This is a genomic window from Streptomyces sp. SLBN-31 (assembly GCF_006715395.1).
Lineage (GTDB): Bacteria > Actinomycetota > Actinomycetes > Streptomycetales > Streptomycetaceae > Streptomyces.
In genome coordinates, this window is record NZ_VFNC01000002.1 from 1,918,631 (window position 1) to 1,975,047 (window position 56,417).

The 56,417-nt window shown below is 72.3% G+C and carries 52 protein-coding genes, 1 tRNA gene and 1 pseudogene (2 of these 54 running past the window's edge); 34 read left to right on the forward strand and 20 right to left on the reverse strand.

Annotated elements, in window-relative coordinates; translation table 11 throughout:
* From FBY22_RS28815 to FBY22_RS28835, 5 genes are all read left to right on the forward strand, one after another.
* On the forward strand, window positions 1-1,246 hold the 3' portion of the coding sequence (locus FBY22_RS28815; RefSeq protein WP_142150817.1) for a glycerol-3-phosphate dehydrogenase/oxidase. The gene continues 371 nt to the left of window position 1, outside the view; the window shows 1,246 of its 1,617 coding nt (coding positions 372-1,617); its start codon lies off the left edge, out of view; its stop codon occupies window positions 1,244-1,246.
* Between the two features lie 249 nt (window positions 1,247-1,495).
* The gene (locus tag FBY22_RS28820) at window positions 1,496-2,167 is read left to right on the forward strand and encodes a FadR/GntR family transcriptional regulator (RefSeq protein ID WP_058926317.1); all 672 of its coding nucleotides are present in this window, start codon (window positions 1,496-1,498) and stop codon (window positions 2,165-2,167) included.
* Window positions 2,168-2,333: 166 nt separating this feature from the next.
* Entirely contained in the window at window positions 2,334-3,239 is a 906-nt protein-coding gene (locus FBY22_RS28825; protein WP_142150819.1) for a PAC2 family protein, read from the forward strand.
* 234 nt (window positions 3,240-3,473) lie between these two features.
* Entirely contained in the window at window positions 3,474-5,198 is a 1,725-nt protein-coding gene (locus tag FBY22_RS28830; RefSeq protein WP_142150821.1) for a S8 family peptidase, read from the forward strand.
* Between the two features lie 46 nt (window positions 5,199-5,244).
* On the forward strand, window positions 5,245-5,889 hold the full coding sequence (locus FBY22_RS28835; protein WP_142150823.1) for a hypothetical protein: 645 nt from the start codon (window positions 5,245-5,247) through the stop codon (window positions 5,887-5,889).
* Between the two features lie 65 nt (window positions 5,890-5,954).
* Here FBY22_RS28835 and mshC read toward each other — a convergent pair whose 3' ends face one another.
* The 4 genes from mshC to FBY22_RS28855 all read right to left on the reverse strand — a co-directional run bounded on the left by mshC (window position 5,955) and on the right by FBY22_RS28855 (window position 9,409).
* The gene (gene mshC, locus FBY22_RS28840; protein WP_142150825.1) at window positions 5,955-7,184 is read right to left on the reverse strand and encodes a cysteine--1-D-myo-inosityl 2-amino-2-deoxy-alpha-D-glucopyranoside ligase; all 1,230 of its coding nucleotides are present in this window, start codon (window positions 7,182-7,184) and stop codon (window positions 5,955-5,957) included.
* A 94-nt stretch (window positions 7,185-7,278) separates the two neighbouring features.
* Window positions 7,279-8,097 (reverse strand): SCO1664 family protein, encoded by an 819-nt coding sequence (locus tag FBY22_RS28845; RefSeq protein WP_174267283.1) that lies wholly within the window; start codon window positions 8,095-8,097, stop codon window positions 7,279-7,281.
* Entirely contained in the window at window positions 8,061-8,651 is a 591-nt protein-coding gene (locus FBY22_RS28850; RefSeq protein ID WP_142150829.1) for a DUF3090 domain-containing protein, read from the reverse strand. Before FBY22_RS28850 ends, FBY22_RS28845 begins: the two co-directional genes overlap by 37 nt.
* Window positions 8,652-8,722: 71 nt before the next feature.
* Window positions 8,723-9,409 (reverse strand): histidine phosphatase family protein, encoded by a 687-nt coding sequence (locus FBY22_RS28855; RefSeq protein ID WP_142150831.1) that lies wholly within the window; start codon window positions 9,407-9,409, stop codon window positions 8,723-8,725.
* Between the two features lie 62 nt (window positions 9,410-9,471).
* On the opposite strand from FBY22_RS28855, the gene corA reads away from it, so the two are divergent.
* Window positions 9,472-10,470, forward strand: a complete 999-nt coding sequence (gene corA, locus FBY22_RS28860; RefSeq protein ID WP_142150833.1) for a magnesium/cobalt transporter CorA — start codon at window positions 9,472-9,474, stop codon at window positions 10,468-10,470.
* A 20-nt stretch (window positions 10,471-10,490) separates the two neighbouring features.
* Here corA and FBY22_RS28865 read toward each other — a convergent pair whose 3' ends face one another.
* Together FBY22_RS28865 and FBY22_RS28870 are read right to left on the reverse strand one after the other, a co-directional pair.
* Entirely contained in the window at window positions 10,491-11,279 is a 789-nt protein-coding gene (locus tag FBY22_RS28865) for a ferritin-like domain-containing protein (protein ID WP_142150835.1), read from the reverse strand.
* Between the two features lie 253 nt (window positions 11,280-11,532).
* Window positions 11,533-12,588, reverse strand: a complete 1,056-nt coding sequence (locus tag FBY22_RS28870) for an LLM class F420-dependent oxidoreductase (protein WP_142150837.1) — start codon at window positions 12,586-12,588, stop codon at window positions 11,533-11,535.
* Between the two features lie 115 nt (window positions 12,589-12,703).
* Here FBY22_RS28870 and FBY22_RS28875 point away from each other — a divergent pair, with 115 nt between their 5' ends.
* Both FBY22_RS28875 and FBY22_RS28880 read left to right on the forward strand, forming a co-directional pair.
* Window positions 12,704-13,690, forward strand: coding sequence for an aldo/keto reductase (locus FBY22_RS28875; protein WP_142150839.1), 987 nt, complete (start codon window positions 12,704-12,706; stop codon window positions 13,688-13,690).
* The gene (locus FBY22_RS28880) at window positions 13,687-15,867 is read left to right on the forward strand and encodes an ATP-dependent RecD-like DNA helicase (protein ID WP_142150841.1); all 2,181 of its coding nucleotides are present in this window, start codon (window positions 13,687-13,689) and stop codon (window positions 15,865-15,867) included. The genes FBY22_RS28875 and FBY22_RS28880 overlap by 4 nt, the downstream gene beginning before the upstream one ends.
* Before the next feature lie 159 nt (window positions 15,868-16,026).
* Here FBY22_RS28880 and FBY22_RS28885 read toward each other — a convergent pair whose 3' ends face one another.
* Window positions 16,027-16,713, reverse strand: a complete 687-nt coding sequence (locus tag FBY22_RS28885; protein WP_142150843.1) for a hypothetical protein — start codon at window positions 16,711-16,713, stop codon at window positions 16,027-16,029.
* A gap of 47 nt (window positions 16,714-16,760) precedes the next feature.
* Here FBY22_RS28885 and FBY22_RS28890 point away from each other — a divergent pair, with 47 nt between their 5' ends.
* A complete protein-coding gene (locus FBY22_RS28890) occupies window positions 16,761-16,949 on the forward strand; it encodes a DUF5703 family protein (RefSeq protein ID WP_007380901.1) in 189 nt (62 codons plus the stop codon).
* Window positions 16,950-17,031: 82 nt separating this feature from the next.
* Here the strand turns inward: FBY22_RS28890 and FBY22_RS28895 are convergent, their stop codons facing one another.
* From FBY22_RS28895 to FBY22_RS28905, 3 genes are all read right to left on the reverse strand, one after another.
* Entirely contained in the window at window positions 17,032-17,760 is a 729-nt protein-coding gene (locus FBY22_RS28895) for a chaplin (protein WP_142150845.1), read from the reverse strand.
* A gap of 127 nt (window positions 17,761-17,887) precedes the next feature.
* Window positions 17,888-18,121 carry a chaplin ChpH gene (chpH, locus tag FBY22_RS28900; RefSeq protein WP_142150847.1) on the reverse strand — a complete coding sequence of 78 codons (234 nt, stop codon included), beginning with the start codon at window positions 18,119-18,121 and terminating at the stop codon, window positions 17,888-17,890.
* A gap of 138 nt (window positions 18,122-18,259) precedes the next feature.
* On the reverse strand, window positions 18,260-19,585 hold the full coding sequence (locus tag FBY22_RS28905; protein WP_142150849.1) for a M20/M25/M40 family metallo-hydrolase: 1,326 nt from the start codon (window positions 19,583-19,585) through the stop codon (window positions 18,260-18,262).
* 198 nt (window positions 19,586-19,783) lie between these two features.
* Here FBY22_RS28905 and FBY22_RS28910 point away from each other — a divergent pair.
* From FBY22_RS28910 to FBY22_RS28955, 10 genes are all read left to right on the forward strand, one after another.
* A tRNA-Leu gene (locus FBY22_RS28910) sits at window positions 19,784-19,868 on the forward strand.
* Between the two features lie 167 nt (window positions 19,869-20,035).
* On the forward strand, window positions 20,036-21,256 hold the full coding sequence (locus FBY22_RS28915) for a PAS domain S-box protein (protein WP_142150851.1): 1,221 nt from the start codon (window positions 20,036-20,038) through the stop codon (window positions 21,254-21,256).
* A 20-nt stretch (window positions 21,257-21,276) separates the two neighbouring features.
* Window positions 21,277-21,639 carry an STAS domain-containing protein gene (locus FBY22_RS28920; RefSeq protein WP_142152548.1) on the forward strand — a complete coding sequence of 121 codons (363 nt, stop codon included), beginning with the start codon at window positions 21,277-21,279 and terminating at the stop codon, window positions 21,637-21,639.
* A complete protein-coding gene (locus FBY22_RS28925; protein WP_142150852.1) occupies window positions 21,636-22,064 on the forward strand; it encodes an ATP-binding protein in 429 nt (142 codons plus the stop codon). The genes FBY22_RS28920 and FBY22_RS28925 overlap by 4 nt, the downstream gene beginning before the upstream one ends.
* A gap of 70 nt (window positions 22,065-22,134) precedes the next feature.
* Complete coding sequence (locus tag FBY22_RS28930) at window positions 22,135-23,094, forward strand: SpoIIE family protein phosphatase (RefSeq protein WP_260845206.1); 960 nt, start codon at window positions 22,135-22,137, stop codon at window positions 23,092-23,094.
* Window positions 23,091-24,317 (forward strand): PAS domain S-box protein, encoded by a 1,227-nt coding sequence (locus FBY22_RS28935; RefSeq protein WP_142150856.1) that lies wholly within the window; start codon window positions 23,091-23,093, stop codon window positions 24,315-24,317. The genes FBY22_RS28930 and FBY22_RS28935 overlap by 4 nt, the downstream gene beginning before the upstream one ends.
* Before the next feature lie 135 nt (window positions 24,318-24,452).
* Window positions 24,453-25,127 carry a DUF4389 domain-containing protein gene (locus FBY22_RS28940; RefSeq protein WP_142150858.1) on the forward strand — a complete coding sequence of 225 codons (675 nt, stop codon included), beginning with the start codon at window positions 24,453-24,455 and terminating at the stop codon, window positions 25,125-25,127.
* A gap of 245 nt (window positions 25,128-25,372) precedes the next feature.
* Complete coding sequence (locus tag FBY22_RS28945) at window positions 25,373-29,239, forward strand: Pls/PosA family non-ribosomal peptide synthetase (protein WP_142150860.1); 3,867 nt, start codon at window positions 25,373-25,375, stop codon at window positions 29,237-29,239.
* 74 nt (window positions 29,240-29,313) lie between these two features.
* Window positions 29,314-30,684, forward strand: a complete 1,371-nt coding sequence (locus FBY22_RS28950; protein WP_142150862.1) for a M1 family metallopeptidase — start codon at window positions 29,314-29,316, stop codon at window positions 30,682-30,684.
* A gap of 36 nt (window positions 30,685-30,720) precedes the next feature.
* Window positions 30,721-31,143: a YchJ family protein gene (locus FBY22_RS28955; RefSeq protein WP_142150864.1), complete on the forward strand. Its 423-nt coding sequence runs from the start codon at window positions 30,721-30,723 to the stop codon at window positions 31,141-31,143.
* 9 nt (window positions 31,144-31,152) lie between these two features.
* Here FBY22_RS28955 and FBY22_RS28960 read toward each other — a convergent pair whose 3' ends face one another.
* The gene (locus tag FBY22_RS28960; protein WP_142150866.1) at window positions 31,153-31,854 is read right to left on the reverse strand and encodes a FadR/GntR family transcriptional regulator; all 702 of its coding nucleotides are present in this window, start codon (window positions 31,852-31,854) and stop codon (window positions 31,153-31,155) included.
* 127 nt (window positions 31,855-31,981) lie between these two features.
* Between FBY22_RS28960 and FBY22_RS28965 the strand changes: the two genes are divergently transcribed.
* The 5 genes from FBY22_RS28965 (at window position 31,982) to FBY22_RS28985 (ending at window position 36,896) form a co-directional block, all read left to right on the forward strand.
* Window positions 31,982-32,488: a gluconokinase gene (locus tag FBY22_RS28965; protein WP_142150868.1), complete on the forward strand. Its 507-nt coding sequence runs from the start codon at window positions 31,982-31,984 to the stop codon at window positions 32,486-32,488.
* Between the two features lie 52 nt (window positions 32,489-32,540).
* Window positions 32,541-33,938 carry a gluconate:H+ symporter gene (locus FBY22_RS28970; RefSeq protein WP_142150870.1) on the forward strand — a complete coding sequence of 466 codons (1,398 nt, stop codon included), beginning with the start codon at window positions 32,541-32,543 and terminating at the stop codon, window positions 33,936-33,938.
* A 10-nt stretch (window positions 33,939-33,948) separates the two neighbouring features.
* Window positions 33,949-34,707 (forward strand): SDR family oxidoreductase, encoded by a 759-nt coding sequence (locus FBY22_RS28975; RefSeq protein WP_142150871.1) that lies wholly within the window; start codon window positions 33,949-33,951, stop codon window positions 34,705-34,707.
* 14 nt (window positions 34,708-34,721) lie between these two features.
* A complete protein-coding gene (locus FBY22_RS28980) occupies window positions 34,722-35,753 on the forward strand; it encodes an L-idonate 5-dehydrogenase (protein WP_142152549.1) in 1,032 nt (343 codons plus the stop codon).
* Window positions 35,754-35,837: 84 nt separating this feature from the next.
* On the forward strand, window positions 35,838-36,896 hold the full coding sequence (locus tag FBY22_RS28985; RefSeq protein WP_142150873.1) for a hypothetical protein: 1,059 nt from the start codon (window positions 35,838-35,840) through the stop codon (window positions 36,894-36,896).
* Here the strand turns inward: FBY22_RS28985 and FBY22_RS28990 are convergent.
* The 4 genes from FBY22_RS28990 to FBY22_RS29005 all read right to left on the reverse strand — a co-directional run bounded on the left by FBY22_RS28990 (window position 36,834) and on the right by FBY22_RS29005 (window position 40,870).
* Complete coding sequence (locus tag FBY22_RS28990) at window positions 36,834-37,460, reverse strand: cytochrome b/b6 domain-containing protein (RefSeq protein ID WP_142150875.1); 627 nt, start codon at window positions 37,458-37,460, stop codon at window positions 36,834-36,836. The genes FBY22_RS28985 and FBY22_RS28990 overlap by 63 nt on opposite strands.
* Window positions 37,444-38,196, reverse strand: coding sequence for a molybdopterin-dependent oxidoreductase (locus FBY22_RS28995; RefSeq protein ID WP_142150877.1), 753 nt, complete (start codon window positions 38,194-38,196; stop codon window positions 37,444-37,446). The genes FBY22_RS28990 and FBY22_RS28995 overlap by 17 nt, the downstream gene beginning before the upstream one ends.
* A 147-nt stretch (window positions 38,197-38,343) precedes the next feature.
* Entirely contained in the window at window positions 38,344-39,885 is a 1,542-nt protein-coding gene (locus FBY22_RS29000) for an APC family permease (RefSeq protein WP_142150879.1), read from the reverse strand.
* A gap of 34 nt (window positions 39,886-39,919) precedes the next feature.
* Entirely contained in the window at window positions 39,920-40,870 is a 951-nt protein-coding gene (locus tag FBY22_RS29005; protein ID WP_142150881.1) for a hypothetical protein, read from the reverse strand.
* 402 nt (window positions 40,871-41,272) lie between these two features.
* Between FBY22_RS29005 and FBY22_RS29010 the strand changes: the two genes are divergently transcribed.
* Genes FBY22_RS29010 through FBY22_RS29025 form a run of 4 tightly spaced genes read left to right on the forward strand, consistent with a single transcriptional unit; the run spans window position 41,273 to window position 43,434 of the window.
* Entirely contained in the window at window positions 41,273-42,166 is an 894-nt protein-coding gene (locus tag FBY22_RS29010; RefSeq protein ID WP_142150882.1) for a DMT family transporter, read from the forward strand.
* Between the two features lie 23 nt (window positions 42,167-42,189).
* Window positions 42,190-42,711 carry an NUDIX hydrolase gene (locus FBY22_RS29015; protein ID WP_142150884.1) on the forward strand — a complete coding sequence of 174 codons (522 nt, stop codon included), beginning with the start codon at window positions 42,190-42,192 and terminating at the stop codon, window positions 42,709-42,711.
* Between the two features lie 10 nt (window positions 42,712-42,721).
* Window positions 42,722-43,114, forward strand: a complete 393-nt coding sequence (locus tag FBY22_RS29020; protein WP_142150886.1) for a YidH family protein — start codon at window positions 42,722-42,724, stop codon at window positions 43,112-43,114.
* Window positions 43,111-43,434 (forward strand): DUF202 domain-containing protein, encoded by a 324-nt coding sequence (locus tag FBY22_RS29025; RefSeq protein WP_142150888.1) that lies wholly within the window; start codon window positions 43,111-43,113, stop codon window positions 43,432-43,434. The genes FBY22_RS29020 and FBY22_RS29025 overlap by 4 nt, the downstream gene beginning before the upstream one ends.
* A 7-nt stretch (window positions 43,435-43,441) precedes the next feature.
* Here the strand turns inward: FBY22_RS29025 and FBY22_RS29030 are convergent, their stop codons facing one another.
* Window positions 43,442-44,398, reverse strand: a complete 957-nt coding sequence (locus tag FBY22_RS29030) for an NADP-dependent oxidoreductase (RefSeq protein ID WP_142150890.1) — start codon at window positions 44,396-44,398, stop codon at window positions 43,442-43,444.
* Window positions 44,399-44,520: 122 nt separating this feature from the next.
* On the opposite strand from FBY22_RS29030, the gene FBY22_RS29035 reads away from it, so the two are divergent.
* The 4 genes from FBY22_RS29035 to FBY22_RS29050 all read left to right on the forward strand — a co-directional run bounded on the left by FBY22_RS29035 (window position 44,521) and on the right by FBY22_RS29050 (window position 48,140).
* A complete protein-coding gene (locus FBY22_RS29035) occupies window positions 44,521-44,817 on the forward strand; it encodes a hypothetical protein (RefSeq protein WP_142150892.1) in 297 nt (98 codons plus the stop codon).
* 169 nt (window positions 44,818-44,986) lie between these two features.
* A complete protein-coding gene (locus FBY22_RS29040; RefSeq protein ID WP_142150894.1) occupies window positions 44,987-46,009 on the forward strand; it encodes a phosphotransferase family protein in 1,023 nt (340 codons plus the stop codon).
* Between the two features lie 6 nt (window positions 46,010-46,015).
* A complete protein-coding gene (locus FBY22_RS29045) occupies window positions 46,016-47,230 on the forward strand; it encodes an acyl-CoA dehydrogenase family protein (protein ID WP_142150896.1) in 1,215 nt (404 codons plus the stop codon).
* A gap of 124 nt (window positions 47,231-47,354) precedes the next feature.
* On the forward strand, window positions 47,355-48,140 hold the full coding sequence (locus FBY22_RS29050; protein ID WP_142150898.1) for a tetratricopeptide repeat protein: 786 nt from the start codon (window positions 47,355-47,357) through the stop codon (window positions 48,138-48,140).
* A gap of 20 nt (window positions 48,141-48,160) precedes the next feature.
* On the opposite strand, the gene FBY22_RS29055 is transcribed toward FBY22_RS29050, so the two are convergent.
* From FBY22_RS29055 to FBY22_RS29065, 3 genes are read right to left on the reverse strand one after another with little or no spacing between them, the layout of a single operon-like run.
* Complete coding sequence (locus FBY22_RS29055; RefSeq protein ID WP_058926281.1) at window positions 48,161-48,754, reverse strand: TetR/AcrR family transcriptional regulator; 594 nt, start codon at window positions 48,752-48,754, stop codon at window positions 48,161-48,163.
* A 48-nt stretch (window positions 48,755-48,802) separates the two neighbouring features.
* Window positions 48,803-50,470, reverse strand: coding sequence for a class I adenylate-forming enzyme family protein (locus tag FBY22_RS29060; protein WP_142150900.1), 1,668 nt, complete (start codon window positions 50,468-50,470; stop codon window positions 48,803-48,805).
* Complete coding sequence (locus FBY22_RS29065; protein WP_142150902.1) at window positions 50,467-51,240, reverse strand: SDR family oxidoreductase; 774 nt, start codon at window positions 51,238-51,240, stop codon at window positions 50,467-50,469. The genes FBY22_RS29060 and FBY22_RS29065 overlap by 4 nt, the downstream gene beginning before the upstream one ends.
* A gap of 180 nt (window positions 51,241-51,420) precedes the next feature.
* Here FBY22_RS29065 and FBY22_RS29070 point away from each other — a divergent pair.
* Window positions 51,421-52,658: pseudogene (locus FBY22_RS29070) on the forward strand (exo-beta-N-acetylmuramidase NamZ domain-containing protein).
* Window positions 52,659-52,739: 81 nt separating this feature from the next.
* Window positions 52,740-54,056: a serine-threonine protein kinase gene (locus FBY22_RS29075; RefSeq protein ID WP_142150904.1), complete on the forward strand. Its 1,317-nt coding sequence runs from the start codon at window positions 52,740-52,742 to the stop codon at window positions 54,054-54,056.
* Window positions 54,057-54,145: 89 nt separating this feature from the next.
* Here FBY22_RS29075 and FBY22_RS29080 read toward each other — a convergent pair whose 3' ends face one another.
* Window positions 54,146-56,417: the 3' portion of a penicillin acylase family protein gene (locus FBY22_RS29080; protein ID WP_142150906.1), read on the reverse strand. It continues 512 nt past the right edge of the window; the window shows 2,272 of its 2,784 coding nt (coding positions 513-2,784); the start codon falls outside the window, past its right edge; it ends in the stop codon at window positions 54,146-54,148.

The window sequence follows — 56,417 nt, forward strand, 5'->3', positions numbered from 1 at the left end:
CGTGTACAAGGGCGGGCCGCACGGCGCCGCGAAGCTCGGGGCGGGCGTCTTCGCCTACTCCGCGCTCTCCGCGTTCGGTGACGGCGTCGGTCACCTGCTGTCGCCCGCGCGGGCCGCGCAGGACGTGCCGGAGCTGCGCACCGACAACCTCAAGGCCGTGGCCGTCTACGGCGACGACCAGATGAACGACGCGCGTATGGCGCTGATGACGGTCCGCGCGGCCGTCGAGGCGGGCGCCGTCGTCCTCAACCACGCCGAGGTGACCGGACTCCGGTTCACCCGGGGCCGCGTGACGGGCGCGGACCTGAAGGACCGTACGACGGGCGACGAGTTCGGCGTGAACGCCCGTCTGGTGCTGAACGCGACCGGCCCGTGGGTCGACCACCTGCGCAGGATGGAGGACCCCGATGCGGCGCCGTCGATCCGTCTGTCGAAGGGCGCGCATCTGGTCCTGAAGCGGACGTCTCCGTGGAAGGCCGCGCTGGCGACCCCCATCGACAAGTACCGCATCACCTTCGCCCTCCCCTGGGAGGACATGCTGCTGCTCGGCACGACCGACGAGGAGTTCGAGGGCGACCCCGCGGACGTCGCGGTCACCGAGAAGGACATAGCACAGATCTTGGACGAGGCCGCGTTCTCGGTCCGGGACCAGCAGCTGTCCCGTGACCTGATCACGTACTCGTTCGCGGGTCTGCGGGTGCTGCCGGGCGGCCCCGGCGACACGGCCAAGGCCAAGCGCGAGACGGTCGTCACCGAGGGCCGGGGCGGGATGCTGTCCGTCGCGGGCGGCAAGTGGACGACCTTCCGGCACATCGGCCGTACGGTCATGCAGAAGCTGGAGGCGCTGCCGGGCGCTCCGCTCGGTGACGACTTCGAGCCGATCGCCTCCCTGCCCAGGAAGCTGCCGCTGCCCGGTGTCGCCAACCCGCGCGCCGTCGCGCACCGGCTGCTGGTGGACAACCCGGCGCCGGGTCCGCGCATGGCCGCCGACACCGCCAAGCACCTGGCCACGCACTACGGTTCGCTGGCGTTCGACATCGCGCGGCTGGCGAACGAGAACCCGGAGCTGGGCCGGCGGGTCCACCCGGACGCCCCGGAGATCTGGGCGCAGGTCGTCTACGCCCGGGACAACGAGTGGGCCGAGACGCCCGACGACGTGCTGCGCCGCCGTACGACGCTGACGATCCGGGGCCTGGCCACGGACGACGTCCGCGCCAAGGTGCAGGACCTGCTCGACAAGAAGTGACCGACCACCGGCCCCCTCCCGACCGGGGGCCGGCACGGGCGGGAACGGCCCCTCTCCCCTGGGGTGCCGGCTCCCGCGAGAGGGGCGGCTCCCTGCCGACGGAGCCGCCCCTCTCGCGTTCGGCCGGGCGCCTCGGAGCACTGATCGCCGACCTGGAGGCGGGCACCCGGGCAGGCACATAATGAGGCTCAGACATCCGAGGTCTCGGCACGGTGCGGCGACAGGGATGAGGCGACAGGGAGGCCGGTCATGGCAGTCACCGACGAGGCGATCGAGAAGATCAAGGGCATGATCGTCTCCGGCGCGCTGCGGCCGGGCGACCGGCTGCCCAAGGAGAGCGAACTCGCCTCCGAGCTGGGCCTGTCCCGCAACTCCCTGCGCGAGGCCGTCCGCGCCCTGTCGCTGATCCGGATCCTGGACGTGCGGCAGGGCGACGGCACCTATGTGACGAGCCTGGACCCGCAACTGCTGCTGGAGGCGCTGAGCTTCGTCGTGGACTTCCACCGCGACGACACCGTCCTGGAGTTCCTGGCGGTGCGCCGCATCCTGGAGCCGGCCGCGACCGCGATGGCGGCCTCCCGAATCAGCGAACAGCAACTGGACGCGCTCTCGGCCCAGTTGGAAAAGCTCGGGGACGCCCCGTCGGTGGAGGAACTGGTCGCCTGCGACCTCGACTTCCACCGGGGCATCGTGCAGAGCTCGGGCAACTCGGTGCTGTGCTCGCTGCTGGACGGTCTGTCGGGACCCACCACCCGGGCCCGGATCTGGCGCGGCCTGACCCAGGAGGACGCCGTCAGCCGCACCCTGCGCGAGCACCGGGCGATCCTGTCGGCCCTGCGGGACCGGGACGCGGAGGCGGCGCGCTCCTGGGCGACGGTGCACATCGCGAGCGTGGAGCAGTGGCTGCGGTCGTCGCTGTGAGGGGCCTGTCCCCGAGCGGTGGCCCGGGGTGGCGATCTTGGGTGTCCGGGGGGTCCTTACGGGGCAGTGATCCGTTCACTCCCCCGTGCAAGGGGGCTGCGGGCGCCCCCGCGGAACGCCGTAAGGTTGGTGGGTCAAGCGAGGGCACGTCGGAAGGAGGCACTGGGTGATCGAGCTCGAGGGGGTTCCCGAGCTGATCGACCCGGTCATGGTGGCCGCGTTCGAGGGCTGGAACGATGCCGGCGACGCCGCCTCCACCGCGGTCGCACATCTGGACAGGGAGTGGAAGGGCGAGGTGTTCGCGGCGCTCGACGCCGAGGACTACTACGACTTCCAGGTGAACCGCCCCACGGTGTGGATGGACGCGGGAGTGCGCAAGATCACGTGGCCGACGACAAGGTTGTCCGTCGTCCGCGTCGGCGGCGAGAAGCCGCGTGACCTCGTGCTCGTGCGAGGCATCGAACCGTCCATGCGGTGGCGTTCGTTCTGCAACGAGTTGCTGGGCTTCGCGCACGAGCTGGGCGTGGAGCTGGTCGTCGTCCTCGGCGCCCTGCTCGGCGACACCCCGCACACCCGGCCGGTCCCGATCAGCGGAACGACGTCCGACCCCGACCTGGCCCAGCGGATGGATCTGGAGGAGACCAAGTACGAGGGCCCCACGGGCATCGTCGGCGTCCTCCAGGAGGCCTGCACGCACGCGGGTGTGCCGGCGGTCAGCCTGTGGGCGGCCGTGCCGCACTACGTGTCGCAGCCGCCGAACCCGAAGGCGACGCTGGCGCTGCTGAACCGGCTGGAGGACCTGATCGACGTGCGCATCCCGCTGGGCGAGCTGCCCGAGGACGCGCGCGCCTGGCAGGTGGGCGTGGACCAGCTGGCCGCGGAGGACAGCGAGGTCGCCGAGTACGTGCAGACGCTGGAGGAGGCCCGGGACACCGCGGAGCTGCCGGAGGCGTCCGGGGAGGCGATCGCCCGCGAGTTCGAGCGGTATCTGCGGCGCCGGGACGGCCATACGAAACCCCCGACGACTCCCCCGAAACCGGGCGGGGAGGACGACGATTCCTCCGAGGAGTGAGTGAGAGGGGCGGTGCGCCGGGCGCACCGCCCCTCTTGTGTCCCCGGACTCCGGCGACGGTCCGTGACCTTTGGCCGGATTGAGGCGTGACCTCTGTTTCCGGACGGATTGCACACGTTACCCAATTCAACTTGTTTCAAACGGAGTTGGTGAAAACGCTCTGGACGCCTCGCCGTCGGAGTGCTTGGTTGTGCAGCGAAGGCGCACCCGCGCGGACCGAAGGGAGCGGCAGCGATGAGCGACCAGGTACAGCCGGGGCAGGGGCCGGGAGCCTCCGGGCCGGGCCCCGACGGAGCGGGATTCACCTATCACGGAGCCGAGCAGGAACTGATCGTCGTCGCACGCCCGGAGGCCCGGCTGCGCGCGCGGCCCGAGGGCGTCCGCTCGGCGGCCGGCGCCGACGTCTCCGCGCTGGAGATGTTCCTCGGCGACGAACAGCTCACGCTGGAGCCGCTGTTCGGCGGCGAGGAGCGGCTGCAACAGTCCTCCGCCCCGCCGGGCGGGCAGAACGTGCCCGACCTGGCCCTGTTCTACCGGGTGCGCGGCGGGGAGAGCCGCGCCCAGGAGCTGCGCTCACGGATCGCGGCGCTGCCGGGGATCGACACGGCGTACGTGAAGCCGGGCGCCGTGCCCGCCACCGTCGCCGGTGACAGCGGCCGGTTGAAGGAAGGCACCCCGGCCACCCCGGACTTCAGCGGCCGGCAGGGCTATCTGCGCCCTGCCCCCGAGGGGATAGACGCCCACTGGGCCTGGCAGCGTCCCGGTGGGACCGGTCAGGGGGTGACGGTCGTCGACGTCGAGGGCGCCTGGCAGTTGGGTCATGAGGACCTGGCCGCCAAGCTGGCCGGCGTCGTGGTCGGCAGTCCCCTGACCGACCTCGCGTGGCGCAACCACGGCACCGCGGTGATCGGTGTGATCGGCGGCGACCGGGGCGAGTTCGGGGTGAACGGCATCGCGCCGGACGCGGTGACCGCGGCCGCCTCCTTCCAGGGCATCGGTACGGCGGCGGCGATCCACGCGGCGGCCGACCGGCTCGGCCCCGGTGACGTCGTACTGGTCGAACTCCACCGCCCCGGGCCGCGGTTCGAGTGCGCCGAGCGCGACGACCAGCGCGGCTACATCGCGATCGAGTGGTGGCCGGACGACTTCGCGGCCATCCGGTACGCCACCGCCAGGGGCGTCATCGTGGTCGAGGCCGCGGGCAACGGCGCCGAATCGCTCGACGACGCGGTCTACGAGCGCCGCCCGGACGGCTTCCCCGAGTGGTGGCGCAACCCGTTCAACTCCTCCAACCCGTCCTCCGGCGCCGTCCTCGTCGGCGCGGGCGCCCCGCCGCCCGGCACGCACGGCCGCGACCACGGCCCGGACCGCTCACGGCTGGCGTTCTCCAACTACGGCGCCCGGCTGGACGCCCAGGGCTGGGGGCGCGAGGTCACGACCACCGGCGGCTCCTGGGACCGGCCCGGCGATCTGCAGGGCGGTCCCGAGGAGATCGCCTGGTACACGGACACGTTCTCCGGGACCTCCTCCGCCTCCCCGGTGGTGGTCGGCGCGCTGGCCGCGCTGCAGGGCATGCTCAAGGCGGCCGGCCAGCCCCCGATGTCCCCGGAGCGCGCCCGGCTGGTGCTGCGGACCACCGGCTCCGAGCAGCAGGACGCGCCGGGCCGCCCCGCCTCCCAGCGGATCGGCAGCCGGCCCGACATCAAGGCGGCCGTCACCCACCTGCTGCCGCACGCGATCGGCTCGGGCCGGGCCGAGCGGTACTGGGACGAGCTGCTGCCCTACCCCCGTGAACTCCCGCCCAGGCTGCGCCTGTTCGTGGCCGGCGCCTGGCGCAACCTCAATCGTCCGTCCCCCGAGATCCGCCAGGCGGTGCACGCCGCGTTCGCGGGGGGACGGCCCGACGTCCGGGTGTGGTTCTCGGACGACGAGATCGTCGGCCTGGTGGTCGCCGGCTGACGGTCCGGCAAGGCAAGGCCTCACATCAAGGGAAGGTGACATCCGTATGAGCATCACCCCGCAGATGGGCCACATGGGACAGCAGGGCCGGCACGGCCAGGCGTTCCCCAGCACCTCGCCCTACGAGCAGCAGGAGTACGGGCAACAGCAGCAGGAGTACGGGCAGCAGCAGGGCTTCGGACAGCAGCAGCCGTTCGGACAGCAGCAGTCCGCCGGCTGGCCGGGCGCCGGCATGATGCCGCAATTGCAGCAGCTCGGCCAGCAGCAGCCCTTCCACCAGCTGCTGGAGCAGCTCGGGCAGCAGCAACAGCAGCCGTTCGCACAGCAACAGGCCCAGCAGGGCCAGCAGATGCAGCAGCAGGACCAGCAGGCCCGGCAGCAGGAGCAGCAGACCCAGCAGCAGCTGACGCAGCTCGCGCAGTCGGTGGTCCAGCAGGTGATCCAGCAGATCCAGGCGCAGGCGCTCGCCTCCGGCGTGGCGAACGGCTTCGTCGACATCCCGCACCCGCTGCAGGGCCAGCCGCAGCAGGTCTACCTGCGCATCAACGGTCAGTTCCGGGTCCTCAACAACCCCGTTCCGCAGCTGCACCAGCAGATCCAGGAGGCCTTCGCCCTCGGCCACCAGGTGATCGGCGTCTGGGACACCCAGTCCCCGAACGTCCTGCGCAGCGTACGGATCCAGCGGATCTGACGCAGTCCGCACGCGAAACGAGGGGCGCCTCCCCGCGGGGGGAGGCGCCCCTCTCCCACGACTGCCTACAGGGCCACGCCCAACAGCGCGTCGACGGCGCGCGACACGACACCGGGGGCGCCGGTGTCCGTACCGCCCTGTTCCTGCTGCAGGGCCGCCCAGCGGTCGACCGCCGCGAGCGCGGCCGGGGCGTCCAGGTCGTTCGCGAGGGCCTCGCGGATCTCCTCGACGAGGGCCTCGGCGGGCGGGCCGTCGGGCCGGGAGACGGCGGCACGCCAGCGGCCGAGCCGGTCCACGGCGTCCTGGAGCACCTGGTCGGTCCACTCCCAGTCGGAGCGGTAGTGGTGGGCGAGCAGGGAGAGCCGGATGGCGGCGGGGTCGACGCCGTCGCGGCGCAGCTGCGACACGAAGACCAGGTTGCCCTTGGACTTCGACATCTTCTCGCCGTCGAGGGCGACCATGCCGGCGTGGACGTACGCCTTGGCCATGGGGAACTCGCCCGTCAGCACCTGGGCGTGGGAGGCGCCCATCTCGTGGTGCGGGAAGGCGAGGTCGGAGCCGCCGCCCTGGACGTCGAAGGTCATGCCGAGGTGGTCGAGGGCGATGGCGACGCACTCGATGTGCCAGCCGGGGCGCCCGCGGCCGAGCGAGCCGCCGTCCCAGCTGGGCTCGCCCTCGCGGGCGGCCATCCACAACATCGGGTCGAGCGGGTTCTTCTTGCCCGGGCGGTCCGGGTCGCCGCCGCGCTCGGCGGACAGCAACCGCATGGCGGCCGCGTCCAGGCCCGAGACCTTGCCGAAGTTCGGGTCGGACTCGACGGAGAAGTACACGTCGCCGTCGAGTTCGTAGGCGGCGCCCGCCTCCCGCAGCCGTTCCACGAGCGGCACGATGCCCGGTATCGCCTCGACCGCGCCTATGTAGTGCTGCGGAGGCAGCATCCGCAGGGCGGTCATGTCCTCGCGGAAGAGGGCCGTCTCCTTCTCGGCGAGGGCCACCCAGTCGACGTCGTCCCGCTGCGCGCGCTCCAGCAGCGGATCGTCGACGTCGGTGACGTTCTGGACGTAGTGGACCTGCCGCTTGGTGTCGAGCCACACGCGCTGAACGAGGTCGAACGCGTTGTAGGTCGCCGCGTGCCCCATGTGGGTGGCGTCGTACGGGGTGATGCCGCAGACGTAGATACGGGCGACGGGACCGGGGTCGAGGGTGACGAGGCCGCCGGTCGCGGTGTCGTGGATCCTCAGGTCGCGGCCCTGACCAGGCAGGGCGGGGACCTCGGAAGCGGGCCAGGCATGCATGTCATGAGCCTAACCGGACGGATGTTCCGTATACGAACCGGACCGGGCCGGATGGCCGGTTGGGCCCTCTTGCGCGGTACCGGTCAGTCTGCTCCTACACCGGCGGCCAGGGAATGGCCGGCCACTCCCCGCTCGGCTCCGGGTGCCTTCCCGTCTCCAGCAGTACGGCGACACGCGCGCGCGTGGCGTCGAGTTCGGCGGGGGTGATCAGCGCGCCGAGCCGCTCGGCGAGCGCCGCGCCGGGGGCCAGAGCCTCCTTCAGGCCCTTCAGGACCGTCACCGCCTCCTCGGTCAGCGGCTCCCCCGCCCAGCCCCACAGCAGGGTGCGCAGCTTGTTCTCGGTGTTGAAGGTCACCCCGTGGTCGATGCCGTAGAGCCGGCCGCCCCCGCCGGGCAGCAGATGGCCCCCCTTGCGGTCGGCGTTGTTGATGACCGCGTCCAGCACGGCGAGCCGGCGCAGCCGCTCGTCGTCGGCGTGCACCAGGAGCGCCGTGCGGCCCTCCCCCACCTCGGCGAAGCCGATCGCCTTCCAGCCCGCCTCGGGTTCCTCGCCGTCCACGAGGGCCAGCAGCCCGTCGCCCGGCTCGCCCTCGATCCACACCTGGCACATGCCCTCGCCGAAGGGCCCGTCGCGCAGCACGGTGGTGGGCACCAGCCCCCAACCGGTGGCCTCGGACACCTCGTACGCGGCGACCTCGCGCTGGGCGAGGGTGCCGTCGGGGAAGTCCCACAGCGGGCGCTCGCCGCGCACCGGCTTGTAGACGCAGGTGACCTCCTCGCCCTCGTGGGCGACGGAGCAGTACAGCACGGCGTTGGAGGCGTCCCGGATCTGCCCGCGGACCGTGAGCTCACCCCGGGTGAGCAGCTCGACCGTGGTCACGCTCCGCGGCGGTATCCGTTCTGGCGCGGACATACGTGTCCTTCCGGGTCGAGCGGGAGGCTGCACAGCGGGCACGGCGGCCGCCCGGCGTTGACGACGTCGAGAGCGCGCTTGGCGAAGGCTCGCGCCTGCGCGCCGGTCAGCCGGACCCGCAGCATCGGGGGCCCGTTCTCCTCGTCCTGCAGCAGGCGCTCCTCGGCCTCGGCGAGGTCCTCCTCGGACTCGGCGTCGAGTTCGACGAGGGCCTGCGCCTCGACGATCATGCGCTGCTCCTCGCCGTCCCAGGCGAGGGCCATGGTGCCGACGCGGAACTCCTCCTCGACGGGGGTGTCCAGCGGTTCGGTGTCGGAGATCTCGGTGGGGGCCACGGCGGGGACGGCGGCGTTGCCGCCGCTGCGCCGCACCACCTCGTCGAGCAGTTCGTCCATGCGCTCGGCGAGCGCGGCGACCTGGGTCTTCTCCAGGGCCACGCTGGTCACCCGGGAGCCCGCGGTGGCCTGGAGGAAGAACGTACGGCGTCCGGGCAGCCCGACCGTACCGGCCACGAAGCGGTCCGGGGGGTCGTAGAGGAACACCTGACGGGACACGTCCTGTCTCCTGGAGTCGGGGATCGGCAAACGGCGCTACTGCGACCGCTTCACCCTACTGCGCCCGACGATCACGGTGCGCCCGCACCGCCCCCCACCGTGGCGTCGTCGGCCGGGGGTTCTTCGCGCGGTGCCAGCGACGCGAAGTCACCGGTGTCGCCGAGGCGTACGAGAAACGGCCTCAGGCGGGTGTAACGGATCGCGGTGATGGAACACGGTTCAACGGAAATCCTCTGGAAGAGGTCGAGATGAAGTCCGAGTGCGTCCGCGACGAGCGACTTGATGATGTCGCCGTGCGAGCACATGAGGTAGACGGCGTCCGCGCCGTGGTCGCGCTCCACGCGCGCGTTCCATTCTCGTACGGCTTCGGCCGCGCGGGACTGCATCGCGCGCATCGATTCGCCGCCGGGGAACGCGGCGGCCGAGGGGTGCGCCTGCACGACCTCCATCAGCGGCTCGTCCTTGAGCTCGGCGAGCTTGCGGCCGGACCAGTCGCCGTAGTGGGCCTCCCCGATCCGTTCCTCGGTGTGCGCGGTGAGCTCGGGCCGGGCCCGCAGGAGCGGCTCGATCGTCTCCCGGCAGCGTTGCAGCGGGCTGCTGACGACCTCGGAGATCGGCAGTTGCCGAAGCCGCTCGGGCAGCGCGGCGGCCTGTGCCGCCCCGCGCTCGTCGAGCGCGACACCGGGTGTCCACCCGGCGAGCACTCCTTCGGTGTTGGCGGTGGAACGTCCGTGCCGGACCAGGATCAGCGTGGGCATGCGGCCAAGGGTAGGCGCCCGGCAGGGTGCACCCGCCGTACTACGAAGGGAGAACACACTCCGTGATCGTCGACTGCGCCATCTACCGTGACGGGCGCCGGACGGAGGGTCCCCCGGACCTCTCGGACGCGCTCGCGCAGTGCCGTCGCGGGCCCTACGACTTCGTCTGGATCGGCCTCTACGAACCGACGGAGAAGGAGTTCGACAGGGTCACGGAGGAGTTCGGGCTGCATCCGCTGGCCGTCGAGGACGCCCTGAAGGCGCATCAGCGGCCCAAGCTGGAGATCTACGACGACTCGCTGTTCGTCGTCCTCAAGCCGGTCGGGTACGAGCCGAAGAGCGATGTCGTCACCGCCGGCGAGGTCATGGTCTTCGTCGGCGACTCCTTCGTGGTGACCGTGCGTCACGGCGAGGAGGCACCGCTCGCGGATGTGCGGCACCGGCTGGAGGAGGAACCCGAGAACCTCCGGCACGGCCCCACGGCGGTGCTGTACTCGATCGCCGACGCCGTGGTCGACCACTACGTGGAGGTCGCCGGCGAACTCGGCACCGACCTGGAGGAGCTGGAGGAGGAGGTGTTCTCGCCGACACTGGGCGGCTCGCGGCACACCGCGTCCCGCATCTACGCCTTCAAGCGGCAGGTCATGGAGTTCCGCAGGGCGACGGGTCCGCTGGCCCAGCCGCTGGCCCGGCTCGCGGGCGGTGGCCTGTCCGGCGGGCGGGTGCCCTTCGTGCACGAGAAGGCGCAGCCCTTCTTCCGGGACGTCAGCGACCACCTCACGCGCGTGAACGAGTCGGTGGAGGGCCTGGACCGGCTGGTCTCGGACGTCCTGTCGGCCCACCTGGCGCAGACGGGCGTCCGGCAGAACGACGACATGCGGAAGATCTCCGCGTGGGCGGCGATGGCCGCGGTCCCCACGATGATCGCGGGGATCTACGGCATGAACTTCGACCACATGCCCGAGCTGCACTGGCCGTGGTCGTACCCGGCGGTGATCGCGGTGATGGCCGTCATGGAGCTGCTGCTGTACCGGCTGTTCAAGCGCCGGGGCTGGCTGTGACGGGGCGGGACCTCCCGGGCTCAGGCGAACTCGGGGGCGGTGGCCGCCGGTCCGCCGAGCGCGTCGCGCCGCCGGGGCATGCGCAGGTTCACCATGCGCCGCCAGCCGGCGATCCGCTCGTAGGCGTACACGGCGTGGATGCCGGCGGCGAGCACCGCTGACTTGGCCCTCGGCCAGCCGAGGATGCGTCCCATGTGGTCCATGACGGCGAGGCTGACGTCCCGGTAGACGCGGATCTCGGCGAGCGCGCACTCGCGCAGGGTGCGCTGAATGGCGCGGCCGTGTCCGGCGTAGGCCAGGCGCAGCAGTTCCTCGTGGCAGTAGGCGAGGTGGTTGTCCTCGTCTCCGGAGATCATCCGCACCGCGCGTCCGACGTCGGGGTGGTCGGCGAAGTGCCGGCCCAGCAGTTCCATCTGTTCCGAGGCGCGCTGCTCGGTGACCCTGCTGTGGGCGAGATAGGTGACGATGTCCTGCTCGGTCAGCGGCCGGTCGCCCCTGAGCCTGGCGTGGGCCAGGCCGATGCCGTGCTTCTCCAGAAGCATCGTGTAGTCGGTCTCGGGCGGGACCGGGACGGGTTCGAGGCCGCGCTTCCTCATCAGGGCCGTGAAGATCCGTCCGTGCTTGTCCTCGTCGGCGCCGTGCCGGGCGATCTTGGGCGCGAGTGCGCGCTCGCTCTCCGGTACGAGCGCCGCGATACGGCCGTTCTCCCAGCCGCCCTGCGACTCGCCACCGGCCGCGATGGAGCAGAAAAGCGCGAAGGACCGGTCGTCGTCGAGGATCTCCTGGAACAGACTCTTGGCCGAAAGCATCGTGGGGCACCTCTCCGCAAGACTCGCAGACGTCGCGGATTCCGGGGCATTCCGCAAAGAACGAGTCAAGTGCGGCCTTCGAGGTGCCGCAACAGCTGTGCCGGACAACTGCGCCGAAAGGAGGAGCCGCGCGGTCACGTCACGGGCGTAACCGCGCGGGCCGCGACGCGTTGTTCCCCGTGACGGCCGTGGCGGGGAAGACCCCCGAGCCCCCACCACGGCCGCGGAAGAACTCCGTTGTCCGGGCCGACTGTCAGGCCAGCCCGGCGCGCTCCAGGGCCTCGGTGCCGGCGCGGAGCGAGGCGAGCCGCTCCTCCAGCGTGAAGCCCGCCGGGTTGAGGCTCAGGGTGGTCACCCCGGCCGCCGCGTACTCCTTCATCCGGTCCGCGATGCGGTCGACGGAGCCGAGGAGGGTCGTCTGGTCGATCAGCTCGTGCGGTACGGCGGCGGCTGCGCCCTGCTTGTCGCCCGCCAGGTACTTCTCCTGGACGTCGGCGGCGGCCGCCTCGAAGCCCATGCGCTGGGCGAGCTGGTTGTAGAAGTTCTGCTTGGCGCTGCCCATGCCGCCGACGTACAGGGCGGTGTAGGGGCGGAAGGCGTCGGCGAGCGCGGCGACGTCCTTGTCCTCGCCGACGGCGAGCGGCAGGGTCGGGTGGACGTCGAAGCCGTCCATGGTCTTGCCGGCCTTCTCGCGCCCGGCGTGCAGGTGCTTGATGGTCGTCTCCTCCAGGTGCGCGGCGGAGGGGAAGATCAGCAGGGCGCCGTCGGCGATCTCGCCGGTCTGCTCCAGGTTCTTCGGGCCGATCGCGGCGATGTACAGCGGGATGTGCTCGCGCGTGGGGTGCACGGTGAGCTTGATCGGCTTGCCGGGGCCGCCGGGCAGCGGCAGCGTCCAGTGCGCGCCCTCGTAGGAGAGCCGCTCACGGCTCATGGCCTTGCGCACGATCTCGACGTACTCACGCGTGCGTGCCAGCGGCTTGTCGAACTTGACGCCGTACCAGCCCTCGGAGACCTGCGGTCCGGAGACGCCGAGGCCGAGACGGAAGCGGCCGCCGGACAGGGAGTCCAGGGTGGCGGCGGTCATCGCGGTCATCGCGGGCTGGCGGGCCGGGATCTGGAAGATGGCCGAGCCGACGTCGATCCGCTCGGTGTGGGCGGCGACCCAGCTGAGTACGGTGGCCGCGTCGGAGCCGTAGGCCTCGGCGGCCCAGCAGACGGCGTACCCGAGCCGGTCGGCCTCCTTGGCGACCTCCAGGTTGTCCGCGTCCATTCCGGCGCCCCAGTAGCCGAGGTTGATCCCGAGCTGCATGGCCGTTCCCCTTACCGATCAGTAACGTCGTGCCTGTTGCGCAGACCCTAGCCTGTGGAAACTGGTTGTCCACAGGCCCCCACACCGCAGGTTCCGGCCAGTAATCTCGGCGTTCATGGAGCAGAGGCATCTCGGCCGCACCGGCCTTCGTGTGTCCCGTATCGGACTCGGCACGCTCACCTGGGGCAGGGACACCGACGAGCACGACGCCGCGGACCTCCTGAAGACGTTCTGGGAGGCCGGCGGCAGCCTCGTCGACACGGCCGACGTGTACGGCGACGGGGAGGCCGAATACCTGCTCGGACGCCTGACAGAAGGACTCGTCCCGCGCCGGGACCTGGTGATCTCCACCAAGGCCGGCAGTGTGGCCGACCCGGACCGCCGCTTCGACGGCTCGCGCGGCCATCTGCTCTCCGCCCTGGACGCCTCGCTCGCCCGCCTCGGTACCGACTACGTCGACATCTGGCACGTGCACGCCTTCGATCCCTGCACCCCGCTGGAGGAGACCCTCCAGGCCCTCGACCTGGCGGTCAGCAGTGGTCGCGCCCGGTACGCCGGTGTCTCCGACTTCTGCGGCTGGCAGTTGGCGAAGGCGGCGACGTGGCAGCTGGCGGCGCCGGGGACCCGGACCCGGCTGGCGAGTACGCAGATGGAGTACTCGCTGCTGCAGCGCGGCGTCGAGCGCGAGGTGCTGCCGGCCGCGCTGGATCTGGGCATCGGGCTGCTGCCTTCCTCCCCGCTGGGCCGCGGGGTGCTGACCGGCAAGTACCGGGGCGACGCCAGGCCGGCCGACTCGCGCGGCGCCTCGGAGCACCTCTCGCGGTTCGTTGCGCCCTATCTCGACGACACCGCGAGCCGGATCGTCGACGCCGTGCAGACCGCGGCGGACGGGCTCGCCGTGACCCCGCTCCAGGTCGCGCTCGCCTGGATCCGCGACCGGCCGGGCGTGGCCGCGCCCGTCATCGGTCCGCGCAACGCGCAGCAGCTCACGGCGGCATTGTCAGTGGAGGCCCTTAGTCTTCCTGACGAGATCTGCCGGGCGCTCGACGACGTGTCGGCGCCCGTGCACCGCTATCCCGATCACGACTGGAGCACGCTGTGAGCACGGAGCCGGAGACCACGGGGCAGACCGGCCCTCAGACGCCGGACGGCGCGACGGAGGACGGCGCCGTGGAAGAGGGTGCCCCCGAGGCCGGTACCGAGGACGGCGGTGACGGCGAGGGCACGGCCGCCGAGGACGGCTCCGGCACACAGCTGTCGGAGGCCGAGGCCGAGTTGGCCGCGCAGCGCCTGGAGCGGGAGCGCATCGAGCGGCGCAAGGCCGAGCGGAAGGGGCCCGTCGAGGCCGGCGCCAAGTTGAGCGGGAAGGCCGCCGATCTGCTCGCGGCCGTACGGGCCGTGGAGAGCGGCCAGAAGCCCGGGGCCGCCGTGTTCGACGAGCCCGCGCCGCGCCGGCCCGCACCCGAGCCCGTACGGCGGCCGCAGGCGCCGCAGCCCGTCGCGCCGGCGGCTGTGGCGGCGGAGTCCGTCGACGAGGTGCGGCGCGTGCTGGCCGACGGCGGCGCCCCGGACTCGCTCGCCCCGCAGGCAGCAGCCGCGCTCGGCGAGGGCGCCGGGGAGCAGCTGCGCGAGGACCCCTGGCAGTTGCTGCGGGTCAGCGGTGTGCGGCCCGAGCAGGCCGACGGCTTCGCACGGGCGCTGCTCGGCGCGGAAGCGGGGCCGGACGACGAGCGGCGGGGCCGGGCGCTGACGGGCTGGCTGCTGGAACAGGCCGCCCTGGCCGGGCACACGGCGCTGGAGATGCAGGCGCTCACCGCCGCGCTGGCCCAGCGGGGCGTGCCGGACCCCGACGCCGCCGTGCAGGACGCCGTCGCGGAGGGCGAGGCCCTGGTCTTCCAGGACGCCCTGGACCCGCGCGCACCCGAGCCGGAGGATGACGGCGAGGAGGCTGCCGAGCGGCCCGTTCGCATCCTGGTCGGCCTGGAGCGGTACGCGCTCGCGGAGGAGAGCCTCGCCGACGGACTGGCGCGGTTGATCAACTCGGTGCCGAAGGAGGACGGTTCGGCGCGGGAGTGGGAGCGGGCCGCGGAGGCGGCCAAGGGCTCCACGGCCGAGCTGATTCGCGCGACGGCGGGCAACGGCCTGGTCCTGCACACGGGCGGTGAGGCGTCCCTGGCCGAACCGGCGGCCCTGCTGGGCACGGCCCACGCCCTCGGTCTGCGCGCCTGGGCGGCGACGCACACCCCCCTGGGCCGCGAACGCTTCGCGCGGCTGCTGAGCGGAGCGGGTGGCTCGGTACCGGCAGACCCCGAGGCGACCGCCCTCCCCGTCGTCACGGTCGCCGGGCTGCTGTCCGGGGTCGAGGGGCCCGGGCGGGATGCCGATGGTGCGCTGGATCTGGATGTTGTCGTCGTGCTCGACGCGCCCCAGCTGGACGTGGAGACGGCCGCGCTGCTCGCCGAGTCGCTGCCCGACGGGGCCCGGCTGGTGCTGTCCGGTGATCCGGCGGTGCTGTGGTCGGCCGGGCCCGGGCGGGTGTTCGCGGATCTGCTCGCGGCACGCGTCTGCCCGCAGATCGCCTCCCGCCTGCCGGACCCCGGGCCCCTCGGCGAGCTGGTCTCCGGTATCGGTGTCGGTGAGCTCAACCAGGTCGAGGCCCCCGGCAAGGAGGTCGTGATCGTGCCGGTGCGGGACGCGGGCGAGGCCGTGCACCGGACCGTGCAGCTGGTCGCCGACTCGGTGCCGCGCGCGCTCGGCGTCCCCGCCGAACAGACGCAGGTGATCACGCCGGGCCACGGCGGCGCCGTCGGCACCCGCGCCCTCAACGCCGCCCTCAAGGAGCGCCTCAACCCGGGCCCGGGCCGCTTCGGCGGTTTCGACCCCGGTGACCGTGTCGCCTACTCCCCCGCCACCGGCCGTACCGTGCCGGGACAGGTGGTGAAGGCCGACGCCGACGGCCTTCACCTGTCGTGCGCGGGCGTCCTTGTGGTCGTACCCAAGGAGCGGGTCGAGCAGTGCGTGCGGCACGGCTGGGCCCTGACCGCGCACCAGGCGGTGGGCAGCCGGTGGCCGGCGGTGGTCGTCGTGCTGCCCGGGGACGCCGCCCAGGCGCTGAACCGCCCCTGGGTCTACACGGCGTTCAGCCGGGCCGACCGCCACCTCTCCGTGGTCCACGGCGTGGACCAGGCCCTCCCGAAGGCCGTCTCCGAGATCCCCGCGAAGCCGCGCACGACCCGCCTATCCGTCCTGCTGGCCACGCAACTCCCGACGGCCGCCTGATCGCCCCGAAAGGGGCGCGGGGAACTGCGCGACCAGCCACACACGGCCCGCAGCCCAGCACGCAACAGGTCGCACCACGGCGCAACTGCACCACCAGCCGCCCCGCACCCCCAAAGGCGGCGGTCACGGACATCCCGCGACCGCCGCCCTCGGCACACCTCAGCGATCCACGTCCAACGGCTCGAGATCCTCGTCCTCGTCCAGTTCCGGATCGATCTCGTCCTCGAGGTCGTCCGCGTCCAGATCGTCGTCGAACACCGCGCTGACGTCGAAGCGGCACACCACGGCCTGCGGGTCGACGCCGTCGAACGGCGCCTCCAGCCACTCGCCGGGCTCCGCGGCATCCTCCGCGGCGGTCACCCACAGCGTGGAGTCGCCCTCCTCCAGCCCGAACTCCTTGTGCCGCGAGGCGATCTCGTCCGGCTCGAACTCGCCGAACAGGATGCCCAGCGCCCCGTGCAACGTGCCGGAGACCTCCGTGTCCGTCGCGTCCTCGTCCGCGGCCTCCACTCGCTGCGCCTGTGCCAGCAGCCGCTGCGGCTCCACCACGGAGTAGTCGCGGCGGATGAGCACGCTGAGCGCGTTCGGCTCCTCGGGTCCCGTGTACGGCGGCAGCGCGTCCTCCGCGCCGGGGATCTCGAAGGGGGTCACCTCGTCGTAGCGGTCGTAGAGCAGCTCGTCGTACGCCTCGGCGGCCGCCGCCAGCTGGTTGAACGCCTCGTAGACGGCCGGGTCGTCCTCCCCCGACCGGCGTTCGACGGCCGCCAGGTGGCGGTCGAGCGCGGTCTTGACCGCCTCGGCGGCGGCGCGTACCTCGGCAGCGGTGGGCTGCGCAGCATCAGACATAGTGCAGACGCTATCCGTACCGGGGCCCAGCCCGCACAATAGATGCGATGCCGGAATACGAATTTGTCGACGTGTACGTACCGCGCGGGGTCTCCCGCAAGGACGCCACACGCCTGCTGACGGACCATGCCGAGTACGGACACTGGGAGTTGGACCGCCTCAGTCTGATGCGCGACGGCAGCCGCAGGGTGCGGTTGCGCCGGCGGATCATCCGCCAGGTGCGCGCCACGTGGTGAGCGACGGGCGGCGACAGGATCACGGGAAACGGAGCGGGCCCCGCCGAGGCGGGGCCCGCTCCGTGATGTGTCTCACGCGGTGCTACGCGGAGGCGCGAGCCTTGCGGTAGAGCACGGCGCCCGCCAGCAGCGCTCCGGCTCCGACGGGGAGCACGATGCCCAGCGGCATGTCGCTGCCGGTGTGGGCGAGCTGCGAGACCGACTCGGGCCCGTTGATCGTCTGGGCGCCCGGGTGGTTGACGTGCGAGGACCCGCCCGGCGTGTGGATGCCGCGGGTGGGCGGTGTGCTCGGGGTGCCCGGGTTTTCGGGGTGCCCGGGCGGCGTCGCCTGACCCCCGCCGGGAGGCGTGGTGTGACCGCTGCCCGAACCGCCGCCGTTGACGCAGTCGTTGCCGGTGGCGGGGTTGCCGATGCCGACGACGTTCACGCTGTTGCCGCAGGCGTTGACCGGCACGTCGACGGGCGCCTCGACGCGGTTGCCGGAGCCGACGCCCGGTGAGTCACTGCTGTGGCCGCCCGCGTGCGAGCCGCCGGAACCGGAGCCGCCGTGACCGCCGGACGGTCCGCCGCCCTGGTTGGCGCACCCGTTGCCGAAGGCCGGGTTGAGCAGGCCGACGACGTTCACGGTGTTGCCGCAGACGTTCACCGGCGCGTGCACGGGCGCCTGCACCGAGTTGCCCGACAGCACGCCGGGCGAGTCCGAGGCACTGCCGCTCGCTGCGGAGTCGGCGTGCGCGTAGCCACCGGCGGCGGCGAGCACGCCGGTCGCGGCCGCCACGGTCATCAGGCCCTTGCGGGTCACCTGTCGCATTCCTGAATTACCCCTGCTTTCGAAACCTGACCTGGAATCATCGGGAACTCCCGGTCGGCTCCGGAGCGCATTGCGCTCGCTCCGGAGCCGACGGGTAGTGAACATGAGCGGGCTCGAGCGGCCGGCGTCAGTGGTTGATGCAGGTATTGCCGAAGGCGGGGTTCAGCAGCCCGGACGCGGAGACCGTGTTGCCGCAGACGTTCACCGGGATGTGCACCGGAACCTGAATGACGTTGCCGGAAGCGACACCCGGGGAGTGCACCGCAGCCCCCTGAGCGCCGGCGTCGGCGACGGCCATGCCCGCACCCGCCAGAACCAGACCACCGGTGGCAGCCGCAGCAGCGACGACCTTCTTGATCATTATTCCTCCTTGTTGGCAATGCGATCCCAAGAAGCGGATCGCATCACCTGTAACGAGGAGGGATGAAATGGAGCTACGAGCGTATGAGTGCATTCACTCTTCTCAGTCAGTCCCGTACACGTAGCCGAATACGGGGGGTCATGACGCGTCGATGAAACGATCGAGAACGCGCACGCCGAACTTCAGACCGTCGACCGGCACCCGCTCGTCGACCCCGTGGAACATGCCGGCGAAGTCCAGCTCCGGGGGCAGCTTGAGGGGCGCGAAGCCGAAGCCGCGGATACCGAGGTCGTCGAAGGACTTGGCGTCCGTACCGCCGGAGAGCATGTAGGGGATCGCCTTGGCAGTCGGGTCCTCGGCCAGCAGCGAGGACTGCATGGCCTCGACCAGGGCGCCGTCGAAGGAGGTCTCCAGGGCCTTGTCGGAGTGCACGTCCTCGCGCCGCACCTTGGGACCGAGGATCGAGTCGAGGTCGGCGAGGAACTCCTCCTCGTGTCCGGGCAGGAAGCGCCCGTCGACGTGCGCGGTGGCCTCGCCGGGGATGACGTTGACCTTGTAACCGGCGCCGAGCTGCGTGGGGTTGGCGGTGTTGCTCAGCGTCGCGCCGATCAGCTTGGCGATGCCGCCGAGCCGGGCCAGCGTGGCCTCCATGTCCTCCGGGTCGAGCTCGGTGCCGAGGGCGTCGCCGAGCTCGTCGAGGAAGGCGCGGGTGGTCTTGGTGACCCGGACGGGGAACTTGTGCCGCCCGAGCCGCGCGACGGCCTCCGACAGCTCGGTGATCGCGTTGTCCCGGTGGATCATCGAGCCGTGGCCCGCGGTGCCGGCCACGGTCAGCTTCATCCAGTGCATGCCCTTCTCGGCCGTCTGGATCAGATACAGCCTGCGCTGCTCGCTCACGGTGAACGAGAACCCGCCCACCTCGCTGATCGCCTCGGTGACGCCCTCGAAGAGGTCGGGGTGGTTGTCCACCAGGTGCCGGGCGCCGTAGGTGCCACCGGCCTCCTCGTCGGCGAGGAACGCCAGCACGATGTCGCGCGGGGGCCGGCGTCCGCTGCGCAGCCGGTCGCGGACGACCGCCAGCGTCATCGCGTCCATGTCCTTCATGTCGACGGCGCCACGGCCCCACACGCACCCGTCGGCGACCTCGCCGGAGAACGGGTGGTGAGTCCAGTCGCCGGCGTTGGCCGGTACGACGTCCAGGTGGCCGTGGATCAGCAGCGCGGGCCGGGAGGGGTCCTCGCCCTCGATGCGGGCCACCGTGGAGGCGCGGCCCGGGTGCGACTCGAAGATCTTCGGCTCCAGGCCCACCTCGGCGAGCTTCTCGGCGGTCCACTCGGCCGCCTTGCGCTCACCCGGTCCCGAGTGGTCGCCGTAGTTGCTGGTGTCGAAGCGGATCAGTTCGCGGCAGAGGTCAACGACCTCGTCCTCGCCGGTGACGCCCCTGGCCGTGTCCGTGTCGCTCACGCTGCTTCCTCCCGCTGTCACTGCTGGTGGTTCCCCTCATCCTCCCCCTCCCCCGCGCCGCGCCCAAGAGCGGGAGCGGCCCGTCACACGCCGTTCACGCGGGCACGGAGGCCGGACGGGGGGTGATCGGGCGCCCCTCGAAAGCCTGGTAATGTTTCCCTCGTCGCCGCGGGGCAGACCCCGCACGACAGACACCTTGTCCGGGTGGCGGAATGGCAGACGCGCTAGCTTGAGGTGCTAGTGCCCTTTATCGGGCGTGGGGGTTCAAGTCCCCCCTCGGACACTTCACAGACCGGGCGGATCGGGACTCATCTCGATCCGCCCGGTTCGTTTTGCGTGCTCGTCCTCTCATACGGCCGCTGCGCCGGGGTGCCGCCCAGTAGCATCGCCCCGCCGGGTACGACCCCGACCAGGGGTTCTCCGGGTGGGGTGTGGGGAGGCGGGGCGGGCATGGCGACGTCGACGGAAGGTGCCCGCGATCCAGGGGCGGACCTGCGCGATCTCGAGGCGATGCTGGACGCGGTCACCGATCAGGCGATCGTCAAGCTGGGTCCGGACGGCGAGGTGGTCCGCTGGAGCCGCGGCGCCCGGGCGATGACCGGGTTCGAGCAGGACGAGATGGTGGGCCGGTCGGTGGAGGCGCTGCATCTCGCCGAGGACCGGGAGACCGGGCTGGTGCGACAGGAGCTGGAGGCGGCCCGCGACGACGGCCGGCGCACCTTCCAGGGCTGGCGGGTCCGCAAGAGCGGCGAGCGGTTCCTGGCGCAGGTGACGCTGACACCGGTGCGGGAGCCGGACGGCTCGGTGACGGGCTTCGTCAAGACGCTCAAGGACGTCACCGAGAGAGCGCGGGCCGAGTCGCTGTTCCACGGGCTGCTGGAGTCCGCGCCCGACGCCATGCTGATCGTGGGACCGGACGCCCGGATCGTGCTGGCCAACCGGCGGACCGAGACGCTCTTCGGCTTCGAGCGCGACGAACTGGTCGGCCGGGAGATAGAGGTGCTGGTTCCGGCCCGGTTCCGCGACCGGCACGTCGGCCACCGCAGCGGCTTCCTGGCCGATCCGCGGCTGCGCCCGATGGGTCTGGGCCTGGAGCTGTACGGGATGCGCCGCGACGGCACCGAGTTCCCGGTCGAGATCAGCCTGAGCCCGCTGGAGACCGCCGAGGGCCGGCTGGTGGCGGCCGCGATCCGGGACGTGACCGAGCGCCGGGAGACCGAGCAGCGGCTGCAGCGGCAGCGCGACGAGATCCTCGAGCTGTCCACGCCGGTGATCCAGGTGTGGGACAAGATCCTCGTGCTGCCGATCATCGGCACCCTGGACACCCTGCGGGCCACCCGGCTGACCGAGGGCCTGCTGGAGAAGATCGCCCACACCCAGGCCGAGGTCGCCATCCTGGACATCAGCGGCGTGCCCACGATCGACACCCAGGTCGCCCAGCACCTGCTGAAGACGGTGCAGGCGGCCGCGCTGATGGGCGCGGTCAGCATCATGAGCGGGGTGCGCCCGGAGACCGCCCAGTCCATGGTCCACCTGGGCATCGACATGGGACGGCTGCGTTCCCGCAACACCCTCCAGGACGCCCTCCGGCTGGCGCTTGCCGTACTGGCCGAGCGATCCGGTACGGCGGCCGACGCCGCGCGGGCCCTGGCCGGCGGGGAGGGACGGTGAACGAGGACGTCGTACCGGTCATGCGGATCGGTGACACGCTGCTGGTGGCGTTGCAGGGGGACCTCGACGACACCACCGTGATCCGGATCGAGGAGCAGCTCACCCGGGAGATCGCGAACACCTCGGCGTCCGGCATGCTGATCGACGTCAGCCGGTTGAGCGTCGTCGACTCCTTCATCGCCCGGGTGCTCGCCCGGATCGTGGCGATGGTGCGGCTGCTCGGGGCGCAGGCGGCCGTGGTGGGGATCCAGCCGGCGGTGGCGATCACGCTGGTGGAGCTGGGCGTGCAGATGGGGCACCTGGACACCGCGCTCAACGCCGAGCAGGGGCTGGCGCTGCTGGAGCGGTTGCGCCGCGGCGACACCGGTGCGGGCCTGCTGTGACGACGGGGGCCGCCACGGAGCGGGAGCCGGACGCGTTCGCCATCGCCCACGAGGCCGACCTGATCCGGGTCCGCAAGGTGCTGCGCGCCGAGGCGGAGGCGGCGGGGCTGAACCTGGTGGACGCCACGAAGCTGATCACGGCCGGCAGTGAGCTGGCCCGCAACATCCTCAACTACGCGACCGGCGGCCGCGGAAGGCTCTGTGTGGAGCGGGTGCACCGGCAGGGGCGTCGCGGGGTGCGGGCCACGTTCTCCGACGACGGGCCGGGCATCGCGGACATAGCGGCGGCGCTGACGGACGGCTTCAGCACGCGCGGCAGCCTGGGCCTGGGGCTGCCGGGCGCGGGGCGGCTGGTGGACGACATGACGCTGACGTCCACCGCCGAGGCGGGGACCACGGTGACGATCGTGAAGTGGCAGCGATGAGCGGGACTGGGGTGGGACGGCACTGAGCGAGAGCGAGCACCAACGGCATCCGATCGGGGCCCCGGAGGACGTGGGAGCCCTGCGCCGGTCGGTCGCCCGCCTCGCCGCGGCGCGGCCGGCGCTGCGTGCGGGCGCGGCCGAGCTGGTCGCCACGGAACTGGGCACCAATCTGCTCCGGCACGCGCACCCCGGCGGGTACGTGCTGCTGCGGAAGGCCGGTGACGGCATCGAGCTGCTGTCCGTCGACCACGGACCGGGCATGACGGGCGTGGCCCCGCCGGTGACGGGCCCCTCGGCGCCGGTGCCCGGGGGCGGGTTGAACGCGGGGCTGGACGTCGTACGGCGGCACGCCACCGAGTTCGACTGGTACGCCACCCGGCGCGGCACGGTCGTCTACGCGCGGCTGGGCACGGCCGACGCCGGCGCGGACGGGAGGTGGCGGTTCGGCGGGGTCAACGTGCCGCTCGGCGGGGACGGCGAGTCGGGGGACGCCTGGACGGTCGTGCCGGGCCGCCCGTCGGCCGTGCTGGTCGTGGACGGGCTGGGGCACGGTCCGGCGGCGTCCGTCGCCTCCCGGGCCGCGGTCGGCGCGTTCGAGCGGGAGCCGGTCACTGATCTGGACCGGTTCGTGCGGCGGGCGCACGAGGCGATGCGCGGGACCCGCGGCGGCGTCCTGGGCGCGTGTCTGATCGACGCCGAGCGGGGCGAGCTCTCCTACGCGGCCGTCGGGAACATCACCGGGCGGGTGTTCACGGGCGCCCGCTCCGTGCATCTCCTGGACCGCCCCGGCACGCTGGGCACCCATCTGCCGGTCCCGAGCACCCGTGTGCAGCGCTGTGCGTGGGAGCCGGGTTCGATGCTGGTGCTGGTCTCCGACGGGATCCGGTCCGGCTGGAGCCTGGAGGATCACCCGCGGCTGGCGCAGCGGCATCCGTCGGTCGTCGCGGCGGTCGTCCACCGCGAGTACGCCAGGCCCTCGGACGACGCCACCGTGGTCGTGGTCCGGGACCCTGGGCGCGTGCCATCATGAGCCACGTTTCCGTCACCGCAGACGAAGGGCGGTCGGACATGGGGGAGTTCGTCGACCCCAGGACCCCCGCGGACCCAGGGCCTGCGTCCGGGCCCGGACCGGGCGCGGAGCCGGACGGCCGGACGCTGCTGATCGACGAGCTGCGTCAGGAGCTGGAGGACACCAACCGGGGCCTGATCGCGCTGCACACCGAGCTGGAGGCGGCCCGGGCGGGTGAGGCCCGGCTCGCAGCCATCGTGGCGTCGTCCGACGACGCGATGCTGGCGGTGGACGCGGAGGGTCTCGTCCAGACCTGGAACCCCGGCGCGCGGCGACTGCTCGGGCACGGCGAGCGGGAGGTCGTGGGGCGGCCGGTGGAACACCTCATGTCGCAGGGGGCGTTCGACGCCTTCCGCTCGGCGGTGGAGCAGATCCGTGCCCGCGGGCACGCCGAACCCCATCAGAGCCGCTGGCGCCGGGCCGACGGCGGCGAGGTCGACGTGGCCGTCACGGTGTCGGCGATGCGGGACGCCGGCGGGGAACTGATCGGGTTCTGCACGGTGGCCCGGGACATCACCCAACAGTTGGCCGCGCAGGCGGAGTTGGCGGCCGCCCGGGCGGATCGTGTGGTGACCGACGAGCGTGAGCGCATCGCCCGTGACCTGCACGACATGGTCATCCAGCGGGTGTTCGGGGCCGGTCTCGTCCTGCAGAGCATCGCCGCGCGGGACGTCCAGCCCGGGCCCGCCGCCCGTATCACCTCGGTCATCGACGAACTGGACTCCACCATCAAGGAGTTGCGCAACACCATCTTCGAGCTGAACCGGCCCACGCAGAAGGCCGTCAGTCTGCGCGCCCAGGTCCTCGGCGAGACCGCGGCCGCGGAGGGCCGGCTCGGTTTCGCGCCCGCCGTCGAGTTCCACGGCCCCGTCGACGCGACCGTCCCGGACGAGACGGCCGTGCATCTGCTGGCCGCGCTGCGGGAGGCCCTGTCCAACGTCGGCCGGCATGCCTGGGCCTCGGCGGTGCAGGTCACCGTGCGGGCGGCGGAGGATCTGCTGCTGGAGGTCGTGGACAACGGCCGGGGCATCGGCACGCCGACCCGCAGCAGCGGTCTGACCAACCTGCGCCGGCGCGCGGAGCGGTTCGGCGGGAGCTTCGAGGTGGCCGGGCGCGCGGAAGGCGGCACCCGGGTGTCGTGGCGGATACCGGTGACGGCGGCCGGGCCGGCCCGCACATCCTGAGGCACCGCCCGGCGCCGGGACCGATGGTCCCCGGGGGGGCCCCGGTCGGCCCCTCGCGGTGCCGGGCCGGGGTGGCCACGCTGATGGTGGGGCTTGCCCCGCGGCGGCAGCCCCGGACCGAAGGAGCTGATCGCCATGACGACCTTGGCAGCGACACCGGACCGCCCGGTCCGGGTGGAGGCGGTGCTGGACGCGCCCCTGTCGCGATGGCTGTGGCTGGTGAAGTGGATCCTGGTCATCCCCCACTACGTGGTGCTGTGCTTCCTGTGGATCGCGTTCACCGTGGTGAGCGTGGTCGCCTTCTTCAGCATCCTGTTCACCGGCCGCTATCCCCGCGCCCTGTTCGACTTCAACCTGGGGGTACTGCGCTGGAGCTGGCGGGTCGCCTACTACTCGTACGGCGCCCTCGGCACCGACCGGTACCCGCCGTTCAGCCTGGGTGAGGAGCCCGACTACCCGGCCCGGCTGGACATCGCCTATCCGGAACACCTCTCCCGTGGCCTGGTGCTGGTGAAGTGGTGGCTGCTGGCGATCCCGCACTACATCGTCATCGGCTTCTTCCTCGGCGGCTGGCGCGTCGGCTGGTGGGACGGCGGCCTGGTCGCCGTGCTGGCCCTCATCGCGGCCGTGATCCTGGCCTTCACCGAGAAGTACCCCAAGGGCCTGTTCGACCTGATCCTGGGCCTGAACCGGTGGGTGCTGCGGGTGGCCGCCTACGTCGGGCTGATGACGGACAGCTATCCGCCGTTCCGGCTCGACATGGGAGGTGACGAACCGGGTGTCGCGACCCTGGTGGAGGACCGGTCGTGACCGTCGTCCCGGGGCTTCACTCTCGGTGTGGGGGATCTCTCTCCGTAGTGAAAGGCGCAGGTCAACGGCCCCCGTTTCGGGGGCCGTTCCTCCGGACGGCCCATCCGAGTGGCTGTTCCGTCGGGCCGAACCTAGCTTCGTACTAAAATTTCCGGCTTGTTACGGAGCTGGAGGAGGACAACCCCAGGCAGACCTGCGGGCCCGCCAGCGCCCCGGAGGCTTCCGGGATCGAGACGCGAGGACCGATGGCAGCCATACACGAGAGCAGTGCTCTCGGCCTGCTCGACGATGAGCTCAGCGCTGAGATCCACCGGCAGTTCGGCGACACCGCACGCTTCTCCGCAGGTCAGGCGCCCTCTCCGCGGACCCTGGTCGACATCTTCGACGCCTCTGTGCGCTCCTACCCGGGTGAACTCGCCCTGGACGACGGCTCGCGGCAGCTCACCTACCGGGAGCTGGCGACCGAGGTCGAGCGGCTGCGCGGGCGACTGGCCGCCGCCGGGGTCGGGCTCGGCGACCGGGTGGGGGTCCGGGTCCCGTCCGGCACCAACGATCTGTACGTGGCGATCCTGGCCGTCCTCGCCGCCGGTGCCGCCTACGTCCCCGTCGACGCGGAGGACCCCGACGAGCGGGCCGAGCGGGTGTTCTCGGAGGCGGCCGTACGGGTCGTCGTCGGCGCCGGCCACGAGCTGACCGTCACCGGGGGTGGTGCGGCGAAGGCCGCGCGGCCCGGCGTCGAGCACGACGCGTGGATCATCTTCACCTCCGGCTCCACCGGCAAACCCAAGGGCGTCGCCGTCTCCCACCGCAGCGCCGCCGCGTTCGTGGACGCCGAGGCCGCGCTGTTCCTCACCGAGGACCCGATCGGCCCCGCCGACCGGGTCATGGCGGGGCTGTCGGTTGCCTTCGACGCCTCCTGCGAGGAGATGTGGCTGGCCTGGCGCTACGGCGCGTGTCTGGTGCCGGTGCCCCGTGCGCAGGTCAGGAGCGGCGCCGACCTCGGCCCCTGGCTGGTCGAGCAGGAGATCACCGTGGTCTCCACGGTGCCGACGCTCGCCGCGCTCTGGGAGCCCGAGACGCTCAACGACGTACGGCTGCTGATCTTCGGCGGCGAGGCCTGTCCGCCCGAGCTGGTGCAGCGGCTGGTGACGGAGGGCCGGGAGGTGTGGAACACCTACGGGCCGACCGAGGCCACCGTCGTCGCCTGCGCCTCGCTGATGAGCGGTGCCGAACCGATCCGTATCGGGCTGCCGCTGGCCGGCTGGGAGCTGGCCGTCGTCGACGAGACCGGGGAGCCCGTCGCGATGGGCGCCGCCGGCCAGTTGGTGATCGGCGGGGTCGGCCTCGCCCGGTACCTGGACGCGGAGAAGGACGCGGAGAAGTACGCGCCCCTCGAATCGCTGGGCTGGGAACGGGCGTACCGCAGCGGTGACCTGGTCAGGGCCGAACCCGAGGGGCTGGTCTTCCTCGGGCGGGCCGACGAGCAGATCAAGCTCGGCGGTCGCCGGATCGAGCTCGGCGAGGTCGACGCCGCCCTGCAGGCGCTGCCCGGGGTGGCCGGCGCGGCCGCCGCAGTACGGACCGCGCGCGGCGGCAACCAGCTGCTGGTCGGCTATGTCGTCACCCAGGAAGGCTGGGACCACGCGACCGCCGTGGAGAAGCTGCGCGCCGAACTGCCTGCCGCGCTCGTCCCGTTGCTCGCCCCGGTCGCCGAGCTGCCGACCCGGACCAGCGGCAAGGTCGACCGCGACGCGCTGCCCTGGCCCCTGGAGGACCTGGGGACCGGCGGACCGGCCGAGCGGCTGTACGGCACCGAGGCGTGGCTGGCGGAGCAGTGGACGGAGGTCCTCGGCATCCCCGTCACCAGCGCCCGCGACGACTTCTTCGCGATCGGCGGCAGCAGTCTGGCCGCCGCGCGGCTGACCACCAGGCTGCGCGCCCGCTATCCGAGCGCCGCCGTCCTGGACATCTACCAGCAGCCCACGCTGCGCAAGCTGGCCCGCCGGCTGGAGGAGTCGGCGCAGGACGACGGGGGCAGCCGCACGGTCGCCCCCGTCCCCGCCCGCGCCAGGATCGTCCAGCTGCTGCTCCTCGTCCCGCTGTTCACGCTGCTCGGACTGCGCTGGACGGTGGCGCTGGCCGCGCTCGGGAATCTGCTGCCCGCGTGGTCGTGGCTGCCGACGGCCCCCTGGTGGCTGGTCGTGGCCGGTGCCCTGCTGCTGTTCAGCCCGCCCGGCCGGCTCGCGATCGCGGCGGGTGGCGCGCGGCTGCTGCTGCGGGGCGTGCGCCCGGGCCGGTACGCGCGCGGCGGCGGCGTCCACCTGCGGCTGTGGACGGCCGAGCGGCTGGCCGAATTCAGTGGCGCGACCTCGCTGACCGGCTCCTGGCTGGAGCGGTACGCGCGCGCCCTGGGCGCCAGGGTCGGCCAGGACGTCGACCTGCACTCACTGCCGCCGGTGACCGGCATGCTCAAGCTGGGCCGGGGCGCGGCCGTGGAGTCCGAGGTCGACCTGTCCGGCTGGTGGCTGGACGGCGACCGGCTGGAGATCGGCCAGGTCAAGGTCGGCGCTCACGCCACCGTCGGCACCCGCAGCATCCTCTTCCCGGGCGCCCGCGTCGGCAAGCGCGCCGAGGTGGCGCCCGGTTCGGCGGTCACCGGGCAGATCCCGACCGGCCAGCGCTGGGCGGGCGCTCCCGCGGTCAAGCTCGGCAAGGCCAAGCGGAACTGGCCCAAGGACCGGCCGCAGCGGGGCAGCTACTGGCGGGTGATGTACGGCCTGACGGGCCTCGTCCTCACCGCCCTGCCGCTGCTGGCCTGCGGGGCCGCCTTCCTCGTGGCGTACGCCCTGGTCGACCCGGCGGCGCCGGTGCGCGGCGCCGCGCTCGCCCTCGTCCCGGCGACGCTGGCCTTCGGGGCGGCGTTCGCGCTGTTGATCCTCGTCGGTGTGCGGCTGCTGAGTCTGGGCCTGCGCGAGGGGACGTACCCGACGCACAGCAGGACCGGCTGGCAGACCTGGACGGTCACCCAGCTCATGGACCGCTCCCGGGACACGCTGTTCCCGCTGTACGCGGGGCTGGTGACGCCGGTGTGGCTGCGGCTGCTCGGCATGCGCGTCGGGCGTGGCGCCGAGGTGTCGACCGTGCTGGCCCTGCCCAGTCTGACGACGGTCGGCGAGGGCGCGTTCCTGGCCGACGACACGCTGACGGCGCCGTACGAGCTGGGGGGCGGCTGGATGCGGATCGGGCGCGCGGAGATCGGGCGGCGGGCGTTCCTCGGGAACTCCGGGATGACCGCGCCGGGGCGGAGCGTGCCGGACGGCGGGCTGGTCGGGGTGCTGTCCGCCACGCCGAAGAAGGCGAAGAAGGGCAGCTCCTATCTGGGGCTGCCGCCGGTGCGGCTGCCGCGCAGCGCCGAGTCGGGCGACCAGAGCCGGACGTACGACCCGCCGGCGCGGCTGCTGTGGGCGCGGGGGCTGGTGGAGCTGTGCCGGATCGTGCCGGTGTTCTGCTCGGCCGCGCTGGCCGTCGGCACGGTGGCGGTGCTGTGCCTGCTGGGGCCGTGGGCGCCGCTGCTGTCCGGGGTGGTGCTGCTCGGGGCGGGCGTGGTGGCCGCGCTGGTCTCGGTTCTCGCGAAGTGGCTGCTGGTGGGGCGGCACCGCACGGGTGAGCATCCGCTGTGGAGCGGTTATGTGTGGCGCAACGAGCTCGCCGACACCTTCGTCGAGGTCGTGGCCGTGCCGTGGCTGGCCGGGGCGGTGCCGGGGACGTCGCTGATGAACGGGTGGCTGCGCGGTCTCGGCGCCCGCATCGGCAAGGGCGTGTGGGTGGAGAGCTACTGGCTGCCGGAGAGCGACCTGGTGACCCTTCAGGACGCGGCGACCGTCAACCGCGGCTGTGTCCTGCAGACCCACCTCTTCCACGACCGGATCTTGCGGACGGATACTGTTGTCCTCCGTGAGGGCGCCACGCTGGGCCCTGGCGGGATCGTGCTGCCCGGCAGCACGATCGGGGCCCGTACGACCCTGGGTCCCGCGTCGCTCGTCATGGCCGCGGAGTCCGTCCCGGACGACACCCGCTGGCTGGGCAACCCGATCGAGGCATGGCGTCCCTGAGCGCGGGCCACTCGGATTCGGTGGGCGGTGTACCGGCGGGCAGTGGCGGCGCAGGGCAGGGAGCGGAAGCGGCAGTGGCGGTTCAGCAGTCGGCGGCGGCCGACCCGTACTTTCCGGAACACGGTGACCCCCGTTACCGCGTGCACCGGTACGAGATCACGCTGGACTACCGTCCGGGGCCGAACCGGCTGTCGGGCGCCGTCCGGATCAACGCCATAGCGGGGCGGTCGCCGCTCGCCGAGTTCTTCCTGAACCTGTCCGAGTTCAAGGTCGGCCGGGTGCGGGTGGACGGCCGGCAGCCGCACTACACCCACCGCGGCGGCCGGCTGCGCATCCGGCCCGCCAAGCCGGTCCGCTCCGGTGCCGCGTTCACGGTCGAGGTGCACTGGTCGGGCAACCCGAAGCCGGTGAACAGCCCGTGGGGCGGGCTGGGCTGGGAGGAGCTGGAAGACGGGGCGCTGGTGGCGAGCCAGCCGATCGGGGCGCCGTCCTGGTATCCGTGCAACGACCGGCCGGCCGACAAGGCCTCGTACCAGATCTCGGTCACCACGCCGTCGGCGTACGCGGTCGTCGCGGGCGGGCGGCTGCTGACCCGTACGACCAGGGCGTCCACCACGACCTGGGTGTACGAGCAGGCCGCGCCGACCTCCAGCTATCTGGTGGGTCTCGTGATCGGCAAGTACCAGACGGTGCTGCTGGGCGATCCGGGACCGGGCGGGGTGCCGCAGCACGGGCACATCCCGGCGCACCTGCTGCCGGAGTTCTCGCGGGACTTCGCGCGGCAGCCGCGGATGATGGACCTGTTCCAGGAGCTGTTCGGGGCCTACCCGTTCGAGGAGTACGCGGTCGTCGTGACCGACGAGGAACTCGATGTGCCCGTGGAGGCACAGGGGTTGTCGCTGTTCGGCGCCAACCACGTGGACGGGGCACGGGGTTCGGAGCGGCTGGTCGCGCACGAGCTGGCGCACCAGTGGTTCGGCAACAGCGTGTCCATCGCGGACTGGCGGCACATCTGGCTGAACGAGGGGTTCGCCAAGTACGCCGAGTGGCTGTGGTCGGAGCGCTCGGGCGGCCGGTCCGCGCAGCAACTTGCCGGTGCCGCGCACCGGTTGCTGTCCTCGCAGGCGCAGGACCTGAAGCTGGCCGATCCCGGGCGCAAGACGATGTTCGACGACCGGCTCTACGAGCGCGGCGGCCTCGCCGTGCACGCCGTGCGCTGCGCGCTGGGCGACGACGCGTTCTTCCGCATGCTGCGCGGCTGGACGGGCCTGCACCGGGGCGGGGCGGTCACGACGGCGACGTTCACCGCGCATGCCAACCGCTACGCGGACGAGCCGCTGGACGACGTGTTCGACGCCTGGCTGTACCGCACGGCGCTGCCCGCGCTGCCCACGCTGGTTCCGGCGCGCCCGTCGCACCCGCCGACCAACGCCGAGTCCGCGTAGCGGGGCGGGGCGGGCGCGTACGGGAGAATGGGGCCCATGTCCCGACGTACCTCGCCCTCCCGGCGCCGGCGCGGCTCCGCGCCGACGTCCAGCGCCTCCTGCCCCTGCGGTCTCGGGGAGCCGTACGACGCGTGCTGCGGCCGCTTCCTCGGGGGTGAGGCGGCCGCGCCGACCGCCGAGGCGCTGATGCGGTCGCGCTACACGGCGTTCGTGCGGCTCGACGGCCCCTATCTGCTGCGCACTTGGCATCCGCGCACCCGTCCCGCGCGTCTCGACCTCGATCCCGGCATGCGCTGGACGGGTCTGGAGATCCTCGCCACGACCGACGGCTCCGCCTTCCACGGCACCGGCACGGTGACGTTCCGGGCGTCCTTCAGGGGCGGTTCGCTGCACGAGCGCAGCAGCTTCGAGAGGGTGGACGGGGCGTGGGTGTACGTGGACGGGGAGATCCTCGACTAGGACACCCGCCTAGGGCGCGAGGATGTCCAGTTCCTGCAGTGCCCCGACCGTGATCCGGCGGGTCAGTTCTTCGGCGCGGGCCGCGTCGCCCTCCCGTACCGCCTCGGCGACCTGGACGTGCAGGGTCACGGCGGCCGGGTCGGGGTCCTCGAACATCACCTCGTGATGGGTGCGGCCCGCGAGGACCTCGGCCACGACGTCGCCGAGGCGCGCGAACATCTCGTTGCCCGAGGCCGTGAGGATGATCCGGTGGAAGGCCATGTCGTGGACGAGGTAGCCCTGAAGCCGGTGACCGCGGGAGTTGGCGACCATGCCGAGCGCGCACTCGGTCAGCTCGGCGCACTGCTCGGCGGTGGCGTGCCGGGCCGCGAGCCCCGCGGCGACCGGCTCGATCGCGGAGCGCAGCACCGTCAGGGAGCGCAGCTGCCCGGGGCGGTCGGCGCCGGCCAGCCGCCAGCGGATGACCTGGGGGTCGTAGACGTTCCACTCGGACTTCGGGCGCACGGTCACGCCGACGCGACGGCGGGACTCCACGAGGTGCATGGATTCCAGCACCCGGACCGCCTCGCGCATCACGGAGCGTGAGACGTCGAAACGCTGGGCGAGTTCGTCGGTGCGCAGAACACTGCCCGGCGGGTACTCACCCGCGGTGATCGCGGGGCCGAGGGTGTCCAGTACATGGCCGTGCAGCCCCCGGCCCATTGTGCTCATGCACTCAGAGTACGTGCCGTGTCACACGCTCAAAAAGTCAGACTTATTTGTCTCAGACTCTTGAATCGTCGTACCTAATCGGTTTCAGTTACGTCCGACACCAGTCGAAGAAGACAGTGAGGCAGCGATGAGCACCCCCCATGTCGTCGTGGTGATGGGCGTCGCGGGCACCGGGAAGACCACCATCGGTCCCCTGCTCGCGGCCCGGCTCGGCGTCCCGTACGCCGAGGGCGACGACTTCCACCCGCAGGCCAACATCACCAAGATGTCGGCCGGCGTCCCGCTCGGCGACGACGACCGTTGGCCGTGGCTCGACGCCATCGGCGCCTGGGCGCACGGGCGGGCCGGGCTCGGCGGAGTGGTCAGCTGCTCGGCGCTGAAACGGTCGTACCGCGACCGGCTCCGCGCGGCCGCCCCCGGCGTCGTCTTCGTCCATCTGGCGGGCGACCGCGCCCTCATCGAGGACCGGATGTCCCACCGTCAGGGGCACTTCATGCCGACCGCGCTGCTCGACTCCCAGTTCGCCACGCTCCAGCCCCTGGAGCGGGACGAGGCGGGCGTCACCGTGGACGTCGCCGGCAGCCCCGAACAGATCACCGCACGGGCCGTGAAGGCACTCGCCGACCTCCCGTAACCCCCCCCCCACGCCTCCCTCCCCGTCCCCGTACCTGCAAGGGAACTCCCCCGTGACCAGACTCAGCGTCGAGATGCTGGCAGCGGACGCACCCGAGCCGATCACCTCGGCCGGCCACGCTCAGCTGGGCATCGCCGTTTTGGCGGGCATCGCCGTCATCGTTCTTCTCATCACCCGGTTCAAACTGCACGCCTTCCTGGCGCTGACCCTCGGTTCGCTGGCGCTCGGCGCGATCGCCGGCGCGCCGCTCGACAAGGTGATCACCAGCTTCACCACCGGCCTGGGCACCACGGTCGCCGGCGTCGGTGTGCTGATCGCGCTCGGCGCGATCCTCGGCAAGATGCTCGCCGACTCCGGCGGCGCCGACGAGATCGTCGACACGATCCTCGCCAAGGCCGGCGGCCGGGCGATGCCGTGGGCGATGGTGCTGATCGCCTCGGTGATCGGTCTGCCGCTGTTCTTCGAGGTCGGCGTGGTGCTGCTGATCCCGGTCGTGCTGATGGTCGCCAAGCGCGGCAACTACTCCCTGATGCGCATCGGCATACCCGCCCTGGCCGGTCTGTCCGTGATGCACGGTCTGGTGCCGCCGCACCCCGGCCCGCTGGTCGCCATCGACGCGGTCAAGGCGAACATCGGCGTCACCCTCGCCCTCGGCGTCCTCATCGCCATCCCCACGGTGATCATCGCCGGACCGCTGTTCTCCAAGGTCGCCGCCCGCTGGGTGGACGTCCAGGCCCCCGACCGGATGCTGCCGCAGCGCGCGTCGCAAGAGCTGGAGACCCGTCCGGGCTTCGGCGCCACGCTGACCACGATCCTGCTGCCGGTCGTCCTGATGCTCTCCAAGGCGCTGGTCGACATCGTGATCGACGACCCCGCGAACCTCACCCAGCGCGTCTTCGACGTCATCGGCTCCCCGCTGATCGCCCTGCTCGCCGCCGTGCTGCTCGGCATCTTCACGCTGCTGCGGCCCGCCGGGTTCGGCAAGGAGCGGCTGACCCCGCTGGTGGAGAAGGGCCTCGCGCCCATCGCGGGCATCCTGCTGATCGTCGGCGCGGGCGGCGGCTTCAAGCAGACGCTGATCGACACCGGCGTGGGCCAGATGATCCTGGACATCTCCAAGGACTGGTCGATCCCGGCGCTGCTGCTGGCCTGGCTGATCGCGGTGATCATCCGGCTCGCCACCGGTTCGGCGACGGTGGCGACGGTCTCGGCGGCCGGCCTGGTGGCCCCGCTCGCGGCCGACATGTCGACCACCCACACGGCCCTGCTGGTCCTGGCGATCGGCGCCGGCTCGCTCTTCTTCAGCCATGTCAACGACGCCGGGTTCTGGCTGGTCAAGGAGTACTTCGGTCTGACCGTCGGCGAGACCGTCAAGACGTGGTCGGTCATGGAGACGATCATCTCGGTGGTCGCGGGCGGCCTGGTCCTGCTGCTGTCGCTGGTCATCTAGGAGCACGCGGATGAGTCACCCCCTGTTCGACATCCGCGGCCGCACCGCCCTGGTGACCGGCTCCAGCCGGGGCATCGGTCTGGCGCTGGCCCGGGGCCTGGCCCAGGCCGGCTGCACGGTGGTCCTCAACGGACGGGACGCCGGCCGGCTCACCGAAGCGGCCGCGCGGCTGCCCGGCGAGGTCCACACGGCCGTCTTCGACGTCACCGACGGGCCCTCGGTCAAGGCGGGCATCGCCGATGTCGAACAGCGGGTCGGCCCGCTCGACATCCTCGTCAACAACGCGGGCATGCAACTGCGCGCCCCGCTCCTGGAGTTCACCGACTCCGACTGGCACCGCATCCTGGACACCAACCTCACCAGCGCCTTCCTGGTCGGCCGGGAGGCGGCCCGGTACATGACCGCCCGCGGCCACGGCAAGATCGTCAACATCTGCTCGCTGCAGAGCGAGGTGGTCCGCCCGGGCATCGCGCCCTACGCGGCCACCAAGGGCGCGCTGAAGATGCTCACCAAGGGCATGTGCGCCGACTGGGGGCCGCACGGCGTGCAGGTCAACGGCCTCGGCCCCGGCTACATCGAGACCGAGCTGACCCAACCCCTCGTCGAGGACGAGGAGTTCAGCGCCTGGGTGCGCCGCCGCACCCCGGCCGGCCGCTGGGGCACCACCGAGGACCTGGTCGGCGGGGTGCTGTTCCTGGCCTCGCCCGCGGCCGACTTCGTCGGCGAGCAGGTCCTGTACGTCGACGGCGGAATGACGAGCGTGCTGTGAAGAGGGCCGCGGGGATGCTCGGTTGTGTGATCCACGGTCGCGGCGATCTGCGCGTGGAGGAGCTGCCGGTACCGCGGCCCGGCCCCGGGCAGGCTCTCGTCGCCGTCCGCTACGGCGGCGTCTGCGGCTCCGACCTGCACTACTTCAAGCACGGCGGGGTGGGCGACTTCCGCCTGCGCGAGCCGATGCTGCTCGGGCACGAGGTGGTCGGGACGGTCCTCGCGTACGGGACACCGTCCCCGGCGAGTCCCGCCCCGGGCACGGCCGTCGCCGTGCACCCGGCCACACCGTGCGGCGCCTGCCCGGAGTGCGCCCGGGGGCGTCGCAACATCTGCCGGGACACCCGTTATCTCGGCAGCGCGGCCCGCTTCCCGCACGTACAGGGCGGCTTCGCGGCTCAAGTGGTCGTCCCCGAAGGTCAGTTGAGGGCCCTTCCGGCGGGTCTGGAGCTGCGCCGGGCGGCCCTCGCCGAGCCGCTGTCCGTGGCCCTGCACGCCGTTCACCGTGCGGTGGACGTGGCCGGACGGCACGTCCTGGTCACCGGCGCCGGCCCGATCGGCTGCCTGGTCGTCGCCGCGGCCCGGGCGGCGGGCGCCGCCCGGGTCACGGTCACCGACCTGCTCCCGGCCGCCCTCGCGTACGCGCGTGCCGCCGGCGCCGACACCGTCGTACGGGCGGACGACCCGGACGATCCCGGGTGGCCGGCCGAGGCGGACGTGGCCGTGGAGGCCTCCGGGGTGGCCGCCGCTCTGGACACGTGTCTGCGATCGGTGCGCCGCGGCGGGGTCGTGGTGCAGCTCGGGATGCTGCCGTCTGGGCCGAGTCCCTTCGCGGGGAACCTCGTCGTGAGCCGGGAGATCGACCTCAGGGGAGCCTTCCGCTTCGACGCGGAGTTCGACGAGGCGCTGCGGCTGCTCGCGGCGACGCCCGCGCTCGACGGGCTGGTCAGCGCGGTGGTCCCGGTGCGGGAGGCGGAGTCGGCCTTCGCGCTCGCGGCCGACCGGAGCCGTTCCTGCAAGGTGCTGCTGGACTTCGGGGCGCCGTGAAAGGGTTCCCCGGCGGCGCGGCCGCCCGCATCATGAGGAGATCCCGGGGCGGGGGCCCCGGGGTCGACGGTGTCGGGGGGCGTCATGGCGGTTTCCCTCGGGATGCGCGTCTCGGGGCTGCTGGTGGCCGGAGCGGTGGCGGTGGCCGTCGCGGCCTTCGGGGGTGACGGCGGTGGCGGGCCGAACGGCTCGGGCGGCGGCAGCCCGATCGTGACCGCGGGCCCGTCCGGGCGCCCGCCCGCTCCCGCCCCGCCCGCCTCCCCCACTCCCCGCCAGTCACCGGCCGGTGAGGCGAGCGACGTCGTGAACCCCGCCGCGCCGCCCCGCACCCACCGCACCATCGCCCCGCGCCCGTCCGTCTCTCCCACGCCGGCGCTTGTCGACAGGCCGCTGCTGAGCCCCGCCTGGCTCCCGCCCGGCCCCGTCTCGCCCGACGCCGACTCCGCCCCCGATCCCTCGAGCCTCTACGACCGGCTCCGCGACCCCGCCGGGTGCCGCACCGCCCTCGCCCTGATCGACCGGACGCCGGCCGGCCCGGACCGGCGGCTGCTGCGCGGTCTCGCCGAGGCCTGTCTGGCCGTGCAGGGGCACGGCGGCAGCTGGGACACGGCGGCCGCGGACCACACCGCCCTGGCCGGCCGGGCCGACACCTGCAAGGACCGGGCCGCCTACGCGGTTCTCGGCGCGCTGCTGGACTTCCACCGGCGACACCCGCACGCCACCGTGCCGTTGCGGACCGCGCGGGGCGGCACGCCCGCGTGCGCCTACCACGTCGCGGGGGTGGACACGGGCCAGGCCGCGCCCGGTGACGCCGTCGGGATCGAACTGCGCGGCACCTACTTCGACCCCGCCGAACTGGCGCGCTACGGCGAGGTGTTCATCGGCGGCAAGCGGCTCGACGGACCGCCCGTGATCAGGTCCCGGGACGGCGACCGGCTGGTGCTGGCCGCCGTCGTACCGGCCCTGGACGGCTACCCCAGGGCGGTCGACGTGGTCGTGCGGTACGGCGCCGCCGAGGCGCGGTCGCAGGACGCCTTCACGGTCGTGGCGCCCGCCGCCGTCCCGTCACCGGACCCGTCGTCAGGGACGCCACAGGGGGTGCTCCCGCTCGGCCCACTCGCGGCTCACCTTCCCCGTCCGTAGCCCGTGCCGCGCCTCGGGGTCGCCGAGCGCCATGCCTATGTGCCCCGCGAGGACGATTCCGATGGTCAGGGCCAGCCAGTCGTGCACGAAGGTCGCGCTGGTGCGCCACATGATCGGGGTGAGGTGGGTGAACCACATGATCAGCCCCGTGCCGAGCATCACCACCGACGCCCCTGCGATCCAGGCCGCGTAGATCTTCTGCCCCGCGTTGAACTTCGCCGCGGGACGCGCCGAGCGCCGCTTGTCCCGGGCCAGCGCCCCGTGCAGCCAGGTCCTGTCGTGCGGCCCGAAGCGGTTGAGATGCCCCAGGTCGGCCCGGAAGGCGCGGGAGGCCAGGCCCAGCAGGACGGGAACCGGCAGGGCGAGCCCGGCGAACTCGTGCACCCGGACCACCAGCTCGCGGCGGCCGACGACTTCGGCGAGCTGGGGGACGTAGAGGAAGGCGGCCGTCACCACGCACACGCCCATCAGGGCGGCCGTGGTGCGGTGCACCCAGCGCTGGACGGGGCCGAAGCGGCGCACCTCGGTGACCTGCGGGGTGTGGGCCTCAGCTCGTAGGGTCATCGTCCCGCCCGTTCGACTTCCCGACCCAGGCGTCGACGTCGTAGCCGAGCCTCTCCCAGTAGCCGGGCTTGACGTCCTCGGTGACGGTGATGCCGGAGAGCCACTTCGCGGACTTGTAGAAGTACATCGGCGCCACGTACAGGCGGACCGGGCCGCCGTGGGCGTGGCCGATGTCCTTGTCCTGCATGCGCAGGGCGACCAGGACGTCGGAACGGCGGGCCTGTTCCAGGGTGAGGCTCTCGGAGTAGGCGCCGTCGAAGCAGGTGAAGCGCACCGCCCCGGCCTTGGCCCGCACTCCGGCGGCGTCCAGCAGCCGGGACAGGCGCACCCCTTCGAACGGGGTGTCGGGGACCCGCCAGCCGGTGACGCACTGGACGTCCTTGACCAGCCGGGTCTGCGGCAGCGCACGCAGCTCGCCGAGCGTGTAGGTCGTGGGGCGGTCGACGAGGCCGTCGACGGTGAGGCGGTAGTCGGTGGCGTCCTTGTGCGGGACGGAGGAGGTGACCGAGTAGTAGCGGAAGCCGCCGCCATTGGGCAGCAGGCCGGTCAGGCCGGTGGGGTCCTTGTCGGCCGCCGCGCCGAGGAAGCCCTCCAGACCGCGCTGCAGTACGGGAGCGGCGACCACGCCGAGCGCGCCCAGGCCGATGGTGCCCAGCAGGACGCGGCGGCCGATCGGAGTGCCGTGCTGCGCGGGCGGCCGCGGCTCGCCCGGTTCCTCGGGTGGTTCGGAGTTCACGCCTCCATTCGAACACCCGCGACGCCGGGCGGGCCAGGAATCGCGGATGCCCGTCAGGGTTCCGTAATGACTTCTTACGGCGTTCTCAGAATCGGGGTTGTCAGAGAGGGGGGTTCCCGGAAACGGATTCTCCCAGGGGCGCCGACCCTACGGCGCGTCCTGTGCCGCCTCCTCCAGCCGGAAGGCCTCGTTGCCGAGCCCGATGCGGGCGTGTGCCTCGGGCGAGCGGGAGCGCAGGAGGAGTCCCTGGACCAGGCCGGCGACCAGGGCGAGGGCGATGATGCCGGGCAGCACCCAGCTCAGGGCCGAGTCGGGGCCGGCGCCGACCAGGACGTCGAAGTCCTTGACCGTGTATCCGGCGATCACCAGCAGGGCGACGGCGGCCAGTGCCGAGGTGAGAAGCCGCCAGGCCTGGGCGCGGGCGGCGCCGCGCCGGGCGAAGAACACGATGACGGAGACGGAGGCGGCCGCCATCAGCAGGATCACGCCGAGCGCGCCGATGTTGCCGAACCAGGTGAACAGGTGCAGGACGGGCTCGGTGGGATCGCCGGCCGGACCGTCGTCGGCGATCGCGAAGACGGTCACGATCACGGCGGCCACCGCCGTCTGCAGCAGGGAACCGGTGCCGGGGGCGCCGCTCGCGCCGGTGGTCCGGCCGAAGGCGCGCGGCAGCAGTCCCTCGCGGCCCATGGCGAAGGTGTAGCGGGCGACGACGTTGTGGAAGCTGAGCATGGCGGCGAACATGCCGGTCACGAAGAGCACGTGCAGGACGTCGGTGAAGGCTCCGCCGAGCCGGGACTCCGTCAGCGAGAAGAGCATGCCGGCGCTCTCCTTCCGGGCCACCCCGACGACCTGGGTCGGGCCCGCGGCGACGGTGAGCGCCCAGCAGCTCACCGCGAAGAAGACGGCCACGCCGGCCACCGCCAGGAACATCACCCTCGGCACCAGGACGTGCGGCCGGCTGGTCTCCTCCGCGTACACCGGCGCCTGCTCGAAGCCGACGAAGGCCGCGATGCAGAAGCACAGGGCGGTGCCCACGCCCGCGCCGGAGAGCGTGTCCGGGTTGAAGGCGTGCAGCGACAGGCCCTCCCGGGCCGGGTCGCCGATCGCGGCGACGTCGAAGATCACCACCAGGATCACCTCGACGACCAGCAGGACGCCCAGGACGCGCGCGTTGATGTCGACCTTCAGCCAGCCGAGCGCGCCGACCACCGCGAGGGCCACCAGAGCGGGTGTCCACCAGGCGACCTCCACATGGGCGTAGGTGGAGAACAGCCCGGAGACCTCGAAGCCGAAGATGCCGTAGATGCCGACCTGCATGGCGTTGTAGGCGACCAGGGCCACCAGGGCGGCGCCCGCGCCGGCGGTGCTGCCGAGGCCGCGGGAGATGTACGCGTAGAAGGCTCCCGCGTTGTGGACGTGCCGGCTCATCTCGGCGTAGCCGACGCCGAAGAGGACCAGCACCACGCCGAGGACGACGAACAGCAGGGGCTGGCCGACGATGCCCATCACCGCGAATGTGGTGGGCATGACACCGGCGACCACCATGAGGGGTGCGGTCGCGGCGAGCACGGAGAGCAGCAGGCCCCCCGTGCCGAGGCGGTCGGCGCGCAGGGCACGCTCCTGCCCCAGATAGGTGCTGATGCCGTCGGTCGTGGTGCGGCTCGCGCTGGAACTGCCCGTGGTCATCGCAGGACCGTCCTTGTGGTTGGCGTCGGGAGTGTCACACCGTGCCGAGCGCGGCGGCTCGCGCGGCGCGGAAGGCGGGGTAGGGGTCGTGGTGCGGGTAGGACCAGGGCGCCGGCGTGGCGTGCTCGCCGATCCGGTGGAAGAGGGCGGCGGCCTCGGCGCCCCGGCCCTCGCAGACCTTGGCGTGGGCGAGGAAGTTGAGGTCGACCAGGCGCCGAGGGTGCCCCTCCTGCTCCCACTCCAGCCACCAGTCGAAGGCGGCCTTCATCACCTGCCGGGCCCGGCGCCCGCTCCAGTGGCCCGAGGCGACCGGATCGGGGGGCTCGTGGCCGGCGGCGGCCAGCACGCGGTAGCGCTCGGCGTGCGCGACGACGGGTAGGACGGCGAGCGGCGAGTCGGCGGGGGCCCGCTCGGCCGCCCAGTCGGCGAAGTCGTAGACCTCGTGCAGCGGGTCCCGGCCCGTGCAGGCGCCCCGCTCGGCGAGCCGCGCGACCATCAGGTGGTGGGCGTGGTGGTGGTCGGCGCACCGGGAGCGGACCTCGCCGAAGAGCCGTAACGACTCCTCCTCCGCACCCAGGGAGCACTCCAGCATCAGCAGCCCCAGCCACGGGGTGGGATCGGCGGGGGCGCGCCCGGCGGCCTCCCGGCAGGCCTCGCGGGCGAGGTCGGGCCGCTCCGCGCCGCGCAGGGCGCGTTCCACCAGGGCGAGGGCGAGCAGCAGGGCGGCCTCGGCGGAGGCGGGCTCGGCGACCATCCAGTCCCGCGCCCAGGCCGCGCTGTAGCGCTCCTGCCCGAGGACGACGGCCCGGTGTCCACGTCGGTCCCAGTCGTCACCCGTGTGAACGAGCAGTGATCGCGCGGCCTGCCACCTCCCCTGCGCCAAGGCCGCCCGGGCGGCGAGGAGTTCGGTGTCGTCGAGGGCCGCGTCCAGCGCGTGTGCCGCGCGCTTGCGGGTCCGGCCGAAGGATGGCGGGGGTGGGGGCACCGCGGGACTTCCTCACGCGACGCGGCTCTGCGTCAGGACTCGGGGTTTCGGACTGGCGTCAGCTGATCACTCACAGCAAACTCGCAGCCAAGGCTTGAGTCAAGGCCCGCACAGCCGTTACACGCGTCAACTTCTGTTACATCTGGGGTACTTGAGAAATGGACAATGATGGTCGCCACCACCGGACCGGCGACCCGGTGTGGCGTACGCCATGGCGCACCTCGTCCCGTGCCCTCACCATGGGCGGAACGACCGGATCCGCAACTCCCTTGATCGACGCGGAGAAGTGACCGAGTCGACCGCCCGGATACGGGCACTCCCAGGAGCATGCCGGGCCCTGGGACGCTACAGTCACCCACTACGCACTCCGTGACCCGGCCCGTCTGACTCGAGGTACGCAGCGTGTCGTTTCTGGTTCTGATTCTCGCCGTGAGCGCTGCCTGCTGCCTGGGCTTCGGGTTCGTGCTCCAGCAGAACGCGGCCTCGCACGCACCGCTGGGCGACTTCCTCTCGCCCCGGCTGCTCCTCGACCTGATGCGGGTGCCGCGCTGGCTGGGCGGCATCGGCCTGATGGTGGCCGGCATGGTCCTGGGCGCGATCGCCCTCAGCCAGGGCGAGGTCTCCCTGGTCGAGCCCCTCCTGGCCACGAACCTGCTGTTCGCCCTGGCCCTCTCCCGCAAGCAGACCAGGCAGCCGCTGGGCCGCCAGGGCTGGACGGGCCTCGCACTGCTCGCGGGCGGCGTCACGGCGTTCATCGTCGCGGGCCGGCCGCGCGGCGGCACCGCGGTCAGCGACCCCTTTCGCCACTGGCTGATCATCGGCGCCATGGTGGGCCTCGCCCTCCTGCTGACCACGTACGCCAAGCGCTCCCGCCTCAGCTCCGGCCCGGTCCTGCTCGCCCTCGCCGCCGGTCTGCTCTACGGCGTCCAGGACGCTCTCACCCGGGTCAGCGGGCAGCGCTTCGCCGAGGGCGGCCTGACCGAGCTGTTCACCACCTGGCAGCCGTACGGCGTGGCCGCGCTCGGCGTCACGGGCCTGGTGCTGGTGCAGAGCGCCTTCGAGACGGCGCCGCTGCGCATGTCCCTGCCCGCCCTCACCGCCGCCCAGCCGCTGGCCGGCATCGCCTGCGGGATGGGCTTCCTCGGCGACCGGCTGCGCACCGACACCGGGGCGCTGGCCTGGGAGGCGGCGGGCCTCGCGGGGATCGTCGTCGGCATCGTGCTGCTGGGCATGCACCCCTGCATGCCTACGGGCGCGGGCAAGCCGGAGCGCGTGCGGGACCTGCAGCCGAACTGATGCCGCCCTGCTTGGATGTCGGTATGACGACCCCCGCAGACGAGATCCTCGACATCGTCGACGAGCACGATCAGGTCATCGGCCGCTCCCCGCGCGGCGAGGCCTACGCCAAGGGCCTGCGCCACCGCTGCGTGTTCATCCAGACCCGCGACGCCGAGGGCCGCCTCTTCGTCCACCGTCGCACCGCGACCAAACTGGTCTTCCCCTCCCTCTACGACATGTTCGTCGGCGGCGTGGTCGGCGCGGGCGAGTCCTACGACGAGGCGGCCCTGCGCGAGGCGGAGGAGGAACTGGGCGTGAGCGGCCTGCCGGCCCCGCGCTTCCTGTTCAAGTTCCTCTACGACGACGGCGCCGGCCGGAGCTGGTGGTCGGCGGTGTACGAGGTCCGCTGCGATCTGCCCGTCCGGCCGCAGGCCGAGGAGGTGGCCTGGCACGACTTCCTGCCGGACGCCGAGGTGGAGCGCCGGCTCCCGGAGTGGGAGTGGGTACCGGACGGACTGGCGGCGTACGAACGGCTGAGGGAGCACCGCAGAGCCGCCCGATAGAGTCCGACGCGTGATCGAATTCGTACGGAACGTCCGCCTGTGGTTCGCTCCCGAGGAGATCCGTCGGGAGGGCAGTACGCCCGACTACCGCTTCTCCCTGGCCAACGAGCGCACGTTCCTGGCCTGGCTGCGCACCGCGCTCGCCCTCATCGGCGGCGGCTTCGCGGTGGACCAGTTCCTGCCCGACCTGCGCTGGGCCTGGCGCGTCGGGCTGGCCCTGGCGCTGCTCGCCGCGGGCGTGCTGTGCTCCCTGCGTGCGGTCAACCACTGGATGCGCTGCGAGCGGGCGATGCGGCGCGGCGAGGACCTGCCGGTGTCCCGGTTCCCGGCGGTGCTCGGTCTCCTCGTCGCCGTCGTGGCGATCGCGATGGTCGTCGTGGTGACCGTCGGGTGGGAGGGGTGACCGCCCCGGCCGCCGAGGAGCGCGACCCCGGGCTGCAACCCGAGCGCACCCGCCTCGCCTGGCGCCGCACCACCCTGGCGAGCACGGTGGCCGCCGTCCTCTCCGTCAAGAGCGCGCTGCGCGGCGGCCTCTCCGTGTCCGGCGTCGTCGTCTGCGCGCTGTGCTGCGCCCTGTGGCTGGGCTTCCTCCTCGTCGCCCACCACCGCATCCGGGCACTCGCGGCCTCCGCCGGCCCGCCCGTCCTCGCGCACCGGCACGCCACGGCGGCGGTCCTGTGCACGGTGGCCCTGGCCCTGTGCGGAGCGGCACTCGTCCTCTAGGACGGACCTAGGCCCTGTCCCCTTCTTCCGGGGTCCGTGGTTCCACCGTCACCACGATCTTTCCCCGGGTCCGTCCCTCCTGGCTCAGCCGGTGCGCCTGCGCCGCCTGCTCCAGCGGGAAGGCGGCGTCCACGTGCACGGACACCACGCCCTGCTCCGCCAGTTCGGTCAGCCGCAGCAGGTCCTCGGCGTCCGGGCGCACCCAGCAGTACCGGCCGCCGTAGCCGACGACATCGCCGTCGGCGATGGACGCCAGCCGTCCCTCCGGGGCCAGCAGGTTCGCCGAGGCCTTCAGGGCCGCGCCGCCGACGGTGTCGAAGACGGCGTCCACGCCCTCGGGGGCCAGCCCCCGGACCCGCTCGGCCAGTCCCTCGCCGTAGGCCACGGGCTCACCGCCGAGCGCGCGGACGTAGTCGTGGTTGCGCTCGCTCGCCGTGCCGACCACCCGGGCGCCGAGGTGCCGGGCGAGCTGGACGGCGATCGAACCGACGCCGCCGGCGGCCGCGTGCACCAGGACGGTGTCGCCTCGCCCGACCCGCAGCGTCCTGTACAGCACCTGGTAGGCGGTGAGCCCGGCCAGCGGCAGCCCGGCCGCCGCCTCCCAGGACAGGTTCCGGGGCTTGCGGGCCAGGGTGCGCACGGGTGCGGCGACGTACTCGGCGAAGGTCCCGCGGGAGAGGAAGTCCTCGCGGACGTAACCGATGACCTCGTCCCCGGCGCCGAACTCGGTGACGGACACCCCGGGCCGGACCACCACGCCGGACATGTCCCAGCCGGGGACCACCGGGAAGACCGCCTCCAGCATTCCGTCGAGGTACCCCTCGCGTGCCTTCCAGTCGACGGGGTTGACGGCGGCGGCCCGCACCTCGACCAGGACCGCGTCGGGGCCGACCTTCGGGTCGCGGACCTCGCCGTACTCGAGGACCTCGGGTCCGCCGTACCGGCTGTAGCTGATGCCCTTCATGCCACCGACCCTCCGGGGTGCGCGCACGCCACGCAAGCCGGATGCGCGCCCGATGCCCCGATATGCGCCGTTCGCATGGCAGCCTGTCGGTCGTCACCACCCCGCACCCCGAAGGTGAGCACATGACCGCCCTCCACCTGGAACACGCCTCCCACAAGCACGCGCACGGTCCCGACTGCGGGCACACGCGGGTACGGCACGGGGATCACGTCGAGTACGCGCACGACGGCCACTTCCACCGCGAGCACGAGGGCCACTGGGACGAGTGCGAGCAGGACGGGCACGTCTCGCACGAGGACCACGACCACCGGCACGGCGACGGCTGCGGACACGAGAGCGTCCTGCACGGCGACCACGTCGACTACCTCCACGACGGCCACCGGCACGCCGCGCACAACGGCCACTGGGACGACCACTGATCTTCGGCGCCCGGCCGATACGCACCGCCCGACAGCTCCCGCCGCCCCCGGCCGGGAGCTGTCGGCCGTATGGTGGCCCCGATCACTTTGGCCTTCCGTACTGGACGACATACCGACCAGTCGGCATGATAGGTCGGGTCACGTGCACGCGCCTCGCAAAGGAGCACCGATGAGCCCCGATCACCCGCCAGGCCTCGATCTCGACCGGCTGCGCGGCCTGCTCGACCGCGAGCGGCCCGGCCTGGTGAACGGCGCCCTGACCGGCCGGCTGATCGAGGGCGGACGGTCGAACCTCACGTACGCGCTCTCGGACGGCACCTCGAAGTGGGTCGTACGGCGTCCCCCGCTCGGCCATGTGCTGGCCACCGCGCACGACATGAAGCGCGAGCACCGGGTGATCAGCGCGCTGCACCCGACGAACGTACCGGTGCCCCGGCCGGTGCTGCTGTGCGAGGACGAGGAGGTGCTCGGGGCGCCCTTCTACGTCATGGAGTTCGTCGAGGGCACCCCGTACCGCACGGCCGACCAGCTCGCCCCGCTCGGCCCGGAGCGAACCCGGGACGCGGTGCTGTCCCTGGTCGACACCCTCGTCGAGCTGCACGCCGTTGACCCGGCCGAGGTGGGCCTCGCCGACTTCGGCCGCCCCGAGGGCTTCCTGGACCGCCAGCTGCGCCGCTGGGGCAAGCAGCTGGACGCCTCCCGCAACCGCGACCTGGCCGGCATCGACGAGCTGCACGCCGAGCTCGGCCGCCGGCTGCCGGCCTCGCCCGCACCGACCGTCGTGCACGGCGACTACCGCCTGGACAACGTGCTCATCGACGGCGACGACAAGATCAGGGCGATCCTCGACTGGGAGATGTCGACGCTCGGCGACCCGCTCACCGACCTGGGTCTGCTGGTGATGTACAGCATGCCGCTGGGCATGTCCGACTCCCCGGTCTCCACGACCGCCGAGGCCCCCGGCCACCCGGCCCCGGCCGAACTGATCGAGCGCTACGCGGCCCGTTCCGGCCGGGACGTCTCGGCCGTCTCCTGGTACACGGCCTTCGCCTGGTTCAAGCTCGCCGTGATCCTCGAGGGCATCCACTACCGCTACACGCTGGGCCAGACGGTCGGCCGCGGCTTCGACCGCATCGGGGACCTCGTCCCCGTCTTCATCGAGCACGGCCTGACGACTCTTCAGGAAGGCTGACGGATCATGGACTTCGCGTTCGACGCCCGCACCGAGGAACTGCGGGCCAAGCTGCTCGCCTTCATGGACGAGTACGTGTACCCGGCCGAGCCGGTGGCCGCGGAGCAGCGGGCCGCGCTGGCCTCGCCCTGGGACACCCCGGCCGTCGTCGAGGAGCTGAAGGCCGAGGCGCGCAGGCAGGGCCTGTGGAACCTCTTCCTGCCCGACGGCGAGTACGGCGCCGGGCTGACCAACCTCCAGTACGCCCCGCTCGCCGAGATCACGGGCCGCTCCCCGCAGCTGGCGCCCACCGCGACGAACTGCGCCGCGCCCGACACCGGGAACATGGAGGTGCTGGCGCAGTTCGGCGACGAGCAGCAGAAGAAGCAGTGGCTGGAGCCGCTGCTGGCCGGCGAGATCCGCTCGGCGTTCGCGATGACCGAGCCGGAGGTGGCCTCCTCCGACGCCACGAACATCACCACGCTCATCGAGCGGGACGGCGACGAATACGTCATCACCGGCCGCAAGTGGTACATCTCCGGGGCGATGGACCCGCACTGCAAGATCTTCATCGTGATGGGCAAGACGGACCCGGACGGGTCCGACATCCGCCGTCAGCAGTCCATGGTGCTGGTCCCGCGCGACACCCCTGGCGTCACCGTCAGGCGCGCGATGCAGGTCTTCGGCTACGAGGACCACTACCACGGCGGCCACGCCGAGGTGGTCTTCGACCACGCGCGCGTGCCGGTCGGCAACCTGATCGGCGAGGAGGGCGGCGGCTTCGCCATCGCCCAGGCCCGCCTCGGCCCGGGCCGTATCCACCACTGCATGCGGCTGATCGGCATGGCGGAGCGGGCGATCGAGCTGATGTGCCGCCGGGCCGTGTCCCGCACGGCCTTCGGCAAGGCGCTGGCCCAGCAGGGAGTGGTGCAGAACTGGATCGCGGACGCGCGGGTGGCCGTGGAGCAGCTGCGCCTGCTGGTGCTGAAGACCGCCTGGATGATGGACACCGTCGGCAACCGGGGCGCCCACACCGAGATCCAGGCCATCAAGATCGCCACACCCCGCACGGTCGTCGACATCATCGACCGCGCGATCCAGCTGCACGGCGCGGGCGGGGTGAGCCAGGACTTCCCGCTGGCCGAGCTGTACGCCGGGGCCCGCACGCTGATGCTCGCGGACGGCCCGGACGAGGTGCATCAGCGCTCGCTGGCGCGACGGGAGCTGAAGAAGTACCTGTAGGCGCACAGGGCGGGGGTCGGCCGTCCCGGGATGGCCGACCCCCGCACGGCCGCGCGCCCGAGGCTGTGGGCGGGAGGTTGCGGAACCCTTCCGCCGTTCCTGTCATGGACGCGATACTGCGGCCATGCGACGCATACCGAAGGGCTGGCGCTGGGCCGTGGCCGGCCTGGCCGCCGCCGTCGTCGGCGCCCTGCTGCTGCCGATCGGCGACATCCTGTGGATCTACTTGCTCATGGCCGTGGGGCTGCTCGCCCTGCTGATCGTCATGGCCGACCGGGAGGTGCCGTTCGCGCTGGCCCGGGCGCAGTGGCGGCTGGGCCCGGACGACGAATCCGTGCTGCGGGCGCGCTTTGCGTCGGCCGCGCAGTGCATCCAGCAGGCGCGAATCCCGCTGGCGATCACCCGGCTGGACGCCCTGGTGCCGGACCTGACCGAGGCCCTGGGCGCCCAGCACCCGCTGACCTTTCAGGCCCGCTTCCTTGCCCTCCAGCTGCGCGGCGACAGTGTCGGCCTGCCCGACCGCCTCACGGCGCTGGGGGATCTGAGCGACGAGATGGACCTGGTCCTCGGCCCGGCCGACCCGGAGTCCCTGGCGGCCCGCTGTGCCCTGGGCGAGTGGCTGGAGGAGGAAGGTGAGCCCGAGCGGGCCCTGGCCGTGTACGAGGAGGCCGTCAGGGCCGGCACGCAGGAGCTGGGCGCTGACCACCACGTCACCCTGATCGCCCGCGGCTCCCTGGCCATCCTGCGGTGCCGCACGGCGGGCGCCGACCGCGGCGCCGCGCTGACGGACCTGGCCGAGGTCGTACGCGACATGGACCGGACGCTCGGCGCCGAGCACCCGAACACCGTCTCCACCCGGCGCCTGCTCGACCAGTGGAAGGACACCAGGCCGGATCCCGCCGGCACCTGACCCGGCCGGCCCAGGACGCCTCAGGGCCGCAGGGCCCGCAGCAGCAGGTCGGCGAGGTGGTCGGCGACCTCCTGCGGGCCCATCGGGCCGTCGGGGCGGTACCAGGTCGACAGGTGGTGGACGGAGCCGAAGTGGTAGTCCACGACGAGGTCGGCGGGGGTGGCCTTGGAGAAGACGCCCGCCTCCTGTCCCTCCTCCACCAGCGCGCGGAAGCGCTCGTGGTAGCGCCGGCGCTCGGCGCGCACCTGCTTGTTCTTCTCCGGGCTCAGGTGGTGCATCGAGCGGAAGAAGATCGACGCGTCGTCGAGGTTCTCGATCGTGGTGACCACGACGTCCGCCGCCGCGCCCCTGAGCCGCTTCTCGATCGGCTCGTCGGCGTTCGCGAAGGCGTCGAGACGCTCCTGCTGGACGCGCAGCACGCGCGCGTACACCTCGTGCAGGAGGTCGTCCTTGGAGCCGAAGTAGTGGTACAGCGCCCCCTTGGTGACGCCGGCCGCCTCGACGATCTCCTGCACGGAGGTGCGGTCGTAGCCCTGCTCGGCGAAGAGCCGGGTGGCGGCGGCCAGCAGCCGCTGCGGGACGGGCGTACCGTCTCCGTCCGTCGTCCTGGGCACTGTGCCGCCACCTGCCTTCCGGGCGTTCCGCCGTGTTCCGGCGTGTTTCTATTCGCTTGCTTGCCTGTGGGACCGAAGCTCCCGACGGAGGATCTTCCCACTTGCCGTCTTCGGCAAGTCGGGCAGGATCTCCACCTGCCGCGGGTACTTGTAGGCGGCCAGTCTCTCCTTGCAGTACACCGCGAGTTCATCCGGGTCGGTCTCGGCACCCGGACGCAGGCTGATGTACGCCTTGACGGTCTCCCCGCGGTACCCGTCGGGCACCCCGACGACGGCCGCCTCACGCACTGCCGGATGCGTGTACAGCACGTCCTCGACCTCGCGCGGCCATACCTTGAACCCGGAGGCGTTGATCATGTCCTTCTTGCGATCGACGACGTAGAGCCAGCCCTGCTCGTCCATGAAACCGATGTCGCCGGTGCGCAGCTCGCCGTCCGGGAAGGTCTCGGCGGTCGCGTCCGGGCGGCGCCAGTATCCGGGCACCACCTGTGGCCCGCGTACGAGGATCTCGCCCTGCTCGCCGAACGGTACCTCCCGCCCCTGGTCGTCGACGACACGCACGACCGTCTCGGGCCCCGGCAGACCCACGGCGAGGGTCCCGGAGGCGGGGTCGACGGGCGCCTCCAGGCCGGGCGGGACGGAGGCGCAGGGGGCGGTGCACTCGGTCAGCCCGTAGCCGTTGCGGATGTAGGGCCCGAAGCCGGCCCGGAACTTCTCCACCAGGGCGGGCGGGACCGGCGCGCCACCGCTGGAGATGTTCACGAAGGAGGAGAAGTGGTCCGGGGTGGCGTCCGGGTGGGCGGCCAGCGCCATGAAGGCGGTGGACGGGCCGACCGTGTAGTGCGGCCGGTGCTCGGCGAAGGCCGCCAGCACCACGCCCGCCTCGAAGCGGTACGTCAGCACGAGCGTGCCGACGCTGTCGAGGCAGGCTCCGAGCTGGCACACCATCCCGGTGATGTGGAACAGCGGGGCGAGGGCGTAGTACACGGGCCCGTCGGGCAGTGCCAGCCCCGTCCGCTGCCGCTCGGCGTTGTACATGATGTTGCCGTGCGTGTTGGTGGCGCCCTTGGGGGTGCCGCTGGTGCCGGAGGTGTAGCTGATCAGCGCGATGTCGGACGGGGTGAGGTCGCGGCCGTGGGGCGGCTCGTACCCGGCGCGGGCCACGGTCGTCAGGTCGGCGGCGTCCGCGCTCTGCGGCAGCCGCTCGAACGACAGCACGCGCGCGTCGCCGCGGGTCTGGAAGTCCAGCTCGCAGGCGGTGAGCACGATCCGCACCGGCGATCCGGCGGCCGTCTCGCGCAGGTACGACTCCCACGCGCGGTCGGAGCAGATCAGCGCGGTCACCTCGCCGTCCCGCAGGACGTGCCCGACCTCCCCGGACTTGTACATGGGGTTGACCGGCACGACGATCGCGCCCGCCTTCCACGCGCCGAGCAGCGCCAGCACGAACAGCGGCGAGTTCTGCAGCAGGATCGCCACCCGGTCCCCGCGCTCCAGGCCGCGCGCGGCCAGATGTCCGGCGACCGAGTCGCTCAGCTCGTCGACCTCGGAGTAGGTCAGCCGGCCGTCGAAGTAGGCGAGGAAGTCCCGGTCCGGCGCCTCGTCGACGGCGCGTCGCAGGGCGTGCACCAGGGTGTCGAGGGGCTGGACCGGCGCCCGCTGGGCGTCGTTGAGCAGCGCCACCCAGGGCTTGGCCGCGTAACGGGACCCGGTCACCGTACGTCCTCCCACTTCTGCTGGACCCGGTTCATGTTCTCCAGCCAGTGCTCGGGGTCGGTGGCCCGGGCCTGGTAGAACTCGGCCACGAAGGGGTGCGGCAGGATGAGGAAACGGTCCTCCTCGATCCCCTTGAACAGGGCGTCCGCGACGTCCGAGGGGTCGATCGCGGTGGGCTGCAGCACCAGGTCGCCCGCGCTGCCGCTGGCGGTCAGCATGTCGGTGCGCACGCCCTGCGGGCAGATCGCGTGGACCTTCAGGCCCCGGTGGCGGTAGGTCAGCGACAGCCACTCGGCGAAGGCGTAGGCGCCGTGCTTGGTCACGCTGTAGGAGGGCGCCCCGATCATGGTGAGCAGCCCGGCGGCGGAGACGGTGGACACGAACCGGCCGCTTCCCCGCTCCAGCCACGCCGGAAGCAGTTCCTGGGCGGCCCGCACATGGGCCATGACGTTGACGTCCCAGGAGGTGGCCCAGGATTTCTCGTCGGCCGACAGTCCCTCGGCGCCGTCCTGGAACCCGACACCGGCGTTGGCGCAGTAGACGTCGACGGTCCCGCCGAGCGCCTCCCGGGCCGGGGCGACGACGGCGGAGGCGTCGCCGGGGACCGCGATGCCGCCGATCTCGTCGGCGACGGCCCGGGCCCGGTCGCCGTCGAGGTCGTTGACGACGACCCGGGCCCCTTCGGCGGCGAACCGCCGGGCCAGGGCGGCCCCGATGCCTCCCCCGGCCCCTGTGACGACCACACCAGCACCTTGAACGGCTTCCACCATCGGTCTCCTTCGACTGCGGTTCCGGCTGCCAGACTAACCGGTCGGTATGTGTCAGGAAAGGGGTGCCCGGAACGCGCCGGGGGCGGGGCCGCATCGACATGCGGCTCCGCCGCGTGGGCGCGACGAGCCACGGACACCTGCGGCTTCCACCCGGCCCGCGGGAGCAATACCGTGCCCCTCATGCGCCTATCCAGACGAGCCCTCCTCGCAGCGACAACGGCAGCAACCTCCCTCACCGCCGCACCCCCGGCCGCAGCGGCCGAGCCCCGCCGCAGAGTGCGCACCGGCTTCGAACGCCTCGCGGCGGACGGCTACTCCCTCCTGTACGGCAGCCGCGTCGGAATCGTCACCAACCCCACCGGTGTCACCCGAGACGTCCGTCACATCGTCGACGTCATGCACGCGGACCACCGTGTCGACCTCGTCGCCGTCTTCGGCCCGAGCACGGCTTCCGCGGCACCGCACAGGCGGGCGGCTCCGAGGGCCGCTACGACGACCCCGCCACCGGACTGCCCGTCTACGACACGTACCTCAAGAGCGGCCGGCCGCTCGCCGACGTCTTCACCGCCTCCGGCGTCGACACCGTCGTCTTCGACATCCAGGACGTCGGCGCCCGCTTCTACACGTACATCTGGACGCTCTACGACTGCATGGAGGCGGCCCGGCTGGCCGGCAAGCGCTTCGTCGTGCTCGACCGCCCCAACCCGGTGACCGGCCGCTCCGCCCAGGGCCCCGTCCTGCACAAGGAGTTCGCGACCTTCGTCGGGCGGCAGCCGATCTCCCAGGCGCACGGCATGACCGTCGCCGAGCTGGCCCGGCTGTTCAACGGGGAGTTCCTCACCACCCCCGTACCGCTGGAGACCGTGGCGATGACGGGCTGGCGGCGCTCGGACCTCTACGACGCCTGCGGCCTCCCCTGGGTGCCACCGAGCCCCAACATGCCGACACCCGACACGGCCCTCGTGTACTCGGGCACCTGTCTCTTCGAGGGCACGAACCTCTCCGAGGGCCGCGGCACCACCCGCCCCTTCGAACTGCTCGGCGCGGACGGCATCGACGGACGCTGGGCCGCGAAGGTGAGAGAACTCGGCTTGCCCGGCGTGCACTTCAGGGAGGCCTACTTCGCGCCCACCTTCTCCAAGTTCCAGGGCAAGACCATCGGCGGGGTGCAGATCCATGTGCACGACCGGGCCGCGTACGACCCCGTCCGCACCGGAATCGCCCTGCTGGTGACCGCCAAGCAGGTCTGGGACGGCTTCGCCTGGCGCTCCGACAACTGGATCGACAAGCTCACCGGCTCCGCACAGGTGCGCACCGCGATCGACGCCGGGGCGAGCACCGAGGACGCCGTGGCCGGCTGGCAGGGGGAACTCGCGGCGTTCCGGCGGATTCGAAAGGAATACCTCCTCTACAAGTGAGTCGCGGCGTATGGCCATTCCCGCCCGGTAGCAGGACGATGCGCCCACATCGCACCACTACGGGGGACGAGGGGGCCCGTCATGGCACAGCCTGCAACGAGCGTGACGCCTTACTGGGAGCTGACCTTCGACGCGGACGGGGACGTCGACGCGACGGAACGGGACGCGCTGCTGACCGAGGTGGGCGGGCACGGCGTCCGCGACCTGATCGTCTTCGCGCACGGCTGGAACAGCGACCGCACGCACGCGACAGCCCTGTGCACCGGGTTCTGCCGTCCGATCCGCGGGCTCGCCCCGCAGGCGAGGATCGGGTACGTGGGCGTGATCTGGCCCTCGATGCGCTTCTCCGACGAGCCGATCCCCGACTTCCCCAAGTCGGTCGTGGCGACCGAGGCCGAGGCGAACCCGGCGCCGGCGCTCGACAAGGACACCCGGCACGCGCTGCTGGAGACCTTCCCCGGCCGGGCCACCGTCGTGGACCAGATCGCCCGCATGCTGGACCAGCGGCCCGACAACGAACTGGAGGAGTTCGGCAGACTGGTCCGGCTTCTGGTGGAGGTCGTGCCGGGCGGGCCGCAGCCGTTCTTCGCCGCGGACACCGTCGCGGAGGGTGTTCCGCAGAGCGAGCCGGCGCTGTTCACCGCGGACACCGCGACGCTGTGCGACGAGTTCGCCCGCGCGCTGGCGTCCCTGCGGGCCGAGGGTGACGCGGAGACCTTCTCGCTGCCGAACCCCTGGGACGGGGCGAAGGAACTGCTGCGGCAGGCCACGTACTACGCGATGAAGCGGCGCGCGGGAACGGTCGGCGAGCGTGGACTCGGCCCGGTGATCGGCCGGCTGGCGGCCGCGGCGCCGGACCTGCGGGTCCATCTCGTCGGGCACAGCTTCGGCGGGCGCCTGGTGTCGTTCGCGCTGCGCGGCCTGCCCGAGGGCGTGCGCGCGGTGAAGTCGGTGACGCTGCTCCAAGGGGCCTTCTCCCACTACGCGTTCGCGGCGCGGCTGCCGCAGGATCCGCGTACCGGTGGGGTGCTGCAGGGACAGCAGAACCGCATCGACGGGCCGCTGGTGTGCTGCTACTCCCGCTTCGACCAGGCGCTCGGCACGCTGTATCCGCTGGCCTCGCGGATGTCGGGCCAGAACAACGCGGTGGCCGGCTTCGACATCCTGGGGGCATCAGCCGAGTGGGGGGCCATGGGCCACGACGGAGTGCAGGCGGTGCCGGGCACCCGACGGATCGACCTGGCCGAGGCGTTGCGCGGGCCGCTGGCCGCCGCCGGGTGCGTGAACGTCGACGCCTCCGCAGTGGTCAGGCGCGGGGGCCCGCCGTGCGGGGCGCACAGCGACATCGTGCATCCGGAACTGGCGCGGGTGGTGCTGGCGGCGGGCCGCATCCGCTGACCCGCCGCCGCTCTGTACCATGTCACACGTCACACATCACATGTCACGCGTTACATGTCACATGTGACACACCACCCCGCCGGTCCCGCTCACCGGTGCGACGTGTACTCCACCACCTGCTGGAACGTCGGCCGGTTCTGCCAGCTGATGTTGCCGTGCTTGATGCCGCCCAGGGTGCGCTGGACGATCGAGTCGGCGCACCACTGGTCGCCCGCCGAGCAGAGGCTGTCGCCGGGGTAGACGGTCGACGCGGACGTGCCGGCGGCCGTCTTCAGGGTGCTCATCAGGAGGTCCCGGCAGGAGCCGAGGCTGCCGCCGCCGCAGTACTTCTCGGCGAGCGGGCCCCGGACACTCTCCCCGAGCACCGCCCTGATGTCCTTGTCGACGTAGCTCCACCAGCCGTACTGGAAGGAGCTGCCCGCGTGCGAGCCGGTGGGCCCGTGGGCGGCCGACGGGGCCTCGTCGATCGGCAGGTTGTTGGTGATGGCGGTGTACAGATCACTGCCGAGACCGGGTTGGAACTCGGCCTTGACCAGCAGCGGCCACCAGGCGTCCAGGATGCGGATCGCGTCGGGGTTGGCGTACTTCTTCGAACCGGCCGAGGTCTCCGTGCGCTTGGCGCCCGCGGACACCCACGCCTGCAGCTTGCTCACCGCGTCGGCGACCGTGGAGTCGGTCACCGTACTGCTGTTGACGACCTTGAGCAGCTTCGGCAGGACGTCCTCGGCGCGCAGGTCGGCGAGGGCCGCGTCGGCCATCGCCTGCACCAGCTTCGTACGGGTCACCCCGCCGGCGGCGACGAGTTTCTTGACCCGGTCCTCCAGCAGGTTGCCGCGGTGCACGGAGCCGTCGCCCCAGGGCGCGGTCGTGTAGTCGAGGGCCTGCTTGTTGTTCCAGGAGATGTAGTAGTCCTGGTCGACGGAGTTGGGGTGCGCCGAAGCGGGCGTGTAGTCGGCCGTGTTGGTGGACGGGGTCCAGTTCTTCCACTCGTAGGCGGCCTGTCCCCACACGGGGAACTCGGCGTCGACGCCGCTCGCGCGCACCGGGTTGTCGCCGCTGTTGTAGTAGGCGGTGTGCGAGGAGTCGGCGTAGAACCAGTTGAAGGTGTAGTTGATGTGCTGTGCCGCGCTCTGGAAGTCCTTCGGGCCCTTGACGTAGTCGGGGTCGTTCAGCATCTGGAAGCCGATGATCGAGTCGGCCTCGTGCATGTAGGAGGAGCGCAGGGTGGTGTAGGCGACCTTCTTGCCGCCGACGGTCGCCCGGTACTCGACGGGCCCGTACTTCGTCTTCCACACCCGCATGGTGTACGACCCCGCGGCCGTGCCGTCGGCCGTGGTGGGCTTCCAGGAGTTGGTCTGCTCGAGTTTGTCCATGGCGGTGCAGGTGCCGTGGTACAGGTAGTGGTAGTCGTCCTGGCACAGTTCGACGGCGTAGGTGTCGATGATGTCCTGGCCGGAGGTGGTCGCGGACCACGAGTAGTCCTGGCCGCGGCCCAGTTCGACGTACATGCTCAGACCGGCGAAGGAGGCGCCGCGGGCGCTGATGCCCGGGCCCTGGATCTCCTGCAGCATGAGCAGCTGGGGCGCGAAGTACCCGGTCTGCGGGCCGAAGACGGCGATCGGGTGGCCGCTGGCGGTGTACTTGCCGCTGACCACGAGGGCGTTGGACATACCGCGCCTGGCCGAGCTGAGCGCGTTCGCGGTGGCGGTCTTCGAGGCGGCGGTGGCGCTCTGGCTCGCACCGGTGCCGGTGGCGTCGTAGACGAGCGGCTCGGTCGTCACGGAGCCGGCGTCGGGCAGGGCCTCGCCCTGGGCGTCGGCGGGCTTGGTGGCGTAGGGGAAGCTCTCGCCGTTGTGGACGGTGAGGACGGCCTCGGGGTCGTTGCGTTCGCGGAAGGACTCCCAGACCTTGGTGCCCTGCGCGACGCCGTACTTGGACTGGGCGGCGATCAGTGAGATCGCGTTGTTGACCTCGCCGCCGCCGCCGGCGCCGAACAGGGAGCCGATCACCGAGCCGAGGGCCACCAGGTCGGTGATCTTGAAGTGGTCGATGGTGCCGGCGTTGGTGATCGAGTCCTTGTGCCCGGTGAGGACGTACTCGCCGGGGAAGTAGCGGCCCGAGTCGGAGGCGTCGATGTAGGCGTTGATGCCGGCGAGGTAGGCGTTGGCGTCGGCGAGGGCCTGCTGGCCGCGTGCGCCGTTGTTCGCCACGGCGTTGTCGATCTGGGCCTGCAGATCGGCCTCGGAGTAGGGGGCGTTGCGGTAGAACTCCTGCTCCAGGCCCTGGTTGGAGGCCGCGCCGCCGGCGAAGGCGGTCAGCTGGCCGCGGCCGACGTGCCGGAAGACGTCCATGAGCCACAGC

Bases quoted from the DNA above. Each gene is read 5' to 3' on its own strand.
- FBY22_RS28865 (WP_142150835.1), bottom strand. From the start codon at position 11,279: ATGCTTTCGGCCAAGAGTCTGTTCCAGGAGATCCTCGACGACGACCGG.
- FBY22_RS29015 (WP_142150884.1), top strand. From the start codon at position 42,190: ATGACGACCCCCGCAGACGAGATCCTCGACATCGTCGACGAGCACGAT.
- chpH (WP_142150847.1), bottom strand. From the start codon at position 18,121: ATGATCAAGAAGGTCGTCGCTGCTGCGGCTGCCACCGGTGGTCTGGTT.
- FBY22_RS28885 (WP_142150843.1), bottom strand. From the start codon at position 16,713: ATGTCTGATGCTGCGCAGCCCACCGCTGCCGAGGTACGCGCCGCCGCC.
- FBY22_RS28955 (WP_142150864.1), top strand. From the start codon at position 30,721: ATGTCCCGACGTACCTCGCCCTCCCGGCGCCGGCGCGGCTCCGCGCCG.
- FBY22_RS29035 (WP_142150892.1), top strand. From the start codon at position 44,521: ATGACCGCCCTCCACCTGGAACACGCCTCCCACAAGCACGCGCACGGT.
- FBY22_RS28890 (WP_007380901.1), top strand. From the start codon at position 16,761: ATGCCGGAATACGAATTTGTCGACGTGTACGTACCGCGCGGGGTCTCC.
- FBY22_RS28990 (WP_142150875.1), bottom strand. From the start codon at position 37,460: ATGACCCTACGAGCTGAGGCCCACACCCCGCAGGTCACCGAGGTGCGC.
- FBY22_RS29045 (WP_142150896.1), top strand. From the start codon at position 46,016: ATGGACTTCGCGTTCGACGCCCGCACCGAGGAACTGCGGGCCAAGCTG.
- FBY22_RS29075 (WP_142150904.1), top strand. From the start codon at position 52,740: ATGGCACAGCCTGCAACGAGCGTGACGCCTTACTGGGAGCTGACCTTC.
- FBY22_RS28835 (WP_142150823.1), top strand. From the start codon at position 5,245: ATGAGCATCACCCCGCAGATGGGCCACATGGGACAGCAGGGCCGGCAC.
- FBY22_RS28935 (WP_142150856.1), top strand. From the start codon at position 23,091: ATGAGCCACGTTTCCGTCACCGCAGACGAAGGGCGGTCGGACATGGGG.
- FBY22_RS29065 (WP_142150902.1), bottom strand. From the start codon at position 51,240: ATGGTGGAAGCCGTTCAAGGTGCTGGTGTGGTCGTCACAGGGGCCGGG.
- FBY22_RS28980 (WP_142152549.1), top strand. From the start codon at position 34,722: ATGCTCGGTTGTGTGATCCACGGTCGCGGCGATCTGCGCGTGGAGGAG.
- FBY22_RS28895 (WP_142150845.1), bottom strand. From the start codon at position 17,760: ATGCGACAGGTGACCCGCAAGGGCCTGATGACCGTGGCGGCCGCGACC.
- FBY22_RS28920 (WP_142152548.1), top strand. From the start codon at position 21,277: ATGCGGATCGGTGACACGCTGCTGGTGGCGTTGCAGGGGGACCTCGAC.
- FBY22_RS28940 (WP_142150858.1), top strand. From the start codon at position 24,453: ATGACGACCTTGGCAGCGACACCGGACCGCCCGGTCCGGGTGGAGGCG.
- FBY22_RS28855 (WP_142150831.1), bottom strand. From the start codon at position 9,409: ATGCCCACGCTGATCCTGGTCCGGCACGGACGTTCCACCGCCAACACC.
- FBY22_RS28830 (WP_142150821.1), top strand. From the start codon at position 3,474: ATGAGCGACCAGGTACAGCCGGGGCAGGGGCCGGGAGCCTCCGGGCCG.
- FBY22_RS28945 (WP_142150860.1), top strand. From the start codon at position 25,373: ATGGCAGCCATACACGAGAGCAGTGCTCTCGGCCTGCTCGACGATGAG.
- FBY22_RS29030 (WP_142150890.1), bottom strand. From the start codon at position 44,398: ATGAAGGGCATCAGCTACAGCCGGTACGGCGGACCCGAGGTCCTCGAG.
- FBY22_RS29050 (WP_142150898.1), top strand. From the start codon at position 47,355: ATGCGACGCATACCGAAGGGCTGGCGCTGGGCCGTGGCCGGCCTGGCC.
- FBY22_RS29040 (WP_142150894.1), top strand. From the start codon at position 44,987: ATGAGCCCCGATCACCCGCCAGGCCTCGATCTCGACCGGCTGCGCGGC.
- FBY22_RS28875 (WP_142150839.1), top strand. From the start codon at position 12,704: ATGGAGCAGAGGCATCTCGGCCGCACCGGCCTTCGTGTGTCCCGTATC.
- FBY22_RS28960 (WP_142150866.1), bottom strand. From the start codon at position 31,854: ATGAGCACAATGGGCCGGGGGCTGCACGGCCATGTACTGGACACCCTC.
- FBY22_RS28870 (WP_142150837.1), bottom strand. From the start codon at position 12,588: ATGCAGCTCGGGATCAACCTCGGCTACTGGGGCGCCGGAATGGACGCG.
- FBY22_RS28965 (WP_142150868.1), top strand. From the start codon at position 31,982: ATGAGCACCCCCCATGTCGTCGTGGTGATGGGCGTCGCGGGCACCGGG.
- FBY22_RS28915 (WP_142150851.1), top strand. From the start codon at position 20,036: ATGGCGACGTCGACGGAAGGTGCCCGCGATCCAGGGGCGGACCTGCGC.
- FBY22_RS28975 (WP_142150871.1), top strand. From the start codon at position 33,949: ATGAGTCACCCCCTGTTCGACATCCGCGGCCGCACCGCCCTGGTGACC.
- mshC (WP_142150825.1), bottom strand. From the start codon at position 7,184: ATGCATGCCTGGCCCGCTTCCGAGGTCCCCGCCCTGCCTGGTCAGGGC.
- FBY22_RS28985 (WP_142150873.1), top strand. From the start codon at position 35,838: ATGGCGGTTTCCCTCGGGATGCGCGTCTCGGGGCTGCTGGTGGCCGGA.
- FBY22_RS28820 (WP_058926317.1), top strand. From the start codon at position 1,496: ATGGCAGTCACCGACGAGGCGATCGAGAAGATCAAGGGCATGATCGTC.
- FBY22_RS28845 (WP_174267283.1), bottom strand. From the start codon at position 8,097: ATGTCCGCGCCAGAACGGATACCGCCGCGGAGCGTGACCACGGTCGAG.
- FBY22_RS29000 (WP_142150879.1), bottom strand. From the start codon at position 39,885: ATGACCACGGGCAGTTCCAGCGCGAGCCGCACCACGACCGACGGCATC.